The 57165-nt window shown below is 72.7% G+C and carries 50 protein-coding genes and 1 pseudogene (2 of these 51 running past the window's edge); 31 read left to right on the plus strand and 20 right to left on the minus strand.

Features of this window, described 5'->3' with window-relative positions; genetic code table 11:
- Positions 1-89 carry the beginning of a GntR family transcriptional regulator gene (locus tag ACGH2B_RS08310; RefSeq protein WP_399086399.1) on the minus strand. Its footprint begins 664 nt before the window's first position, so 89 of the gene's 753 nt are visible here — the first part of the coding sequence; the start codon lies at positions 87-89; the stop codon falls past the left edge of the window.
- 169 nt (positions 90-258) lie between these two features.
- Here ACGH2B_RS08310 and ACGH2B_RS08315 point away from each other — a divergent pair, with 169 nt between their 5' ends.
- Positions 259-1011, plus strand: a complete 753-nt coding sequence (locus tag ACGH2B_RS08315) for a PIG-L deacetylase family protein (protein ID WP_399086402.1) — start codon at positions 259-261, stop codon at positions 1009-1011.
- Positions 1012-1544: 533 nt separating this feature from the next.
- On the opposite strand, the gene ACGH2B_RS08320 is transcribed toward ACGH2B_RS08315, so the two are convergent.
- A complete protein-coding gene (locus ACGH2B_RS08320) occupies positions 1545-2042 on the minus strand; it encodes a CGNR zinc finger domain-containing protein (protein WP_399086405.1) in 498 nt (165 codons plus the stop codon).
- Positions 2043-2152: 110 nt separating this feature from the next.
- Between ACGH2B_RS08320 and ACGH2B_RS08325 the strand changes: the two genes are divergently transcribed.
- Positions 2153-3028, plus strand: coding sequence for an alpha/beta fold hydrolase (locus ACGH2B_RS08325; RefSeq protein ID WP_399086408.1), 876 nt, complete (start codon positions 2153-2155; stop codon positions 3026-3028).
- Positions 3029-3480: 452 nt separating this feature from the next.
- On the opposite strand, the gene ACGH2B_RS08330 is transcribed toward ACGH2B_RS08325, so the two are convergent.
- The gene (locus tag ACGH2B_RS08330) at positions 3481-4029 is read right to left on the minus strand and encodes a hypothetical protein (RefSeq protein WP_399086411.1); all 549 of its coding nucleotides are present in this window, start codon (positions 4027-4029) and stop codon (positions 3481-3483) included.
- Positions 4030-4124: 95 nt separating this feature from the next.
- Between ACGH2B_RS08330 and ACGH2B_RS08335 the strand changes: the two genes are divergently transcribed.
- Positions 4125-4307: a hypothetical protein gene (locus tag ACGH2B_RS08335; RefSeq protein ID WP_399086414.1), complete on the plus strand. Its 183-nt coding sequence runs from the start codon at positions 4125-4127 to the stop codon at positions 4305-4307.
- Between the two features lie 327 nt (positions 4308-4634).
- Here the strand turns inward: ACGH2B_RS08335 and ychF are convergent, their stop codons facing one another.
- Positions 4635-5723 carry a redox-regulated ATPase YchF gene (gene ychF / locus ACGH2B_RS08340; protein WP_399086417.1) on the minus strand — a complete coding sequence of 363 codons (1089 nt, stop codon included), beginning with the start codon at positions 5721-5723 and terminating at the stop codon, positions 4635-4637.
- Between the two features lie 412 nt (positions 5724-6135).
- Between ychF and ACGH2B_RS08345 the strand changes: the two are divergent.
- A pseudogene (locus ACGH2B_RS08345) lies at positions 6136-6426 on the plus strand (DUF6542 domain-containing protein); the annotation flags it as partial.
- A gap of 61 nt (positions 6427-6487) precedes the next feature.
- On the opposite strand, the gene ppgK reads toward ACGH2B_RS08345, so the two are convergent.
- Both ppgK and ACGH2B_RS08355 read right to left on the minus strand, forming a co-directional pair.
- Positions 6488-7366, minus strand: coding sequence for a polyphosphate--glucose phosphotransferase (ppgK, locus tag ACGH2B_RS08350; RefSeq protein ID WP_399086420.1), 879 nt, complete (start codon positions 7364-7366; stop codon positions 6488-6490).
- A 134-nt stretch (positions 7367-7500) separates the two neighbouring features.
- Positions 7501-8577, minus strand: a complete 1077-nt coding sequence (locus ACGH2B_RS08355; RefSeq protein WP_399086423.1) for a 4-hydroxy-3-methylbut-2-enyl diphosphate reductase — start codon at positions 8575-8577, stop codon at positions 7501-7503.
- Between the two features lie 82 nt (positions 8578-8659).
- Here ACGH2B_RS08355 and ACGH2B_RS08360 point away from each other — a divergent pair, with 82 nt between their 5' ends.
- From ACGH2B_RS08360 to ACGH2B_RS08375, 4 genes are all read left to right on the plus strand, one after another.
- The gene (locus tag ACGH2B_RS08360) at positions 8660-10132 is read left to right on the plus strand and encodes an APC family permease (protein ID WP_399086426.1); all 1473 of its coding nucleotides are present in this window, start codon (positions 8660-8662) and stop codon (positions 10130-10132) included.
- Between the two features lie 237 nt (positions 10133-10369).
- Positions 10370-11605, plus strand: a complete 1236-nt coding sequence (gene xseA, locus ACGH2B_RS08365) for an exodeoxyribonuclease VII large subunit (RefSeq protein ID WP_399086429.1) — start codon at positions 10370-10372, stop codon at positions 11603-11605.
- Positions 11606-11615: 10 nt separating this feature from the next.
- Positions 11616-11906, plus strand: a complete 291-nt coding sequence (locus ACGH2B_RS08370) for an exodeoxyribonuclease VII small subunit (RefSeq protein WP_399086432.1) — start codon at positions 11616-11618, stop codon at positions 11904-11906.
- A gap of 543 nt (positions 11907-12449) precedes the next feature.
- A complete protein-coding gene (locus ACGH2B_RS08375) occupies positions 12450-13043 on the plus strand; it encodes a malonic semialdehyde reductase (RefSeq protein WP_399086435.1) in 594 nt (197 codons plus the stop codon).
- A gap of 141 nt (positions 13044-13184) precedes the next feature.
- Here the strand turns inward: ACGH2B_RS08375 and ACGH2B_RS08380 are convergent, their stop codons facing one another.
- Entirely contained in the window at positions 13185-13730 is a 546-nt protein-coding gene (locus tag ACGH2B_RS08380; RefSeq protein ID WP_399086438.1) for a DUF4245 domain-containing protein, read from the minus strand.
- 187 nt (positions 13731-13917) lie between these two features.
- On the opposite strand from ACGH2B_RS08380, the gene glpX reads away from it, so the two are divergent.
- Complete coding sequence (gene glpX, locus ACGH2B_RS08385; protein WP_399086441.1) at positions 13918-14949, plus strand: class II fructose-bisphosphatase; 1032 nt, start codon at positions 13918-13920, stop codon at positions 14947-14949.
- A gap of 78 nt (positions 14950-15027) precedes the next feature.
- Here the strand turns inward: glpX and ACGH2B_RS08390 are convergent, their stop codons facing one another.
- Both ACGH2B_RS08390 and ACGH2B_RS08395 read right to left on the minus strand, forming a co-directional pair.
- Positions 15028-15387 (minus strand): WhiB family transcriptional regulator, encoded by a 360-nt coding sequence (locus tag ACGH2B_RS08390; RefSeq protein ID WP_399086444.1) that lies wholly within the window; start codon positions 15385-15387, stop codon positions 15028-15030.
- A gap of 469 nt (positions 15388-15856) precedes the next feature.
- A complete protein-coding gene (locus tag ACGH2B_RS08395; RefSeq protein ID WP_399086447.1) occupies positions 15857-16690 on the minus strand; it encodes a DUF1707 domain-containing protein in 834 nt (277 codons plus the stop codon).
- Positions 16691-16975: 285 nt separating this feature from the next.
- Between ACGH2B_RS08395 and ACGH2B_RS08400 the strand changes: the two genes are divergently transcribed.
- Positions 16976-18673, plus strand: a complete 1698-nt coding sequence (locus ACGH2B_RS08400) for a fumarate hydratase (protein ID WP_399086450.1) — start codon at positions 16976-16978, stop codon at positions 18671-18673.
- A 697-nt stretch (positions 18674-19370) separates the two neighbouring features.
- On the plus strand, positions 19371-20045 hold the full coding sequence (locus ACGH2B_RS08405; protein ID WP_399086453.1) for a hypothetical protein: 675 nt from the start codon (positions 19371-19373) through the stop codon (positions 20043-20045).
- 200 nt (positions 20046-20245) lie between these two features.
- Here the strand turns inward: ACGH2B_RS08405 and ACGH2B_RS08410 are convergent, their stop codons facing one another.
- The gene (locus ACGH2B_RS08410) at positions 20246-20323 is read right to left on the minus strand and encodes a 50S ribosomal protein bL37 (RefSeq protein ID WP_370443954.1); all 78 of its coding nucleotides are present in this window, start codon (positions 20321-20323) and stop codon (positions 20246-20248) included.
- A gap of 201 nt (positions 20324-20524) precedes the next feature.
- On the opposite strand from ACGH2B_RS08410, the gene ACGH2B_RS08415 reads away from it, so the two are divergent.
- From ACGH2B_RS08415 to ACGH2B_RS08450, 8 genes are all read left to right on the plus strand, one after another.
- Positions 20525-22234 carry an APC family permease gene (locus tag ACGH2B_RS08415; RefSeq protein ID WP_399086456.1) on the plus strand — a complete coding sequence of 570 codons (1710 nt, stop codon included), beginning with the start codon at positions 20525-20527 and terminating at the stop codon, positions 22232-22234.
- A complete protein-coding gene (locus ACGH2B_RS08420) occupies positions 22231-23253 on the plus strand; it encodes an acetamidase/formamidase family protein (RefSeq protein ID WP_399086459.1) in 1023 nt (340 codons plus the stop codon). Before ACGH2B_RS08415 ends, ACGH2B_RS08420 begins: the two co-directional genes overlap by 4 nt.
- 244 nt (positions 23254-23497) lie before the next feature.
- Positions 23498-24433, plus strand: a complete 936-nt coding sequence (gene hemC, locus ACGH2B_RS08425; RefSeq protein WP_399086462.1) for a hydroxymethylbilane synthase — start codon at positions 23498-23500, stop codon at positions 24431-24433.
- A 142-nt stretch (positions 24434-24575) separates the two neighbouring features.
- Entirely contained in the window at positions 24576-25997 is a 1422-nt protein-coding gene (locus ACGH2B_RS08430; protein ID WP_399086465.1) for a class II fumarate hydratase, read from the plus strand.
- 122 nt (positions 25998-26119) lie between these two features.
- The gene (locus tag ACGH2B_RS08435; RefSeq protein ID WP_399086466.1) at positions 26120-26848 is read left to right on the plus strand and encodes a DUF402 domain-containing protein; all 729 of its coding nucleotides are present in this window, start codon (positions 26120-26122) and stop codon (positions 26846-26848) included.
- A gap of 223 nt (positions 26849-27071) precedes the next feature.
- Positions 27072-27755, plus strand: coding sequence for a class I SAM-dependent DNA methyltransferase (locus ACGH2B_RS08440; RefSeq protein ID WP_399086469.1), 684 nt, complete (start codon positions 27072-27074; stop codon positions 27753-27755).
- An 85-nt stretch (positions 27756-27840) separates the two neighbouring features.
- A complete protein-coding gene (locus ACGH2B_RS08445; protein ID WP_399086472.1) occupies positions 27841-30192 on the plus strand; it encodes a SpoIIE family protein phosphatase in 2352 nt (783 codons plus the stop codon).
- A 216-nt stretch (positions 30193-30408) separates the two neighbouring features.
- Positions 30409-31872: a catalase gene (locus tag ACGH2B_RS08450; protein ID WP_399086475.1), complete on the plus strand. Its 1464-nt coding sequence runs from the start codon at positions 30409-30411 to the stop codon at positions 31870-31872.
- 276 nt (positions 31873-32148) lie between these two features.
- Here ACGH2B_RS08450 and ACGH2B_RS08455 read toward each other — a convergent pair whose 3' ends face one another.
- Positions 32149-34434 (minus strand): transglycosylase domain-containing protein, encoded by a 2286-nt coding sequence (locus tag ACGH2B_RS08455; protein WP_399086478.1) that lies wholly within the window; start codon positions 34432-34434, stop codon positions 32149-32151.
- A gap of 281 nt (positions 34435-34715) precedes the next feature.
- Here ACGH2B_RS08455 and ACGH2B_RS08460 point away from each other — a divergent pair, with 281 nt between their 5' ends.
- From ACGH2B_RS08460 to ACGH2B_RS08490, 7 genes are all read left to right on the plus strand, one after another.
- Complete coding sequence (locus ACGH2B_RS08460; RefSeq protein WP_399086480.1) at positions 34716-35681, plus strand: SPFH domain-containing protein; 966 nt, start codon at positions 34716-34718, stop codon at positions 35679-35681.
- Positions 35678-35953: a hypothetical protein gene (locus ACGH2B_RS08465; protein WP_399086483.1), complete on the plus strand. Its 276-nt coding sequence runs from the start codon at positions 35678-35680 to the stop codon at positions 35951-35953. Before ACGH2B_RS08460 ends, ACGH2B_RS08465 begins: the two co-directional genes overlap by 4 nt.
- Before the next feature lie 212 nt (positions 35954-36165).
- Entirely contained in the window at positions 36166-36852 is a 687-nt protein-coding gene (locus ACGH2B_RS08470) for an ABC transporter ATP-binding protein (protein WP_399086486.1), read from the plus strand.
- Entirely contained in the window at positions 36849-39233 is a 2385-nt protein-coding gene (locus ACGH2B_RS08475; protein WP_399086489.1) for an FtsX-like permease family protein, read from the plus strand. Before ACGH2B_RS08470 ends, ACGH2B_RS08475 begins: the two co-directional genes overlap by 4 nt.
- Before the next feature lie 119 nt (positions 39234-39352).
- Positions 39353-39877 (plus strand): PadR family transcriptional regulator, encoded by a 525-nt coding sequence (locus ACGH2B_RS08480; protein WP_399086492.1) that lies wholly within the window; start codon positions 39353-39355, stop codon positions 39875-39877.
- Positions 39874-40563, plus strand: a complete 690-nt coding sequence (locus tag ACGH2B_RS08485) for an ABC transporter ATP-binding protein (protein ID WP_399086495.1) — start codon at positions 39874-39876, stop codon at positions 40561-40563. The genes ACGH2B_RS08480 and ACGH2B_RS08485 overlap by 4 nt, the downstream gene beginning before the upstream one ends.
- On the plus strand, positions 40560-42920 hold the full coding sequence (locus ACGH2B_RS08490; protein WP_399086498.1) for an FtsX-like permease family protein: 2361 nt from the start codon (positions 40560-40562) through the stop codon (positions 42918-42920). Before ACGH2B_RS08485 ends, ACGH2B_RS08490 begins: the two co-directional genes overlap by 4 nt.
- Positions 42921-43134: 214 nt before the next feature.
- Here ACGH2B_RS08490 and ACGH2B_RS08495 read toward each other — a convergent pair whose 3' ends face one another.
- Positions 43135-44115 (minus strand): hydrogen peroxide-inducible genes activator, encoded by a 981-nt coding sequence (locus ACGH2B_RS08495; RefSeq protein ID WP_399086501.1) that lies wholly within the window; start codon positions 44113-44115, stop codon positions 43135-43137.
- A 283-nt stretch (positions 44116-44398) separates the two neighbouring features.
- Between ACGH2B_RS08495 and ACGH2B_RS08500 the strand changes: the two genes are divergently transcribed.
- Together ACGH2B_RS08500 and ACGH2B_RS08505 are read left to right on the plus strand one after the other, a co-directional pair.
- The gene (locus ACGH2B_RS08500; RefSeq protein WP_360127556.1) at positions 44399-44953 is read left to right on the plus strand and encodes a peroxiredoxin; all 555 of its coding nucleotides are present in this window, start codon (positions 44399-44401) and stop codon (positions 44951-44953) included.
- An 11-nt stretch (positions 44954-44964) separates the two neighbouring features.
- Entirely contained in the window at positions 44965-45498 is a 534-nt protein-coding gene (locus tag ACGH2B_RS08505; protein ID WP_030287967.1) for an alkyl hydroperoxide reductase, read from the plus strand.
- A 105-nt stretch (positions 45499-45603) separates the two neighbouring features.
- Here ACGH2B_RS08505 and def read toward each other — a convergent pair whose 3' ends face one another.
- A complete protein-coding gene (gene def, locus ACGH2B_RS08510; RefSeq protein ID WP_399086505.1) occupies positions 45604-46275 on the minus strand; it encodes a peptide deformylase in 672 nt (223 codons plus the stop codon).
- Positions 46276-46376: 101 nt separating this feature from the next.
- Here def and ACGH2B_RS08515 point away from each other — a divergent pair, with 101 nt between their 5' ends.
- Positions 46377-46994 (plus strand): helix-turn-helix domain-containing protein, encoded by a 618-nt coding sequence (locus ACGH2B_RS08515; protein WP_399086508.1) that lies wholly within the window; start codon positions 46377-46379, stop codon positions 46992-46994.
- Between the two features lie 173 nt (positions 46995-47167).
- Here ACGH2B_RS08515 and ACGH2B_RS08520 read toward each other — a convergent pair whose 3' ends face one another.
- From ACGH2B_RS08520 to ACGH2B_RS08535, 4 genes are all read right to left on the minus strand, one after another.
- A complete protein-coding gene (locus ACGH2B_RS08520; protein WP_399086511.1) occupies positions 47168-48688 on the minus strand; it encodes an AI-2E family transporter in 1521 nt (506 codons plus the stop codon).
- 131 nt (positions 48689-48819) lie between these two features.
- A complete protein-coding gene (locus ACGH2B_RS08525) occupies positions 48820-49515 on the minus strand; it encodes a transglycosylase SLT domain-containing protein (RefSeq protein ID WP_399086514.1) in 696 nt (231 codons plus the stop codon).
- A gap of 408 nt (positions 49516-49923) precedes the next feature.
- Entirely contained in the window at positions 49924-51261 is a 1338-nt protein-coding gene (locus tag ACGH2B_RS08530) for a PhoH family protein (RefSeq protein WP_399086517.1), read from the minus strand.
- Positions 51262-51674: 413 nt separating this feature from the next.
- Positions 51675-52454, minus strand: coding sequence for an isoprenyl transferase (locus tag ACGH2B_RS08535; protein WP_399086520.1), 780 nt, complete (start codon positions 52452-52454; stop codon positions 51675-51677).
- A 308-nt stretch (positions 52455-52762) separates the two neighbouring features.
- Here ACGH2B_RS08535 and mgrA point away from each other — a divergent pair, with 308 nt between their 5' ends.
- Together mgrA and ACGH2B_RS08545 are read left to right on the plus strand one after the other, a co-directional pair.
- The gene (gene mgrA / locus ACGH2B_RS08540) at positions 52763-53800 is read left to right on the plus strand and encodes an L-glyceraldehyde 3-phosphate reductase (protein ID WP_399086523.1); all 1038 of its coding nucleotides are present in this window, start codon (positions 52763-52765) and stop codon (positions 53798-53800) included.
- Between the two features lie 749 nt (positions 53801-54549).
- Positions 54550-54918, plus strand: a complete 369-nt coding sequence (locus ACGH2B_RS08545) for a DUF192 domain-containing protein (protein ID WP_399086526.1) — start codon at positions 54550-54552, stop codon at positions 54916-54918.
- 195 nt (positions 54919-55113) lie between these two features.
- Here ACGH2B_RS08545 and ACGH2B_RS08550 read toward each other — a convergent pair whose 3' ends face one another.
- From ACGH2B_RS08550 to ACGH2B_RS08560, 3 genes are all read right to left on the minus strand, one after another.
- Positions 55114-55782: an OmpA family protein gene (locus tag ACGH2B_RS08550; protein ID WP_399086529.1), complete on the minus strand. Its 669-nt coding sequence runs from the start codon at positions 55780-55782 to the stop codon at positions 55114-55116.
- 8 nt (positions 55783-55790) lie between these two features.
- On the minus strand, positions 55791-56372 hold the full coding sequence (locus ACGH2B_RS08555) for a hypothetical protein (protein WP_399086532.1): 582 nt from the start codon (positions 56370-56372) through the stop codon (positions 55791-55793).
- 82 nt (positions 56373-56454) lie between these two features.
- Positions 56455-57165: the 3' portion of a pilus assembly protein TadG-related protein gene (locus ACGH2B_RS08560; protein WP_399086536.1), read on the minus strand. The gene runs 9 nt beyond the window's last position; 711 of the gene's 720 nt are visible here — the last part of the coding sequence; its start codon lies beyond the right edge, outside the window — the gene reads right to left on this strand; it ends in the stop codon at positions 56455-56457.

Below are 57165 nucleotides of genomic sequence, written 5' to 3' on the forward strand. Positions count from 1 at the left end.
CGGGTGTGCGGCGGCAGCGCGCCGTCGACGATCTTCTGACGCAGGTCACCTGCGACGCGGAGGTACGCGGGCTGCTCACCGAAAGACACGGGCCCTCCCAACAGCTTGGCGGTGGGTAACAGCGTGGCAACTGCGCGTCGCCACCCGCAACCTTGGGCCAGGAAATCACCCAATGTGATGACCCCCAGCTCACCCGGCATAACGATCAAGGAAATGGGCGAAGGTGGACGTCAAGGAGGCCCTACCCCGAGGAGTCCCGTGACCGGCGACACCACCCCGCTCCCCGCCCTGCCCGACGACTGGCGCCACGCGCTCGCCATCGCCGCGCACCCCGACGACCTGGAGTACGGCGCGGCCGCCGCCGTCGCCGAATGGACCGCCTCCGGGCGCACCGTCACCTATCTCCTGGTGACGCGCGGCGAGGCCGGTATCGACGGTCTCGCGCCCGAGGAGTGCGCCGCGGTCCGCGAGGCCGAGGAGCGGGCCGGCGCCGCCCTCGTCGGCGTCCGTACCGTCGAGTTCCTCGACCATCCCGACGGGACCGTCACCCCGACGCTCGCCCTGCGCCGTGACCTGTCGGCGGCCGTCCGCCGCCACCGCCCCGACCTGCTCGTCACCCTCAACCACCACGACACCTGGGAGGGCGGCCACTGGAACACCCCCGACCACCGCACCGTCGGCCGCGCCGTCCTCGACGCCGCCGCCGACGCGGGCAATCGCTGGATCTTCCCCGACCTCGTCACAGAGGAAGATCTCCCGCCCTGGAACGGCGTCCGCCACATCGCCGTGGCCGACTCCCCCACCCCCACGCACGCGATGGCGATCGGCTCCGGTTTCGACGCCGCCGTGGCCTCCCTCGCCGCCCACCGGACGTACATCCAGGGCCTCGCCGCCCCCGGCTCCCCGGCGCCCGATCCCCTCGCCTACGCCCGCGACTTCCTCGACCGGACCCTGCGCCCCGGCCCCGACGGCACGACGCGAATCGTCCGCTTCGAGCTGTTCTCCCGATGACGCCCGACGGCACCACCCCACACAAAACGGCCATCCCGCGCTCGCCGATTGGCTTGTTTTACCCCTTGCAACAGGGCACCCGATGTGCCGCTACGGCCTACAGCACCTGAACCGCAGGTGTCGAGGAAGGCTCGCGAGGGTTTCGAAGGCATGACGGGCCCCGCGGCACGGTTCACCGCTCAGAGAATCCGGCGCGACGCACACGGGAACGGAACGACCCGACGGGCCCGCCCTCGGGCGTGCGCCCGCAATACCCCCAACACTCCTCGGAGCAAAGGGACTTCACCCCGCCGCGCTCCACCCGAGCTCAACTCCCGTAAGAAAAAGAAGAAAAAGCGGGAAAGAAAGCCGCCGATCTTTCATTTCCGGGGTGAATTCCCGCCGAGAACACGCTCGTTGCGTTCCCCTCGCACCGAAAACCGGAAGCGGGCGCGGGATGGCGTACCGGCCGGGACATCCGCACGCCGCCGAGGGCAGCCAGGCGCTCCTGGCCGGCGAACCGCTGTGCCACCTCGGCCCGCCAGGGCCCCGGCTTACGAACTGTCCCGCGTCCGGGCCTGGTGACGGCGGGCCTTGAGCCGGTTGCCGCAGGTCTTCATCGAGCACCACCGCGCGGTGTTGGCACGGCTGCGGTCCAGCAGGAAAAGGCGGCACTCGGGGTTCCCGCACGGCCGCAACCGGCCGGGCAGGCGCTCCTTGACGTCCGCCCACGCGAGCACGAGTTCCACGGCGAGCCTGCGCTCCGACGGCACCTCCAGCCGCCACTCGACCCCCGCCGCGCCGGGCTCCGGTACTTTCCGCACCCCCGCGAGGACCCTCCGCAGCCGGGACTCCGCCGCCGCGCCCGACTCCACCGCGTGGAGCGCGTCCCGGGCGGTGCGCAGCCACCGGCGCTCACCCTCCCCGCCGTGCCCGCCGTGCTCCCGCGCCCATCTCGCGAGCCCGTCGCCGTCCTCCCACAGATCGCGGCACCGGCCGTCAACGACAGGGGTGCTGTTCAACGCCTCCATCAGGGCTTCTTCGTCCAGCACAGCCCGACCCACCTCTCACCTAACCCCTTCAAGCCACTTGACAGGTTACCTCAGAGCTGCCGTACTGAAACCCGAGAGACAACCTCCATAAAGTATCGAAGGGGTTAGTCATGACGGAGATCCACCACCGCTACGCCACAGTCCGGGGACACCGCCTCTTCTACCGCGAGGCAGGCCCCCGCGAGGCCCCCGCACTCGTCCTCCTGCACGGGTTCCCCACCAGCTCCCGCATGTTCCGCCACCTCATCCCGGCGCTGGCCGACCGCTTCCACCTCATCGCCCCCGACCACCTCGGCTTCGGCCGCTCCGACGCCCCGCCCGCGGACACGTTCCCCTACACCTTCGACGCCCTGGCCGACCTCACCGAAGCTCTCCTGACCCACCTCGGCATCGCCCGCTACGCCGTCTACGTCCAGGACTACGGCGCCCCCCTCGCCTGGCGGCTGGCGCTCCGCACCCCGGAAGCCGTCACCGCGGTGATCACCCAGAACGGCAACGCCTACGAGGACGGCTTCGTCCCCGGCTTCTGGGACCCCCTCTGGGCCTACGCCGCCGACCCCGGTCCCCGCACCGAACCCGCCGTCCGCACCGCCCTCACCCTCGACGCCATCCACTGGCAGTATCTGCACGGCGTGGCCCGCCCCGAACTGGTCGACCCCGACACCTGGACCACCGACCACCACGAGATCAGCCGCCCCGGCAACGACCTCGTCCAACTGGCCCTCTTCCGCGACTACGCCACCAACCGCCCCCTCTACCCCCGCCTGCACACCTACTTCCGGGAAAGCCAGGTCCCCCTCCTGGCAGTCTGGGGCGCGAACGACGAGATCTTCGGCCCCGAAGGCGCCCACGCCTTCGCGAGAGATCTGCCCGGCGCGGAGATCCACCTCGTACCCGGAGGCGGTCACTTCCTGCTGGAGAGCCATCTGGACACGGTCGCCGGATACGTACGCGGGTTCCTGACAGCCGCCGGCACGGAGGGCTGAGCCGCGGGGAGCCGCGCGGGAATCAGTGGGACCCGGCCGAAAGGCCGGGTCCCTGCCAATCCGCGCAGGTGCCGGATCTGCGATGTGGTGTCACGACACCTGGTCAGACGTTGAAGCAGAACTCCACCACAATCCGGCTGGCCTGTGGTTATGCGGGCGCCTCCCAGAACCACACCAGCACGGAATTCACAACAGAATACGAGAGAGCCCGGGACCGACAACGCCACTCAACCGTGTCGGCAATGAGCCAAGGGCTGGGGTGATTTCTTGCACGCCCCCGGCCTGATCACGGGCACCGACAGGGCCCACCGCCTCCGCTGTTCAACACCTTCAGGCCACGACACTCCAAGGCATACTGCCGTGACCCGACTGGCGTGTCCGAAAGTCACTTCGAAACGAGCGAAGAACACACAGTCAGTCGCCATTGCCACCGACCACCCGGAGATCTGCCGCTACAACGGCCCCAGAACCTCCGCACAATCAAGGGCGAGGCGTCCGATGCTTCCAGCTTCACCCGGAGGACGGATCAAGGAATAGATGAAGAGCCCAGCGGCGGCCAGTCCGTGAAGAACCCTGACGTACGTGTCAGTGCTGAAGCTCCACGGGCTGCGGAGAAGTGCCTTGTTCAGCATGACGACCTCAATGGTCACGCCAACGATCACGGTGCATGCCGTGTAGACCATGAGCCACCAGATTGAAGGTCCGGGCTCAGCCTCAAAGACAAGTTGCAGACTGGTGCCGCCTACGAGCAATGGCACCGGGGCAAGTAGATAGAGCAAAATCGTGACCGGGACGTGCCACGGTCCCATATAGAAGACATACTCATATTCGTCATCGTCCTGAACCATCTCGCGAACGCGAGGTTTCGTTGCGTCGAAGTGGTAGTGGTTCTGGACGAAGTGCTGATCTCTACCGGCCTGATATACCTGGCTCTCATCGAAAGCTTCGGCCCGCATCGACCAGGACTCATTCATTTCTCCGTCACGGCTGGGCGGATTCACTTCTGCGTGATCCTCTGGTCTCGACCAGCCTGGAACACCTGCCCGTTACCGCTTGCATCGGCAGTCATGTCCAGGGAGGGATGGACACTACTGGTGTGCTGCTGCGCAAGCATCGCGTTGAGCTGCCGGAGGGCGTCAAGAGCCTGAGGCTGTGCGACAAGCAACCGGAGCAAGTACCCGTTCCATGCAGCGACGAACGCGGCGTGCGTTCGTTCATTATCTGCTTGCAGATAACCGAGGAGAATCCTCCGGTTCCCCTCAAAGTCCGCATGACTTGAGTCGGCAGACTCGGACCGGAGCCGTTGCCGGAGCGCTACGATGCCGTCCCTCGCGCACTGCCAACCATCCGGAGCCATCGCCGAAACGATGGCGGTGCCAACCGCGCTGGCAGCCGAGCACACTCTCAACCATTGGAGATGCCTGAGGCATCCGCCGATCGTGTCTCCCACGCAACTTCGTACCGCTCGAAGCGCACGATCACACCGCGACATGACGAGGGGTCAGCTATCCCAGCGCGGGAAACGCAAAGGGCCCGACTCCGAAGAGTCGAGCCCTCTCTGACCTGCGCATTTGCCAGATCAGCGACGTGGCATCACGTCACCTGGTCACACATTGAACCGGAACTCCACCACATCCCCGTCCTGCATCACATACTCCTTGCCCTCCATCCGCGCCTTGCCCTTGGCGCGGGCCTCGGCTACCGAGCCCGTCTCGACCAGGTCGGCGAAGGAGATGACCTCGGCCTTGATGAAGCCCTTCTGGAAGTCGGTGTGGATGACGCCGGCGGCTTCGGGGGCGGTGGCGCCCTGCTTGATGGTCCAGGCGCGGGATTCCTTGGGGCCGGCCGTCAGGTAGGTCTGCAGGCCGAGGGTGGCGAAGCCGGCGCGGGCGAGGGTGGCGAGGCCGGGCTCCTCGGCGCCTACGGACTGGAGGAGTTCCATGGCGTCCTCCTCGTCCAGCTCGGCGAGGTCGGCCTCCAGCTTGGCGTTGAGGAAGATCGCCTCGGCGGGGGCGACGAGGGCGCGCTGTTCGGCCTGGAACGCCTCGTCGGTCAGCTCGTCCTCGTCGACGTTGAAGACGTAGAGGAAGGGCTTGGTGGTGAGGAGGTGGAGGTCGTGGAGGAGCTCTTCGTTGCCGGAGCCCTGGACGATGCCCTGGGAGAAGAGGGTGTCGCCGCGCTCCAGGATCTCCTTGGCCTCCTCGACGGCCTTGACCTTCGGGGCGATGTCCTTCTTGATGCGCGACTCCTTCTGGAGGCGCGGCAGGACCTTCTCGATGGTCTGGAGGTCGGCGAGGATCAGCTCGGTGTTGATCGTCTCGATGTCGTCGCGGGGCGAGATCTTGCCGTCGACGTGGACGACGTTCTCGTCGGCGAAGGCGCGGATGACCTGGCAGATCGCGTCGGACTCGCGGATGTTCGCGAGGAACTTGTTGCCCAGGCCCTCGCCCTCGCTGGCGCCGCGGACGATGCCCGCGATGTCGACGAAGTCGACGGTCGCCGGGAGGACGCGCTCGGAGCTGAAGATCTCGGCGAGCTTGGCCAGGCGGGTGTCGGGGACGCCGACGACGCCGACGTTCGGCTCGATGGTGGCGAACGGGTAGTTGGCCGCCAGCACATCGTTCTTGGTCAGGGCGTTGAAGAGGGTCGACTTGCCGACGTTGGGCAGTCCGACGATTCCGATCGTGAGCGACACGGTGGCGACATCCCGGGGAGCGAGGCGGTGAGGGCGGACACGGCTCCCGTAGGGGCCGATCCACCAGTTTACGGGGCGCGGGCGGTGGGCCGTCCGGCCCGGTGCGGGCCCCCGAACGCGGCATCGGTGAGGCACCCTGGCGTGTCCCGGAGCACGTTCATAGCACTGGGCGGCCTACCGTTGGCGGGTGGAGCAACGAGATGCGCGCGCACCCCAGCACCGCCCGTCCGTGAGCGGCGGGCCCTCCGCGGTCCGCGATCCCCGGCTGCCGCGCCCGGCGAAGGGGCGGCCGGGGCGGGAGCGGCCCGGTGCGGAACCCGCGGACGCCGAGCGGCCGGCCGCCGGTACCGCGACCGTCTACCGGGCCGGTCCGCGGCCGCTGCCCGGCAAGGTCGCCGCGGTGGTGCGGCGGATGCCCGCCCCGAAACTGACCGGCCTGGGCTGCGGCCTGCTGAGCACCCTCGCGCTGCTCGCCTTCGCCGCCCTCGACGAACTGCTCCTCGACGGCGCGCAGACCCCGTACGGCGTGTTCTTCGTCCTGGTCTCGCTCTGCGCGGGGCTGTGGGTGCGGCCGTACGACCTCATCGCGGCGCCGGTGGCGCTGCCGATCGCGTTCACGCTCGGGGCGGTGCCGATCGCGCACGGTGCGGACGGGTTCGCCGGGCTGCTGATGGGTGTCTTCACCGTGCTGGCGCTGAACGCGGGCTGGCTCTACGCGGGGACGCTGGTCTGCGTCTTCCTCGCGCTGGTGCGCAAGGTGGTGCTCATCGTGCGGCGTCGGGCCAGCCGACCGGCGACGCGACCGGCGGGCCGTCCGGGGAACCGGCGTCCCGGTGCGGCGGAGGGGCGGGCGCCGGGGCGGGCTCCCGGGAACCGTCCGCGGCAGGTGGCGCCGCAGCCCGAGCGGCATGAGCGGCCATCGCGGCACCCACGATCCCCGCGTCGTTCCGAAGCCGAGCCGGCACGATCTCGGCCCTGATCCCTTCGAGCAGCGGCAGGAACTTGTCGGCCTTGCGGCTGACCCCGCCGCCGAGCACGAACAGCTCGGGCGAGAAGAGCATCTCCACATGGGTCAGGTACTTGGTGAGCCGCCGCGCCCAGCGTGACCAGCTCAGCCCCTCGGTGTCCTTGGCGTGGGTGGCGGCGCGGGTCTCGGCGTCGTGGCCGTTCAGCTCCAGATGGCCCAGTTCGGTGTTGGGCACCAGGCGGCCGCCGGTGAAGACGGCGGAGCCGATGCCGGTGCCGAGGGTGAGGACGATGACGGTGCCGAGGCGGCCGCGTCCGGCGCCGTAGCGCATTTCGGCGAGCCCGGCGGCGTCCGCGTCGTTGAGGAGCGTGACCGGGCAGTCGGCGCCGAGCCGTCCGGTGAGGAGCTGGGCGGCGTCGGTGCCGATCCAGTCCTTGTCGACGTTGGCGGCGGTACGGGTGACACCGCCGGTGATCACGCCGGGGAAGGTGGCGCCGACCGGACCCGTCCAGCCGAAGTGCGCCACGACCTCGCGGACGCTGTCGGCGACCGCGCCCGGGGTGGCGGGCCGCGGGGTGAGGACCTTGTGGCGCGGCTCGGCCGGCTCGCCGCGCTCCAGGTCGACCGGGGCACCCTTGATGCCTGATCCGCCGATGTCCACACCGAAGACCTTCATGGGAAAAGGCTAGGCGCGACGGGCGCGGGGCGCCCCGGGAACGGGGAACCGGCGGCCTCCCGGGACGGTCCGGAAACGCGGAACCGGCCGCCGGTACGGAAGGTCTCGGCGGCCGGTTCCCGGGAACCGCGGGCTCAGCTCTCCGTGGCCGCCTTGGCCTCGGCGCGCAGGTCACGCCGCAGCTCCTTGGGCAGCGAGAAGGCGATGGACTCCTCCGCCGCGGTGATCGTCTCGACGTCGTCGTAGCCGCGCTCGGCGAGCCAGTCCAGGACGCCGTGGACGAGGACGTCGGGGACGGAGGCGCCGGAGGTGACGCCGACGGTGGTGACGCCGTCGAGCCAGCTCTCGTCGATCTCGTCGGCGTAGTCGACCAGGTGGGCGTCCTTGGCGCCGGCGCCGAGGGCGACCTCGACGAGGCGGACGGAGTTCGAGGAGTTCTTGGAGCCGACGACGATGACGAGGTCGGCGTCGGCGCCCATCTGCTTGACCGCGATCTGGCGGTTCTGGGTGGCGTAGCAGATGTCGTCGCTGGGCGGCGAGAGGAGGTTGGGGTAGCGGCCCTTGAGGGCGCCGACCGTCTCCATCGTCTCGTCGACGGAGAGGGTGGTCTGGGAGAGCCAGACGACCTTGTCCGGGTCGCGGACCTCGACGTTCGCGACGTCCTCGGGACCGTCGACCAGCGTGATGTGGTCGGGCGCCTCGCCGCTGGTGCCGATGACCTCTTCGTGACCCTCGTGGCCGATGAGGAGGATGTCGTAGTCCTCCTTGGCGTACCGGACGGCTTCCTTGTGCACCTTGGTGACCAGCGGGCAGGTCGCGTCGATGGTGGCGAGCTTGCCGCGCCGCGCCTCCTCGTGGACGGTCGGGGCGACGCCGTGGGCGGAGAAGATGACGATGTTGCCCTCGGGGACCTCCGCCGTCTCGTCGACGAAGATGGCGCCCTTCTTCTCCAGGGTCTTCACGACGTACTTGTTGTGCACGATCTCGTGGCGTACGTAGACGGGAGCGCCGTACTGCTCCAGGGCTTTCTCGACGGCGATCACCGCGCGGTCCACCCCCGCGCAGTAGCCGCGCGGGGCGGCGAGCAGGACCCGCCGGCGCTCGCGCGGGGCGTCGGCTCTCGGGGTGCTGGCGGGCTGCGGGGTGTCACCGTGACGCGGGGCGTCCTCGCTCGCGGCGGTGGCGGGTGACGGGCCGGGCGTAGCAGTCATGCGTCCCATCGTACGGGCGTACCGCACCGCACGGAGATCGCGCCGGTGGCCCAGACTGGGGCCGAGAGACCAGGGAGGCGGTATGCCGGAGAACGATGCGGCGCGCGGCACGGCCGGGGGGCCGGCGGGCGGGGACGACAGGGCGGCGACGGCGCCGGAGCGGGGCAGCAGCAGCCCGCCGGCGCTGCGGCGGACGCTCTCCTTCCGGGACCTGATCGTCTACGGGCTGCTGTTCATCGCCCCGATGGCGCCGGTCGGCATCTTCGGCACGCTCCAGGCCAAGTCGGGCGGGGCGGTCACCCTCGTCTATCTCGTCGCGACGGTGGCGATGGCGTTCACGGCGTACTCGTACGCGCAGATGGTGCGGGTGGCGCCGCAGGCGGGGTCGGTCTACACGTACGCGCGGGTGGGGCTGGGTGAGGGCGCGGGGTTCGTCGCCGGGTGGATGGCGATGCTGGACTATCTGCTGATCCCGGCGGTGGCGTATCTGTTCTCCGGGATCGCGATGCACGCGCTCGTCCCCGGGGTGCACCAGTGGGTGTGGACGGCGCTGGCGGTGGTGGTGACGACGCTGCTGAACCTGTGGGGGGTGCGGGCGGCGGCGGTCGTCGGGTTCGCGGTGCTGGCGCTGGAGATCGCGGTGCTGGCGGTGTTCGTGGTCGCCGCGGTGGCGGAGCTGGTGGCGCACGGCGCGCAGCGCGGCTGGGCGGCGCCGCTGACCGGCGAGGGCGGCTTCTCGATGACGGCGGTGCTGGCGGCGGTGTCGGTGGCGGTGCTGTCGTATCTCGGTTTCGACGCCATCGCGGCGTTCGCGGAGGAGGCGCGGGGGGCGCACGGACCGGCGGCGGGCGCCGGACAGCGGGGCGCGGACCAGGTGGCGCGGGCGGTGATCACCTGTCTGGTGGTGGCCGGGCTGCTGTTCGCGGTGCAGACGTATCTGGCGGCGCTGCTGGCCCCGATGCCGGCGGCGGAACTGGCGGCGAAGCCGGGTGAGCAGGGCGCGGCGTTCTACACGACGGTCGACGCGTCGGTGGGCGGCTGGCTGCACGATCTGGTGGCGGCGAGCAAGGCGCTGGGCGCGGCGTTCGCGGCGCTGGCCGGGCAGGCGGCGGCCGGGCGGCTGCTGTTCGCGATGGCCCGGGACCGGCGGCTGCCCGGGGCGATGGCCAAGGTGGACGCGGGCAGTGGGGTGCCGCGCCGGGCGTTGCTGGGCGCGGCGGTGGTGACGCTGGTGGCGGCGGTGTGGGCGGCGCGGCGGGACGACGGGCTCGACCATCTGTCGTCGATCGTGAACGTCGGCGCGCTGACCGCGTTCGCGCTGCTGCACGCGTCGGTGATCGGCTGGTTCCGCGTCCGGCGGCGCGCGGAGGTCCCGAGCGTGCTGCGCCATGTGGTGGTCCCCGTGATCGGCCTGGCGGTGGTGGTCGCCGTGATCGTCGAGGCGTCGCCGACGGCCCAGGTCGTGGGCGCGGTGTGGCTCGCGGTGGGGCTGGCGGTGCTGGCGCTCCAGTACGGGAGGGGACGGGCCGGGCGGGGCGGTGAGCAGGCGGAGTGAGGGGCCTCTCGCCGGCGGGTGCGGATGAGCGCGTGTGAGATTCCGTGGGGCCGGTACGGGGTCCGGGCCCGGGCCCGGACCCGCGGGTGCGTCGGGCCCCGGGTGGGGCGGCCGGGCGCGGGCGCCGCGCGGGACGGGCACCACGCGGGACCGCGGAGCGGGCCGGGCACCGCACCACGCGTCCGGCCCCGCGTCGGCCCCCGCCCGTTGTCGGTGGTCGCCGATACTCTCGCTCGTATGGCTCTCTCCACGTCTCCCGAAGCGCCGGTCCCGGTCGGTCAGGTGTCGCGGCTGATCGGCGGGTGGATCGACCGGCTCGGCGCCGTCTGGGTCGAGGGGCAGATCACCCAGTTGTCGCGGCGGCCGGGCGCCGGGGTGGTGTTCTTGACGCTGCGCGACCCGTCGCACGACATCTCGCTGAGCGTGACGTGCTACCGCCGGGTCTTCGACCAGGTGGCGGACGTGGTCGGCGAGGGCGCCCGGGTGGTGGTGCACGCCAAACCGGAGTGGTACGCCCCGCGCGGCCAGTTGTCGCTGCGCGCCGCCGAGATCCGGCCGGTCGGGGTGGGGGAGCTCCTCGCGCGGCTGGAGCAGTTGAAGAAGTCCCTGGCGGCCGAGGGACTGTTCGCGGCGGACCGCAAGAAGCCGCTGCCGTTCCTGCCGCAGCTCATCGGCCTGGTCTGCGGCCGGGCCAGCGCCGCCGAGCGGGACGTGCTGGAGAACGCCCGGCACCGCTGGCCCGCCGTCCGCTTCGAGGTGCGCAACGTCCCCGTTCAGGGGGCGCGGGCGGTGCCGGAGGTCATCGGGGCGGTGCGGGAGCTGGACGCGCTGCCCGAGGTGGACGTCATCATCGTGGCGCGCGGCGGCGGCAGCGTGGAGGATCTGCTGCCGTTCTCCGACGAGCGGCTGGTGCGGACGGTCGGTGAGGCCCGCACCCCGGTCGTCTCCGCGATCGGCCACGAGCCGGACACCCCGCTGCTCGACCTCGTCGCCGACCTGCGGGCGTCCACCCCGACCGACGCGGCGAAGAAGGTCGTCCCGGACGTCGGCGAGGAGCTGGCGCGGGTGCGGCAGTTGCGGGAGCGGGCGCTGCGCGCGGTCGGCGGTTTCCTGGAGCGGGAGGAGCGGGGGCTCGCGGCGGCGCTGAGCCGTCCGTCGATACGGCAGCCGCAGCGGATGGTGGCGGAGCGCGCCGAGCAGATCGAGGCGCTGCTCGGCCGTGGCCGCCGCACCCTCGGCCATCTGCTGGACCGCGCCGACTCGGAGCTGGCGCACACCCGCGCCCGGGTCGTCGCGCTCTCCCCGAAGGCCACGCTGGAGCGCGGTTACGCCGTCCTCCAGCGCCACGACGGTACGGCGGTGCGCGCACCGTCCGAGGTGAGCGACGGCGAGGAGCTGCGGGCCCGGGTCTCCGAGGGCGGCTTCACGGTCCGGGTGAGCGACGGCAACGGCGCTGTCACACCCAGCGCTTAGGCTGGACGGCATGGCGAAGGCGGAGACGGACGAGATGACGGACGCGGAGCGCGAGGCGGTCGGCCCCGTGGCGACCGTGGACTCCACCCTCGGTTACGAGCAGGCGCGGGACGAGCTGATCGAGGTCGTCCGCAGTCTGGAGACCGGCGGTACGACGCTGGAGGAGTCGCTGGCTCTCTGGGAGCGCGGCGAGGAGCTGGCGAAGGTCTGTCGCCGCTGGCTGGACGGCGCCCGCGCCCGGCTCGACGCGGCCCTCGCCGAGGAGGACGCCGCCCCGGAGAGCGACGCGGCCCGGGACTGATCGCGTACGGACACCCGGCGCCCGGTCCGGTCCGGCACCGGGCGGGGAGCCCCGCCCCGCCCAGCCGCCTGCGACCGGCGAGGCGCCACCGGCAAGGACCCCCCGGGCCCACCGGTACGGGCGGGCCGAGCCCCGACCCACCCTGACGACCTGGGCAGCACCGCCCACCCGGCGCGGCAACGGCCCGGCCCGAAACCCGCACCCTCCAAGCCCCTCGCGACTCGACCCCGTCTCAAGGCCCCACACCCGGCCCGGCGCACCCTCAGCTCAGCCCACGCCGCCCGACGTACAGGCCCCGCCCCCTGGCGCCTCCCCCGGCAATCCCACCCGCCGGGCCCCGGAACAACGGCCCGGCCCGCTCCCGTCGGACCGGCTCCCCCGCCGCGGGCCCCAGCCGCCCCTACGAGCCCCGGTCCGTGAGTCCCCTCACACCCTCCACGGCTTTAGTTGAAAATTAATCTATTACGGCTACAGTGGAACTCGTAGACCTCACCGGATCGGCAGCCCCGACCCTCTTCCCCTATCTGACCCCGAGGTGCCTCTATGTCTCTCGCCCTTGACGCCGCCGCTCAGGACCTCCTCTTCCGCGAGGCCCAGACCGCCAACACGTTCACGGACGAGCCGGTGACGGACGAGCAGGTCCAGGCCATCTACGACCTGGTGAAGTTCGCTCCGACCGCCTTCAACCAGTCGCCGCTGCGCCTGACGCTGGTCCGCTCCGAGGACGCCCGTAAGCGTCTGGTCGCCCACGCCATGGGGGCCAACGGCCCGAAGACGCTGGCCGCGCCGCTGACCGCGATCCTCTCCGTGGACCTCGACTTCCACGAGAAGCTGCCGCAGCTCTTCCCGCACGCCCCGGGCGTCAAGGACGCGTTCTTCTCCGAGGCCGCCGTCCGCGAGGCCGCCGGCACCCAGAACGCCACCCTCCAGGCCGGCTACTTCATCCTCGGCATCCGCGCCGCCGGCCTCGCCGCCGGCCCGATGACCGGCTTCGACTTCGCCGCCGTCGACAAGGAGTTCTTCGGCGACGGCAAGCAGAAGTCCTTCCTCGTCATCAACCTCGGCAAGCCGGGCGCCGACGCCTTCTTCCCGCGCTCGCCCCGCCTCGACTACACCGAGGCCGTCACCACCATCTGAGCCACCCGCCGCGGCCCCGCGCCCACCACGGGCCGGGGCCCCGGCACGCGAAGGCCGCCGCCCCCCATGAGGGTGCGGCGGCCTTCGTCGTCGTCCTGTACGCGCGGGCGACCCGGACCACGTACGTCCGGAACCCGCCGGTCAGCCCTTCTTCGCCACCAGCGCCGCGGCCAGCTCGGCGAGCCGGCCGTACGGCGCGGTACCGGTGACCACCGTGGTCACCCCGGGCTCCTCGCGCACCAGCGCGTTGTACTTCTCACCCTTGTAGCGGTCCCACTTCTTGCTGCCGACGGCCTGCTCGCCCTTGGCGCGGGAGGCACCGAGGGTGACCTCCTTGATGAACTTCTCCGCCGCCGCGTCGCTCTGCTCCACCGCCGCGTACTGCTGCTCCGGGTCGAGCAGCCCCAGATGCCAGGCGCCGCCCTTGCCGTCCTCGGTGGCGCGGTACGACACGGAGGTGGTGCGCCAGGTCTTCGGCAGCCCCTCCGGCGCGGCGATCGGGTACGGGGCCGCCCGGCGGGCCGTGGCGGTCTCGACGCGGGTGTCGACGGTCAGCACCGCCTTCTTCTCCGCGGTGCCGCTGTCGTCGTGCGGGATGAAGATGTAGATCACCGCGACGAGCACGCCGATCACCGCCAGCGACAGGAGCATGTCCCGTACCGTTTGTCTGCCTCGCGTTCCAGCCACGCCCCCTATCGTCCCCCATGGCCCGCGCGATCCGGACACGGCCCCCATGGCGACATCCCGCGTGCGGCCCGTTCCCGCCGGTCGCCGCACCGCTCATGCGAAGGGCCGCCTGCTCACTTTCGCGGCGTACCGATAAAATCGCAGACACCCTCAGACCTGCGGCATAGCCGTACAGAAAGGTGCGCTCGTGTCCGAGCATCAGCTCCCGTCCCCCCTGGAAGTCAGCCCCGAGGCCCCCGACCGCAACCTCGCCCTGGAGTTGGTCCGGGTCACCGAGGCCGGCGCCATGGCGTCGGGCCGGTGGGTCGGGCGCGGCGACAAGAACGGCGCCGACGGTGCGGCGGTCAAGGCGATGCGCGCCCTGATCCACACCGTGTCGATGGACGGCGTGGTGGTGATCGGCGAGGGCGAGAAGGACAACGCCCCGATGCTCTACAACGGCGAGCGCGTCGGCGACGGCACCGGCCCCGAGTGCGATGTGGCCGTCGACCCGGTGGACGGTACGACGCTGACCGCCAAGGGCATGGCCAACGCCGTCTCCGTGATGGCCGTCGCCGAGCGCGGCTCCATGTTCGACCCGTCCGCGGTCTTCTACATGGACAAGCTCGCCACCGGCCCCGAGGCCGCCGACTTCGTCGACATCAACGCGCCCGTCGCGGTGAACATCAAGCGCATCGCCAAGGCGAAGCGTTCCGCCGTCGAGGACGTCACCGTCGTCATCCTGGACCGGCCGCGCCACGACGGCCTGGTCAAGGAGGTCCGCGAGGCGGGCGCCCGCATCAAGTTCATCTCGGACGGCGATGTGGCCGGCGCGATCATGGCCGCCCGTGAGGGCACCGGCGTCGACCTGCTCCTCGGCATCGGCGGCACCCCCGAGGGCATCATCGCCGCCTGCGCCCTCAAGTGCCTCGGCGGCACCCTCCAGGCCAAGCTGTGGCCCAAGGACGACGCGGAGCGGCAGCGCGCCCTCGACGCCGGGCACGACCTCGACAAGGTCCTGGCGATCGAGGACCTCGTCAAGGGCGACAACGTCTTCTTCGTCGCGACCGGCATCACCGACGGCGACCTGCTGCGCGGCGTCCGCTACCGCGCGGAAACCGCGTACACCCAGTCCCTGGTGATGCGCTCGAAGTCGGGCACGATCCGCCAGATCGACTCCCAGCACCGGCTGTCGAAGCTGCGCGCGTACAGCTCGGTGGACTTCGAGCGCCCGAGCTGATCCGGACGGCACACGGCGCGCGCCCCGGGGAAGAGCTTTCCGGCTCTTCCCCGGGGCGCGCGCCGTACCGCTCGTGATTCAGCCCGCGGCGGGCATCCGGCTCTGCCGCGGGATGTCGGCCTCGCGGCGGCGGCGCCGGGTGAGGACCACGCGGCGCTCGGCGGCGGTCAGGCCGCCCCAGACGCCGTACGGCTCGGGCTGCAGCAGGGCGTGCTCACGGCATTCGAGCATCACGGGACAGCGGGCGCAGACCCGCTTCGCCGCCTCCTCCCGCGCCAGCCGGGCGGCGGTGGGCTCCTTGGACGGGGCGAAGAAGAGCCCGGCCTCGTCCCGGCGGCACGCGGCGTCGGCATGCCAGGGGCCGGCCTCGTCGCGCGAGGGGAGGCGTGGGGACGGGACGGCAGCGGCGGCCTGCAGGGGCTGTTGCGGTAGCAGCACGGTCTACTCCTGACGACGGCTTCGGCAAGTGGGCGGCACCCTGGTCCGTCCCTCTGCGCACGGCACTTCGCAGCCCGCCGCCGTACGAGAGACGATGCCCCCAGCCCTACCCGCTGTACCCGCGCTTATGCACACCGTGGTGATCGGGAAGGGGCTCCGGGAGCGGCCTGGCGGGCGGTACGGACGCCGTCGTACGCGGCTCCCGTGGCCGTTCGGCGCGCCCCGCCCGCACCGTGCCGCGCCCTGCCGTACGCGGGTGTCACGGACGCCCGACATGCGCTGTCCGCGCCATTGCCCCGCACCTGCGGTACGGGTGTCACCGGGCTGTCCTGCGGCGCGCCCTTGCCCGGTGTGGGCCTGTGGCCCGGCGCGTCTAGCTGCCGGGCCGCCCGCGTGGTCCGGGGTGCGCCCCGGACCCGACGGGCGCGACGCCGCCCGTCGCCGGGTCCGCGCGCCCCTCGTGCGCCCCTCAGTGGCCGCCCTCGGGGTAGCGGTCGTGGCGGTCGTACCGTTCGGTGCGGCGGGTGGCGTGGCGGTCGTGGCGCTCCTCGCGGAGCTGCTCGCGGAGTTGGTGGTGGTCGTCGCGCAGCCGGCCTATAAGGTCGCGGATCCAGGCGCCGCGCTTGGGCCTGGCCTCCACGCTGCCGAGGACGGCGTAGCCGTTGACCTGGACGATCGGGGCGTCCGGCTCGACCGCGTCGTTGGTCGTCACCTCGAAGGAGCCGAGTACGCCGGAGCCGCTGCTGCGCAGGGTGAGGTTCTCGGGGACGCGGATCTCGACGCTGCCGAAGATGGCGGTGACGTTGATCTGCACCTGCTGCTGCGGGAAGAGCGCCTCGGTCAGGTCGATCTCGACGCTGCCGAAGACCGCCACGGCGTTGATCCGCCGCGGGACCCGCCAGCGGCCCTTACGGGTCGAGGCGCTGAAGACGGCGACCAGGCTCTGGTCCGGCACCGGTCCGGCGTACGCCTCGGCGGCGGACCGCTGCCGCGCGGTGCGGCCCGCGCCGCCCGGTGCGGGCAGGTCCCGCACCATCGGCTCCAGCTCGCCCAGGGTCTTGGCGCGGTAGACCGCGTCGATCCGCTCGGCGTGCTCCTCGGCGTCCAGCCTCCCCTCCGCCAGCGCCTCCCGCAGGATTCCGGCGATCCGGTCGCGGTCCGCGTCCGATGCCCGGAGGTCGGCCTCGGCGACGGGCTTGGTCATGTCGACCGGCCGCCGCTCCGCACGCGCGGGCTGCCGGCCGCTGTCGTCACGCGGTCCGGCGGGGGTCGCGGGGTCGGTCCCCCGGTTGTCAGCATCCACGGCCCCAGCGTACCCAAACGCGATACATCGCGAACAGGGATTCGAGACATGGCCGGGCATCCGGTCCCGGGCGGGGCGGACCCGTACGGGGTGCCCCGGGCGCGCGCGTAAGGGGCTTCCCGGAGCGTTCGTGCGGGGCGCGCCGCCGCACGTCGGGCGCCCCTCATGGGGCCCCGCAGGGACTGAGCCCTACCTCACAAGCGGTGCGCTCCGCCAGGGTTCTACGCTGGTCGGTGCTGCCGCAGACGTCAGCGGAACCCCCCTGTCGAGTGAGGATTGGCCTTCATGCCCCCCGTCTCCCGCCCCTCCGGCCCCGCATTCGCCTACACCGATCTGCTCCCCGTAGGCGCGGACACCACCCAGTACCGCCTGGTCACCTCGGAGGGCGTGAGCACCTTCGAGGCGGACGGCCGGACGTTCCTCAAGGTCGAGCCGGAGGCGCTGCGCAAGCTGGCGGCCGAGGCGATGCACGACATCGCGCACTACCTGCGCCCGACGCACCTCGCACAGCTCCGCAAGATCCTCGACGACCCGGAGGCCAGCGCCAACGACCGGTTCGTCGCGCTGGACCTGCTGAAGAACGCCAACATCGCGGCGGCGGGCGTGCTCCCGATGTGCCAGGACACCGGCACCGCCATCGTCATGGGCAAGCGCGGCCAGCAGGTGCTCACCGAGGGCGGTGACGAGGAGGCCCTCTCGCGCGGCATCTTCGACGCGTACACCCAGCTCAACCTGCGGTACTCGCAGATGGCCCCGCTGACCATGTGGGACGAGAAGAACACCGGGTCCAACCTGCCGGCGCAGATCGAGCTGTACGCGAACGACGGCGACGCCTACAAGTTCCTCTTCATGGCGAAGGGCGGCGGCAGCGCCAACAAGTCGTTCCTGTTCCAGGAGACGAAGGCGGTTCTCAACGAGACCTCCATGATGAAGTTCCTGGAGCAGAAGATCCGTTCGCTGGGTACGGCCGCCTGCCCGCCGTACCACCTGGCGATCGTCGTCGGCGGCACCTCCGCCGAGTACGCGCTGAAGACCGCCAAGTACGCCTCCGCGCACTACCTGGACGAGCTGCCCGCCGAGGGCTCGCCGACCGGCCACGGCTTCCGGGACAAGGAGCTGGAGGAGAAGGTCTTCGAGCTGACGCAGAAGATCGGTATCGGCGCGCAGTTCGGCGGCAAGTACTTCTGCCACGACGTGCGCGTGGTGCGGCTGCCGCGGCACGGCGCGTCCTGCCCGGTGGCCATCGCGGTCTCCTGTTCGGCGGACCGGCAGGCGGTCGCGAAGATCACCGCCGAGGGCGTCTTCCTGGAGCAGTTGGAGACCGACCCGGCGCGCTTCCTGCCGGAGACCACCGAGGAGGAGCTGACCGAGGGCGCGGGTCCGGACCTCGACGCGGTGAAGATCGACCTGAACCGCCCGATGGACGAGATGCTCGCCGAGCTGACCAAGCACCCGGTCAAGACCCGGCTGTCGCTCACCGGCACGCTGGTCGTCGCCCGTGACATCGCCCACGCGAAGATCAAGGAGCGGCTGGACGCCGGCGAGGAGATGCCGGAGTACCTGAAGAACCACCCGGTGTACTACGCCGGTCCGGCCAAGACGCCCGAGGGCTTCGCCTCCGGTTCGTTCGGTCCGACGACCGCGGGGCGGATGGACGCGTACGTCGAGCAGTTCCAGGCGGCCGGCGGTTCGAAGATCATGCTCGCCAAGGGCAACCGCTCCCAGCAGGTCACCGACGCCTGCGCGGCGCACGGCGGCTTCTACCTGGGCTCCATCGGCGGTCCGGCGGCCCGCCTCGCGCAGGACTGCATCAAGAAGGTCGAGGTCCTGGAGTACGAGGAGCTGGGCATGGAGGCGGTCTGGCGGATCGAGGTCGAGGACTTCCCCGCGTTCATCGTCGTCGACGACAAGGGCAACGACTTCTTCCAGGACCCGGCGCCCGCACCGACGTTCACCAGCATCCCGGTGCGTCAGGGGGCCTGACCCCCGGGGGCGTGCGCGCTTGCCACGCGCGCCCCGCACCGCCCTGGGCGCGCCCCTTCCTTCCGGCCGTCACCCCGCTCGGGGTGGCGGCCGGACGCGTTCTGCCGGTATTTCCCCCGGCGCCCGATTCCGGGGAATTCCCCGCTCCCGTACGAGAGTTGTCCGCATCGGCGCGGGCGCGTGGCGCAATATCGCCGTGTTAGCCTCGGGGAGCTTTATCGGCCGGGAATGCCGGTCGCTGCGCGGTTCGTCGTACGGGAGCATCGATGTACCGGTTCGTTTCCAGGGATTTCACGGTCGGCGGCGAGCAGTCCGTCCTGCCGAGAAATCGAGCCGAGCGCCGGATGCACCGCCTCGGCTCGGCCTTTCCGCCCGCTCCCTAGCGTCCCGTCCCGCGCCTCATGAGGCCGGTCGCCGCCCGTTCACGGCCCTGACGGGGCCCGTACGGCGGCACGGAACGTCCGGCCCTTCCTGCGCGGTGTCTCTTTTCCCCCACCTGTCCCGCCTTTCCGGAATTTCCCCGGCGGGAATACCGGTGCGGCGGACACGGCCCGGCGCAGGGGCCCCGGTATCACTCTCCTTCAGCATCGACGGCCGGTCGGTGCTGCCGTCCGGCGGCCCCTCGGGCCGCGCCACGGGCGGTTACGCGGCAGTAATTCCAGCGATAGTCGATAGTCCAGCGATCATGGTGAGTCGAATGAGTGCGGTAAGCGTCGCCTTCGAGATTCCGTCGGTCTTCCGGGAAGTCGTCCCCGGGCTCTCCACCGAACAGGCGGAGGACGAGGTGAGAGCGCGGCTGGAAGTCGACGGCGGGGCCGGGCTGCCGTCCGGGCGGTTCGCCCGGCTCACCGCGGAGTACGCGCGGGCGTCGGCGCTGCTCGCCGCCACGGGCATCCGCTACGCCGCCACCTGTCTCGGGCGGATCCGCGGCGCGTGGTCGATGGGGACGCTGACCCTCGCGCTCTCCCCGCTCCCCTACCGGGACGCCGACGCCGCGGTCGCGGGCGTGGGCGCCGCCCTCGCCGAGCACGCCGCCGGTGCGGAGGTCAGCGCCCTGACGCTGCCGTGCGGTCCGGCGGCGCTCGCGGTGCGGCGGGCGGATTCCCCGGGGCCGGACGAGGCCGGCGCGCCCGGTGCCGCCGCCGCGGGGATGGCTCAGCTCCAGGTGTTCATCCCCGTACCGCCGGATGCCGTGCCCGGGGCGCAGACGCTGGCCACGGTGACGTTCAGCACCCCGAGCACCGATCACTGGGCGGACTACTGCGCCCTGTTGCTGCCGTTCCTGCGCAGCCTGCGGTTCCTGCCGCGGACGGCGGGCGCCGGGGTCACGGGCGCGGCGGTGGGCGGTGCGGTGGCGGTCGGCGTCGGCTGAGGACGGCGGGCCCGGTGTGCGGTGCCGGGCGGGCGGCGGGCGCGGGGTGAGTGTGCCGACCGGCGCGCCGGAGGCCGTCCCTCGGGTTCACCGCCGCGGGCAACCTGACGTACGGCCGGGTGCCCGCCCCTGGACGCGCCGGTGCCCCGCTCTCCGACAGGGAGGCGGGGCACCGGCGTTGCCGTGGTGGAGCCGACGGTTCAGGACTGGGGCCTGCTGCCGTGGTTGGCTCCGTTCTTGCGGCGTGCCTTCTTCTTGCGGCGTCGCTTCGAGGACATGCGCGTCTCCCTTCACCGAGGTGCTTTCAACGAGTTTCCACCCTTACACACCGGGGCCTCGCCACGCGATTTCGGCCCCCGGGGCCCGCCCCCCGGCGCACCCCGGGGGCGCCCGGGGCATGACCGTATGGCCCCTTCCGTCACCCGGGCCACCTCCCTACGCTGCGGGGGTCCGATCCGTCAGAGGTGCGGGAGTTGGCCGTGGGGCAACAGGGGCGCGCAGGGCGGCACGGGGCGGACGGGAGCGGCCCGGGGCTGCGGCGGGACGCCGTGGGGCTGCGGGAGGTGCTGTTCCAGAGCGTGACGTCGATGGCCCCGGCGGCCGCCGTCGCGGTGTCGATCCCGGCGGGCGCGGCGTACGCGGGCGGCGCGCTGCCGCTGTCGGTGCTGATCGCCCTGGTCGCCTGCCTGTTCACCGCCTCGTCCGTCGCGGAGCTGGCGCGGCATCTGCCGTCGGCCGGTTCGGTGGCGACGTACAGCGCCCAGGGGCTGCACCCCGTCGTCGGCTTCCTGGTGGCCTGGACGTATCTGCTGGTCGAAGCGCTCGTACCGGCGTTGCTGCTGCTCCAGTTGGGGTTCACGACGGCGGACACGCTGCACCAGGAGTGGCCCGGGTACCCGGCGGACCTGTGGTGGCCGTGGGTGCTCGCGGGGGCGGCGCTGATCGCGGTGACGGGGTTCTACGGCATACGGGCCTCCGCGCGGCTGGGCACCGCCCTCGGCGTGTTCGAGGTGCTGGTCTTCGGGGTGCTCGCGGTGGTGCTGATCGCGGCCGCCGGGGAAGGCAACACCCTGTCGGTGTTCGGCACTTCGCACACTCCGCCGGGCCACCCGGGGCTGTCCGGTGTCGTGGCGGGCTCGGTCTACACCGTGCTGGCGTTCGCCGGGTTCGAGGCGGCGGCGCCGCTGGCCGAGGAGGCCCGCGATCCGCGCCGTACGGTGCGCCGCGCGGTCCTCGGCGCGGCGCTCTGTGTGGGGCTGCTGTTCCTCCTCACCACGTACGCGATCACGGTGTACGTGGGGCCGGACGCGTTCGCCTCCTTCGGGCCGTCCGGCGCGTCGTCCTGGGACGGGGTGGCCCGCGCCTCCTACGGGGCGGTCTGGGTGCTGATCTTCCTGGCGGTGGTCAACTCGACGGTCGCCAACGCCAACGCGGCCACCAACGCCTCGACCCGGACCGCCTTCGCGCTGGGCCGCGACGGGCTCTTCCCGCGGGCCTTCGCGCGGGTCCATCCGGTGCACCGCTCGCCCGTGACGGGGCTGGCGGCGCAGTTCGTGATCGCGCTGGGCGCGGCGCTGCTCCTGGGCGGGGCGTTCGGCCCGCGGACCGCGTTCCTGCTGCTGGCGACGGTGGTGGTGGTCGCGGTCATCGCGGTCTACCTGCTCACCAACGCCGCCTGCGCGGGCTACTTCCTGCGCCGTCGCCGCGCCGCGTTCCGCCCGGTGCGCCATCTGCTCCTCCCGGTGCTGGGCATCGCCGCGTTCACCCCGGCGCTGCTGACCGCCGCCGGTATCCCCGCGTTCCCGTTCGTCGCGAAGCTGACCGCGCCGGTCTCGTACGCGGGGGCGGTGGTGGCCGGCTGGACGGCCGCCGGGCTGGCCGTGGTCGCGGTGGTGCGGTCGCGGCGGCCGGACGCCCTGGCGTCCGTGGGGCTCGCCGGCATCGAGGCGGCGGGCCCGGAGCCCGGGCCGGCCGAGGACTCCGCCGCCGGTTCCGGCCCGGCGGACGGCGTGCGGGAGGGCGCGTACGGACCGGCGGCGCGCCCCGGCGCGGCCCCGCCCACCGCGCGCCCCGGCGCGCCCGGCTCCCCCGCACGCCCCGGCCCGTCCGGCGCCTCCCGCCCGGGCGCGCCCCGGCCCGCCGTACCGCCCGATCCCGCCGATCCGCCCCACGATGAGGAGTCCCGATGACCGATCCCGCCGCCGACCCGCGTGTGCTCACCGTCCGGCCCACCGCGCAGGAGTACGCCTGGACGTTCGGCGGCGTCCCGCCCGTCGCGCGGATCGCCCCCGGCACCGTTCTGGACGTCTTCACCGAGGACTGCTTCGGCGGCCGGGTGCGGACCACTGACGACCTGGTCTCGCGGGTCTGCGAGTTCCCGTACCTCAATCCGCAGACCGGGCCGTTCCACGTCGAGGGCGCCGAGCCCGGGGACACCCTGGCGGTGCACTTCGTCTCCGTCGAACCGCGCCGGGACTGGGCGGCGTCGACGACCGTGCCGCTCTTCGGGGCGCTGACCGCCACCCACACCACCGCCGCGCTGCACCCGCCGCTCCCGGAGACGGTGTGGATCTGGCAGCTCGACCGGGAGCGGCGGCTGTGCCGCTTCACCGCCCGGGACAGCGACCACACGCTGACGCTCCCGATGGAGCCGATGCACGGCACGGTCGGGGTGGCCCCGGCCAACCTGGAGGCGCGTTCCGCGCTCGTCCCGGACGCGCACGGCGGCAACATGGACACCCCGGAGATGCGTGCCGGGGTCACCTGCTACCTGGGGGTGAACGTCGAGGGCGCGCTGTTCAGCCTCGGCGACGGGCACGCGCGCCAGGGCGAGGGCGAGACCTGCGGGGTCGCCGTGGAGACGGCGATGCACACGGTGGTGATCGTGGAGCTGCTGAAGGGCGTCGCGACGCCCTGGCCGCGCATCGAGTCCGACACCCATCTGATCTCGACCGGTTCGGCGCGCCCGTTGGAGGACGCCTTCCGCATCTCCCAGCTCGACCTGGTGCAGTGGCTGGCGCGGGACTTCGGCCTGAGCGAACTGGACGCGTACCAATTCGTGACGCAGGCCGTGGAGTCCCCGCTGGCCAACGTCTGCGACAGCAACTACACCTGCGTCGCCAAGCTCCGCAAGGAGTGGCTGCCCCCGGTCGAGGTGCACGGCGGCCTCCACGCCGAACTCCGCCGGCGGGCCGCGGCGCTGCGCTGACCACCGGGCACGGACGGCGTACGGGACCGGCGTGCGGGGGCACCCCGCGCGCCGGGTGACGTCCCCGGGGCCGCGCGACCGCCGGTCGCACCGGGCCGTCCGGCAGGCGGAGCGCCCCGGGCGGCGCGGCCCCGACCCGTACGGGATACGGCCCCGGCCCCGTACGGAAGACGGTCCCGATCCCGTACGGGACCCGCGGCCCGCCGCCGTACGGTCCCCGGGAGCGACGGCCTATCGTGGAGCCATGTCCGCCCCTGAGTTGATCCGAATCGTCTCCCGTGACTCGCCGATGGCGCTCGCCCAGGTGGAGCGGGTACGCGCCGAGCTGACCGCGCTCCATCCGGGGGTGCGCACCGAGGTCGTCCCCGTGAAGACCACCGGTGACAAGTGGCTGGGCGATCTGTCGCTGGTCGAGGGCAAGGGCGCGTTCACCAAGGAGGTCGACGCGGCGCTGCTGGCCGGTGAGGCCGATCTGGCGGTGCACTGCGTCAAGGACGTCCCCGCCGACCGGCCGCTGCCCGCGGGGACGGCGTTCGCCGCGTTCCTCAAGCGGGACGACGTACGGGACGCCCTCATCCACCCCGGTGGGCTCGCCCTGGACGAACTGCCCGCCGGGACCCGTATCGGCACCTCCTCGGTGCGCCGCCGGGCGCAGCTCGCCGCCTCGCACCCGCATCTGGAGTTCGTGCCGATGCGCGGCAACGCCAACCGCCGGATGGAGAAGCTGGCCGCGGGCGACGCGGACGCGCTGCTGCTGGCGGTCGCCGGTCTGGAGCGCATCGGCCGGACGGACGTGATCACCGAGGTGCTGTCCCCGGACGTGATGTGCCCGCCGATCGGCGCCGGCATCCTGGCGCTCCAGTGCCGCGAGGGCGACACGGAGCTGATCGACGCCGTCAGCCCGCTCGGCGACCCGGCCGCCCACCGGGAGGCGACGGCGGAGCGGATGTTCCTCCACGTCCTCCAGGGGCACTGCAACTCCCCGATCGCCGGGTACGCCCGCGCCGAACGCGGCGGCGATCTGTCGCTGCGCGCCAGTGTGTTCACACCCGACGGCAAGACGGTGCTCAACGCCCACGAGTGGGCCGGGCGGCTGGACCCGGCGACGCTGGGCACGTCGGTGGCGGTGGCGCTGCTGCGGCAGGGCGCCCGCGAGCTGATCGACGGCATCGCGCACTGATCGGGCGATGTCGGCACCCCGTTTCCGGCGCTCCCTGGGGAGCGCCGGAAACGTAGGCCGCACGGGGCATTACCGACGGTAACCTCCCGTCGTCGGGAACACCGCGGAGCCGCCGGACGCTGTGCCGGTCGGAGGTGGCGAAGTGAACGACAGGACGGACCGGCAGAACGGCACGGCGGACGCGGAGTACCGCACCGAGCACGACTCCATGGGCGAGGTGCGGGTGCCCGCACACGCCAAGTGGCGGGCGCAGACCCAGCGGGCGGTGGAGAACTTCCCCGTCTCCGGCCAGCGCCTGGAGCGGGCCCATATCGAGGCGCTGGCACGGATCAAGGCCGCCGCCGCCGAGGTCAACGCCGAACTGGGCGTGATCGACCCGGAGGTGGCGCGGGCCGTGGCCGCGGCGGCGGAGGAGGTCGCGGCGGGCCGGTGGGACGACCACTTCCCCGTCGATGTCTTCCAGACCGGCTCCGGCACCTCGTCCAACATGAACACCAACGAGGTCATCGCGACGCTGGCGAGCGAGCGGCTGGGCCGGGACGTCCACCCCAACGACGAGGTCAACGCCAGCCAGTCGTCCAACGACGTCTTCCCGTCGTCGATCCACATCGCGGCGACGGCGGCGGTCACCCGCGATCTGATCCCGGCGCTCGACCACCTCGCGGCGGCCCTGGAGCGCAAGGCCGCGGAGTTCGCCGAGGTGGTGAAGTCCGGGCGCACCCACCTGATGGACGCGACGCCGGTGACGCTCGGGCAGGAGTTCGGCGGGTACGCTGCGCAGGTACGGTACGGCGTCGAGCGGCTGCGCGCCTCGCTGCCCCGGCTCGCCGAACTCCCCCTGGGCGGCACGGCGGTGGGCACCGGCATCAACACCCCGCCCGGCTTCTCCGCCGCGGTGATCCAGCGGGTCGCCCGAACCACGGACCTGCCGCTCACCGAGGCGCGCGACCACTTCGAGGCGCAGGGCGCGCGGGACGGCGTGGTGGAGATCAGCGGCCAGCTACGGACCATCGGCGTCGGCCTGACGAAGATCGCCAACGATCTGCGCTGGATGGCCTCCGGGCCGCGCACCGGCCTCGCCGAGATCGCGCTGCCCGACCTCCAGCCCGGCTCCTCGATCATGCCGGGCAAGGTCAACCCGGTGATCCCGGAGGCGGTACTGATGGTCGCCGCCCAGGTCACCGGCAACGACGCGACGGTCGCCGCGGCCGGTGCCGCCGGCAACTTCGAGTTGAACGTCATGCTCCCGGTGATCGCCAAGAACGTCCTGGAGTCCATCCGGCTGCTGGCCAACGTCGCCCGGCTGCTCGCGGACCGTACCGTCGACGGCATCACCGCCCACGCCGAACGCGCCCGCGAGTACGCCGAGTCGTCGCCGTCGGTGGTCACCCCGCTCAACAGATACCTCGGGTACGAGGAGGCGGCGAAGGTCGCCAAGCGAGCACTCGCGGAGCGGAAGACGATCCGTCAGGTCGTCGACGAGGGCGGCTATGTGGAGCGGGGACTGCTGACGGCCGAGCAACTCGACGAGGCGCTCGATGTGTTGCGGATGACGCACCCGTGACGGCGCGGACGGCCCACGTCACGGCGTACGCCGGCGCCGCTTGCGTCCCTCCCCCGCGCCGCCGCCCGCGGGACCTCCCGGGCGGACGGCGCACCGGCCGCGGCAGGCCCTAAGATCTGGCCATGACAGCGGAGAGGGCGGGGACCACGGCGGGCACGCCGGCCGGGCACACGGCTCCCGGGCCACGGCGGGAGGCGGTTCCGCCCGCGCGCTGGGCCCCCGGCACACACATCCTATGGCGCTATCGCGACAACGCCGACGCCTCGCGCTTCCACATCTGCCGCCCGGTGACCGTGGTGCGGGACACCGAGGACCTGCTGGCCGTGTGGATGGCGCCGGGCACCGCCTGCGTGAAGCCGGTGATGGCCGACGGCACCGCCGTGCACCGCGAGCCACTGGCGACGCGGTACACCAAACCGCGCCGGATCTCGTACGACCGCTGGTTCGGCACGGGTGTGCTGAAGCTGGCCCGGCCGGGCGAGCCGTGGTCGGTGTGGCTGTTCTGGGAGCACTCCTGGCGGTTCAAGAACTGGTACGTGAATCTGGAGGAGCCGCGCGTCCGCTGGGCGGGCGGTATCGATTCGCAGGACCACTTCCTCGACCTGTGCGTCTACCCGGACCGTAGCTGGGAGTGGCGGGACGAGGACGAATTCGGCCAGGCCCGGCGGGACGGGCTGATGCCGCCGGAGCAGGCGGCGCGGGTACGGGCCGCGGGCCGGGCGGCGGTGGAGCGGATCACCGCGTGGGGCGCGCCGTTCCGGGACGGCTGGGAGGACTGGCGGCCCGATCCGGCGTGGGAGCTGCCGTCGCTGCCGGAGGACTGGGACCGTGTACCCGAGCGTTTGCGGTAGCGAGCGGCGAAGAGAGGAAAGGCGGATACGGGCGAGTGAACGGGGCGAACGGTGGAAAGACGCGCCCAGGGGCAACTCCTCGGCCCGCTCGGCGGGCAGGGGCGCCGAGCCCCCTTGCTGCGCCCTGGGCCACGAACCGTAGGATCGTCCTCCGCGAGACTGCACAGGCGCAACTCCACCGGACAGAACAGAACTTGACCGCGGTCGCAGGAGAGGCGAGGTCGTGAGCGCTGACAGCTACGACGAGTACGAGGGCCTGAACCGGTTAGCGCTGGACCGGGCCGGTCAGGCCGAGGCGTTCGACGCGATCGGTGACCGCTACGACGAAGCGTTCCCGCACAAGGGCGAGCAGGTCTCGTCCGCCGCGTGGCTGGCCGGTGAACTGCCGCCGGACTCGCGGGTGCTGGACGTCGGCTGCGGCACCGGCCTGCCCACCTCCCGCCAGCTCGTCGAGGCGGGCCACCGGGTCGTGGGCATCGACCTCTCCCCCGCGATGGTCAAGCTGGCCCGGGACAACGTCCCCGGGGCGGAGTTCCACCGGATGGACATCGCGGAGCTGCGGAACGGTTCGCTGGGCGGCCCCGGGTCGTTCGACGGGATCACGGCGTATTTCGCCCTGCTGATGCTGCCGCGCGCGGAGATTCCCTATGCGCTGCGGATGCTGCATGATCTGCTACGGCCGGGCGGGGTGATGGCCCTGTCCATGGTCGAGGCCGACGTGGACGACTTCACGATCCCGTTCCTGGGCAACTCGATCCGGGTATCGGGTTTCCTGCGTGAGGACCTGCGCCGTGTCGTGCACGACGCCGGTTTCGACATCGCCGGGGAGGATTCCTACGCGTACGCCCCGGCCAGTACGGACGTACCACCCGAGATCCAGCTCTTTCTGCACCTGCGACGCGCTTGAGACGCAGCGGGTCAGGCGCGTCGCACCGGCGCGCTTGACACGCGGCGCGTCGGGCGCGCAGCCCCGGACGGATGGAATCCCACGCGTGACGGAGCACCCAACCTCCCACCACCTGCGGCAGCCGGTCCCGCCTGCCGCTCCTTCGGCGTCCCCTGCGCGGGGGCCGGGCTCCTCGGCGCCGCTCGGCGCGGTGCCCGACCCACGCGGCGCCCTCCAGCAGCCGGGGGCGGCCGGCTTCGCGCCGCTGCCCGGGGCCGGTTCCGCCGTGCGCGGCGAGGGGACCGGCTCCGGTGCGGCGGCCGCCGGACCGCCGGGCGCTCCGCTCATCACGGCCGGTGCCGGACCGGGCGGCGGTGAGCCCGCCGCGGGTCACGGCCGTCCTCCGGCGGCCGACGGGCACGGCCCGTACGACGACGGTCTGGCGGCGCGCGGGGCGGTCGGCGGGGCGCAGCCGCCGGGACAGGGCGAGCCGCGTCCCGGTGAGCCGCGGCCGGGTCACGGTCCGGCCGCGGGCATCGGGCGACCGCGGGAGGGCGGCCGGTCGCGGCCGCCGGGTGACGAGGCGCCGTCCGGGGCGTTCGTCCCGCCGCCCGCGGGTCCGGCGGGCGGCGCGGTGGTGCCGGGCGAGGGCGCGCGGCCCGGCGAGGGTGCGCCGCCGGTGGTGCCGGCCCGTGCGGGCCATCCGGGCGAGAGCGAGGAGACGGCGGCCGCCCGGCAGGCGGGCGGGGACCGGCTGCGGTTCATCGGCGCGGCCACCCGGCGGATCGCCCGCGGTATCGACCTCGACGAGATCGTGCTGGGGCTGTGCCGGGCGACGGTCCCGACGTTCGCCGACGCGATCCTGGTGTATCTGCGCGATCCGCTGCCGGTGGGCGACGAGCGGCCGACCGGCCCGATGGTGCTGCGGCTGCGGCGCACCGACCGGATCCCGGAGGAGCCGGACACCAACGGCATCCGGCTGCCGGTGCTGCCCGCGCAGCCGGATCTGGGTCCGGCGATGGGCGGCAGCGCCGCCGAGCTGGCCGAGGTGTTGACCGGCGGGCCGCTGGCGGAGGTGCTCCGCGGGGTGCGGCCGCTGTTCGGCGACGTCCCGGCGGCGCGGACGGCGCTGCCGGAGCTGCTGGGTGACGGCACGGTGTTGCCGGGCGGGCGCCGGGTGATCCTGGCGCCGCTGCGCGGGCGCCGCCGGGTGATCGGTGCGGCGGTGTTCCTGCGCCGCCCGGACCGTCCGGCGTTCGAGGGCGATGATCTGCTGGTCGCGGCGCAGCTCGCGACGCACACCGCGCTCGGCGTCGACAAGGCGGTGCTCTACGGCCGGGAGGCGTACATCGCCGACGCGCTGCAGCGCACGATGCTGCCGGACTCGCTGCCGCAGCCCACCGGCGTACGCCTGGCGAGCCGTTATCTGCCCGCGGCGGAGACGGCGCGGGTCGGCGGTGACTGGTACGACGCGATTCCGCTGCCCGGCAGCCGGGTGGCGCTGGTCGTCGGGGACGTCATGGGTCATTCGATGACGTCGGCGGCGATCATGGGGCAGTTGCGGACGACGGCGCAGACGCTGGCCGGGCTGGATCTGCCGCCGCAGGAGGTGCTGCACCACCTCGACGAGCAGGCGCAGCGGCTGGGTTCGGACCGTATGGCGACGTGCCTGTACGCGGTCTACGACCCGGTGGCGCACCGCATCATCGTGGCGAACGCGGGGCATCCGCCGCCCGTGATGCTGCACCGCGGCGGCCGGGCGGAGGTGCTGCGGGTCCCGGCGGGCGCGCCGATCGGGGTCGGCGGCGTCGACTTCGAGGCGGTGGAGCTGGACGCCCCGGCGGGGGCCACGCTGGTGCTCTACACCGACGGTCTGGTGGAGTCGCGGATCCGGGACGTGTGGACGGGCATCGAGCAGTTGCGGGAGCGGCTGGCGGAGACGGCGCGGCTGACGGGCCCGAACCCGCCGCCGCTGGAGCCGCTCTGTGACGAGGTGCTGGACATGCTCGGGCCCGGCGACCGCGATGACGACATCGCGTTGCTGGCGGCGCGGTTCGACGGCATAGCGCCCAGCGATGTCGCGTACTGGTATCTCGATCCGAAGGCCCAGACGGCGGGGCAGGCGCGCCGGCTGGCCCGGCGGGCGCTGTCGCGCTGGGGCCTGGAGGAGCTGACGGATCAGGTGGAGCTGCTGGTCAGCGAGGTGGTCACCAATGCGGTGCGGTACGCGGAGCGGCCGGTGACGCTGCGGCTGCTGCGGACGGATGTGCTGCGGTGCGAGGTCGGTGACGACGTTCCGCAGCTACCGCGGCTGCGGCAGGCACGGCCGTCGGACGAGGGCGGGCGCGGGCTCTATCTCGTCAACCGCCTGGCGCGGCGCTGGGGTGCCACCCGGCTGAGCATGGGCAAGGTCGTGTGGTTCGAGCTGTCGATGCCGCCGGGCGCCGGTCAGCGCTGATCACCCGGCCGGGCGCGTGCGGCGTACGGCGGGCACGGAGCCCCGTCCGGGCAACCGGGCGGGGCTTCGTCCGTGCGGGTGCGTCCCGTGCGGGGGCGTCGGGTCACGGTTGCCGACATGCCGTCGGCGGCGTTGACTGCTTGGGTGGACAAAAGGGACTGACCGGCCCCCACTCCGCACTCCCCCACTTCCTTCCCGGATCGGAGGCGCTCCTCCATGTCCAGCCCCGCGCAGAACGTCCCGCACACGACGAACAACGTCGGCATCCCCGTCGGGAGCGACGAGAACTCGCTGACCATCGGCCCCGACGGTCCGATCGCGCTGCACGATCACTACCTGATCGAGAAGATGGCCCTGTTCAACCGGGAACGGGTCCCCGAGCGGGTGGTGCACGCCAAGGGCAGCGGTGCGTACGGCACCTTCCAGGTCACCAACGACGTCAGCCAGTTCACCAAGGCGGATCTCTTCCAGCCGGGCAAGACGACCGAGATGCTGGCCCGCTTCTCGACCGTCGCCGGTGAGCAGGGCTCGCCCGACACCTGGCGCGACCCGCGCGGTTTCGCGCTGAAGTTCTACACCGAGCAGGGCAACTACGACCTGGTCGGCAACAACACACCGGTCTTCTTCGTGCGCGACACGATCAAGTTCCAGGACTTCATCCGCTCGCAGAAGCGCCGTCCGGACAACGGGCTGCGCGACAACGACATGCAGTGGGACTTCTGGACGCTGTCGCCGGAGTCCGCGCACCAGGTCACGTGGCTGATGGGCGACCGCGGCATCCCCAAGTCGTACCGGCACATGAACGGCTACGGCTCCCACACGTACATGTGGGTCAACGGCGGAGGCGAGAAGTTCTGGATCAAGTACCACTTCAAGACCGACCAGGGGATCGACTTCCTCACGCAGGCGGACGCCGACCGGATCGCCGGTGAGGACGCCGACTTCCACCGCCGGGATCTGCATGACGCGATCGAGCGCGGCGACGCCCCGTCGTGGACGCTGTATGTGCAGGTCATGCCGTTCGACGACGCGCCGGACTACCGGTTCAACCCGTTCGATCTGACGAAGGTGTGGCCGCACGGCGACTACCCGCTGATCGAGGTCGGGCGGATGACGCTCAACCGGAACCCGGAGGACTTCTTCATCCACATCGAGCAGGCGGCGTTCGAGCCGTCGAACCTGGTGCCGGGTATCGGCCCGTCGCCGGACAAGATGCTGCTGGGGCGGCTGTTCTCGTACCCGGACACGCACCGGTACCGGATCGGCCCGAACTACGCGCAGCTACCGCCGAACCGGGCCCACGTCCCGGTCCACTCGTACGCGAAGGACGGGCCGATGCGGTTCGATCCGTCGCGGGCGGCCCGGCCGTACGCGCCGAACTCCTACGGGGGGCCGGCGGCGGCCCGGCAGGAGGGGGTGGACCCGGTGGGCTGGGAGTCCGCCGGTGAGCTGGTCCGGGAGGCGTACACCAAGCGCCGGGAGGACGACGACTTCGGGCAGCCGGGGACGATGGTCCGCAAGGTGCTGGACGACGCGGCGCGCGAGCGGCTGGTGGGCAACATCGCCGGGCATCTGAGCGACGGTGTGAGCGCGGCGGTGCAGGAGCGCGCGTTCCAGTACTGGCGCAACGTCGACAAGGACCTCGGCGACCGGATCGCGAAGAAGGTCAACGGCGGCTGACCCCGTCGCCGCACAGCCGCACACCCCGCGGCCCCCGCCTCATGAGGACGAGGCGGGGGCCGCGGGGTGTGTGCGGAGGTTGGTGCGGGGCGGGCGCCGGAACGGTCCGGGGCCCGTGCCGGACACGGTCCCGGGGCCGCACCGGACACGGGCCGGGGCCACGCGCCGGGGCCCCTGGTCCGGGCCAGGGCGCGGGACCGGGCGGGATGCGGGGCCCGGGGCCCGGGCACGCGCCGGGGCCGGTGCGCACCGGCTCCGGCATGCCTGCTCCGGCCGTCAGTTCAGGCCGGTCAGGTCGCCCGTTCCGCCGCTGCTGTGGCCGTTGCCGCCGGTTCCGGCGCCGCCGTTGCTCTGGCCGCCGTTGCCGCCGGGGCCGCCGGTGGTGCCGCCGTTCGGGTCGCCGGTGCCGGGGTCGGTCGGGGTGGAGGCGGTGTCGGTGGGCGTCGGGTTGCCGGTGGTCGGGGTGCCCGACGGGTTGCCGGTGGTCGGGGTGCCCGAGGGGCTTCCGGTGCCGGTCGGGGTGCCCGAGGGCGTCCCGGACGGCGGCGCGACGGTGTTCGTCGGGGGCGGCGGGGCGACGCCCATGCCGGAGTCGGCCTCCAGGTCGAAGGTGGCGCCGGCGTCGGAGCCGAGTGCGGCGGCGTTGTAGGCGGCCCACACCTGCGCCGGGTAGCCACCGCCGTTGACGCGGCCGCCGCCACCGGCGCCGCGGAGGGTGACCTGCTTACCGCCCTGGGCCTCGCCGAACATGCCGACGGCGGTGACCAGCTTGGGCGTGTAGCCGACGAACCACGCCGACTTGTTGTCGTCGGAGGTGCCGGTCTTGCCCGCCGCCTGGTACGAGGTGTCCTGCACCGCCGTGGCCGTACCGTCGTCGACCACCCCGCGCAGGACGGAGGTGACGGTGTCGGCGGTCTTGCGGCTGAGGACCTGGTCGCCGATCGGGTCGGGCAGGTCCGGCTCCGGGTCGGTGGCGTGCTCGGCCTTGGTGACCAGGGTCGGGGTGACCTTGCGGCCGTGGTTGTCGAAGGTCGCGTAGACACCGGCCATCTGGACGGGGCTGGCGCCCATGGAGCCGAGGGTCATGGCCGGCTGGACGTCCATCCGGGCGCCGTTCATGCCCAGCGAGGTCGCGGTCTTCTTCAGGCTGTCGAGGCCGACGTCGGCGCCCATCTGCGCGAACACCGAGTTGACGGAGTTGTTCATCGCCTGCTGGACGGGGATGTTGCCGTAGCTGCGCTGATCCTCGTTGGGCGGGGCGAACGGCGCGGTGCCCCCGACGACGGGGCGCCGGTTGGTGCCGTCGTAGATCGTGTCCGGGGTGATCGGGCGGCCGTCCTGGGTGGTGGCGTGGTTCTCCAGGGCGGTGGCGAGGATCAGCGGCTTGAAGGTCGAGGCCGGCTGGTAGTCCTGGCGCGTCGCGTTGTTGATGTAGTGCTGGGTGTATCCGGCGCCGCCGTACATCGCGACGATGTGGCCGGTCCTGGGATCGACGGAGGCGGCGCCGAGCTGGGCGTCGCGGTCGGCCTTCCGCAGCTTGGGGTCGAGGTCGTCGGTGAGCTTGCGCTTGACGGCCTTCTCCAGGGCGAGCTGCTTGTCCTTCTCGATGCCGAGGGTGATGGTCCAGCCGCCCAGCGCGAACTTCTTCTCGTCGACGCCGTGGGCGAAGAGTTCGTCCTTGGCCGCCTGGACGAGGTAGCCGGCGGCGCCGGTCAGCCCCTCCTGGGGCTTGGGCGCCTTCGGCACGTCGAACTTCTGCTGGTCGCGCTCGGCCTGGGAGAGCCACTTCATCTCGACCATGTTGTCGAGGGTGTAGGCCCATCGGGCCTGGGCGCGCTTCTTGCCGTCGGGGGTGGCGAGCGCCCAGTCGTACTGGTTGGGGGCCTGGAGCAGCGAGGCGAGGTAGGCGCCCTGGGAGACGGTGAGCTTGTCGGCGTCCGTGCGGTAGTACGCCTGGGCGGCGGCCTGGATGCCGTAGGCGCCGCGCCCGTAGTAGCTGGTGTTGAGGTACCCGTCGAGGATCTCCGGCTTGGTCTTCTCGTTGTCGACCTTGAGGGAGATCACGATCTCCTGGAGCTTGCGGGAGACCGTCTGCTCCTGGGAGAGGTAGTAGTTCTTGACGTACTGCTGGGTGATGGTGGAGCCACCCTGTTTGCCCTCGCCGCGGAGGGTGTTGTAAATGCCGCGGAGGGTGCCCTTGATGTCGACGCCGGAGTCGTCGTAGAAGGTCTTGTTCTCGGCGGCGACGAAGGCGTGCTGCACCTTGAGGGGGACGCGGCTGAGCGGGACGCTCTCGCGGTTGAGCTTGCCGGTGCGGGCGAGGACCTTGCCGTCGGCGTACTTGTAGATGTTGCTCTGCGCGGTGGCCAGCTCGGTGCCGCCCGCGGGGACGTCGACGTAGAAGTACAGGCCGAAGGCGCCGGCTATGCCGAGGAGGCATATCCCGAAGAAGGTGCCGAGCATCTTCTTCCAGGTGAAGAGGCGGCGTATCCGGCCCTTCGGGCGTCGGGGCCCGGCCCCGCGGCTCCCCTGCCGCGTTCCTGTCGCGTCCGCTCGGCCCATGGCTCCTGTCACTTTCGCTCGTACCGCCCCCCACTGGGTCAGCTGTTGAAGCTAACACCGCATCTGCCCCCAAATGCTCATCGATCACGGGGTTTTCGTACGTGACAAACAGCACCTGAGGTGTCGGGAACCGCGGGCCCGGGGTTGCGCATCGCCGCACCCCGAGGGTTAAAGTGATATCACTTTGATGAGTCGGTGACATCGCTCCGGGAACCGCCCGGGGCGCGTCGCCGGCCCCGCGTCCGGCATGTCCGGGCGCGCCACGAGAAACGGGGGCTCCCATGTCCGAGACCACACCCGCACCGGCGCCCGGCGGCGGCGCGCCGCTCGCCGACGGGCCCGAGATGCCCGCGCCGCAGGTCCGCGAGAAGGCCGCGCACAGCATTCCGGGCGGTCTGGCGCTGCTGCTGACCACGCTCGGCGTCTTCCTCGGCATCGCGATGATCATCGGCGGCGGGATCGCCGGTTCCGGCGGCAGTCCCGGCGTCGCCGCGCCGCTGATCATCGTCGGCATCCTGACGCTGCTCACCTCGTTCTTCTGCATGACGGGCGTGAAGATGGTGGCGCCGGGCGAGGCGCGGGTGATCCAGCTCTTCGGGCGGTACGTCGGCACCATCCGCACCGACGGGCTGCGCTGGGTCAACCCGCTCACCAGCGCCCGGAAGATCTCCACCCGGGTCCGCAACCACGAGACCGCGGTGCTGAAGGTCAACGACGCGTACGGCAACCCGATCGAGCTGGCGTCGATCGTCGTCTGGCAGGTCGAGGACACCGCGCAGGCGCTCTTCGAGGTCGACGACTTCCTGGAGTTCGTCTCGACGCAGACCGAGGCGGCGGTCCGGCACATCGCGATCGAGTACCCCTACGACGCGCACGACGAGGACGCCCTGTCGCTGCGCGGCAACGCCGAGGAGATCACCGAGAAGCTCGCCGCCGAACTGACCGCCCGCGTCCAGGCGGCCGGTGTGCGGATCATCGAGTCCCGCTTCAGCCACCTCGCGTACGCGCCCGAGATCGCCTCGGCGATGCTCCAGCGGCAGCAGGCGGGCGCGGTCGTCGCGGCGCGGCAGCAGATCGTGGAGGGCGCGGTCGGCATGGTCGAGCAGGCGCTGGTGCGCATCAGCGAACAGGGCATCGTCGAGCTGGACGAGGAGCGCAAGGCGTCGATGGTCGGCAATCTGATGGTGGTGCTGTGCGGTGACCGTGCCGCGCAGCCGGTGCTGAACACGGGCTCGCTCTACCAGTGAGCGACGTGAGCCCCGAGGGCCAGGGGCCCGCGCGGCGGCCGCGGCAGCGCAAGCAGGTGCTGCTGCGGCTCGACCCGCTGATCCACGACGCGCTGGCCCGCTGGGCCGGGGACGAGCTGCGCAGCACCAACGCGCAGGTGGAGTTCCTGCTGCGGAAGGCGCTGGCGGACGCGGGCCGGCTGCCGCGCGGGGCGGGCGGTCCGCCCCGCCGGGGGCGGCCACCGAAGGCGCGGGACGAGGACGGGGACAAGGGCGGCGGGGCGGCGGGCTGAGCGGGCCGCCGCCCCGCGGCGTTCCGGACCGGACGGCCGCCGGGCAGGCAGCGGGCCGCCCCCGGGGTGCGCCGCCCCAGAGCCTCGGGACCGCCCCGGAGAGCGCCCACTCCTCCGCCCCCTCATCGCTATACACGCGATGTATACACCTCATGTAGAGTGCTCCGCATGCTCGAAGGTCGCCCCCTGCCCGCACCCCCGGAGGCCCGCCCATGACCCCGTCCGGCTCCCTGCTCCACGCCGGTGGTCTGCACAAGACGTACGGCGCCACGTCCGCGCTGGACGGTGCGGAGTTCTCCGTCCACGCCGGGGAGGTCGTCGCCGTCCTCGGCTCCTCCGGCTCCGGCAAGTCGACGCTGCTGCACTGCCTGGCCGGCATCGTCCGGCCCGACGCCGGCACCGTCCACTACGGCGACCGTGAACTGACCGCGATGAACGACGCCGAACGCAGCGCCCTGCGCCGCACCGACTTCGGCTTCGTCTTCCAGTTCGGCCAGCTCGTCCCCGAACTCACCTGCCTGGAGAACGTCGCCCTGCCGCTCCGGCTGGCCGGGATGGCGCGCAAGGCGGCCGAGGCGCGCTCGCGCGAGTGGCTGGAGCGGCTGGAGGTGGACCCGGTCGCCGGGCGCCGCCCCGGTGAGGTCTCCGGCGGCCAGGGCCAGCGCGTCGCCGTCGCCCGCGCCCTCGCCACCCGCCCCCGCGTCATCTTCGCCGACGAACCCACCGGCGCACTCGACTCCCTCAACGGCGAACGCGTCATGGGCCTGCTCACCGACGCCGCCCGCGCGACCGGCGCCGCCGTCGTCCTCGTCACCCACGAAAGCCGCGTCGCCGCCTACTCCGACCGCGAGGTCCTCGTCCGCGACGGCAAGGTGAGGGAAGCGGTGACCGCCGTATGACACGCCCCCCGCACCGGTCGGCCGCGCCGCCGCCGGGCATGACCGGCCGGCTCCGCGACCTCGCCATGGGTCTGCGCTTCGCCGCGGGCGGCGGCCGCGAGAGCTGGACCCGTACGGCGCTGACCGCGGTCGGCGTCGGGCTCGGCGTCCTGCTGCTGCTCGGCGCCGCGTCGGTCCCGGAGCTGATGGGCGGCCGCCACGAGCGGGCCATGGCCCGCCAGCTCCTCAACGGCGACGGCCCGCCCCCCGCCTCCGACCGCACCGTCCTCGCCTACCAGAGCGACACCGTCTTCCGCGGGGAGCGGGTCTTCGGGATGCGGGTGCGCCCCGAGGGGCCGCGCGCCCCGCTCCCGCCGGGCGTCTCCGCGTACCCGCGCCCCGGCACGATGGCGGTCTCCCCCGCCCTGCGCTCCCTGCTCGCCTCCCCCGACGGCGCCCTGCTGCGCGAGCGGCTGCCGTACGAGATCACCGGCACCGTCGCCGATCCGGGACTCGTCGGCCCGAAGGAGCTGGCGTACTACCTGACCAGCGACGATCTCACCGTGGACGGCGGCGCCTTCCGGCTGGACCGGTTCGGCGCCGACGAGCCCGGGCCGCCGATGAGCCCGATGCTGCTGATGCTGATCCTCATCGCGTGTGTGGTGCTGCTGATGCCGGTGGCCGTCTTCATCGCCACCGCGGTCCGCTTCGGCGGCGACCGACGCGACCGGCGGCTGGCCGCGCTCCGGCTGGTCGGCGCCGACCTGCCCACCGTCCGCCGGATCGCCGCGGGCGAGGCGCTCTTCGGGGCGGTGTGCGGACTGGCACTGGGCGGCGCGCTCTTCCTCGTCTGCCGTACGTTCGCCGGTTCGGTCACCGTCTGGGACATCAACGCCTTCCCCGCGGATCTGACCCCGCTGCCGGCGCTGGCCGCGCTGATCGCGGTGGCCGTCCCGGTGGCCGCCGTCGCCGTCGCCCTGCTGACGCTGCGCGGCGTCGCCGTCGAGCCGCTCGGTGTGGTCCGCGGCCGTACGGTCCGGCGCCGCCGGCTGTGGTGGCGGCTGCCGCTGCTGGTGGGCGGCCCGGTGGTGCTGCTGCTCGGCGGGCGGCTCGACCCGCGGCGCAGCGGCGGCGACATCTATCCGGCCGCGGCGGGCGCGGCGCTGACGCTGTGCGGCGTCGTCGCGCTGCTGCCGTGGGTGATCGAGGCGGCCGTCGGCCGGCTCGGCGGCGGGCCCGTCGCCTGGCAACTGGCCGTCCGCAGGCTCCAGTTGAGCGGCGGCGCGGCGGCCCGCGCGGTCAGCGGCATCTGTGTCGCGGTGGCCGGGGCGCTGGCCCTGCAGATGCTGGTCACCGCGGTGGAGAGCGACTTCGTCTCGCGCACCGGACAGGATCCGACCCGCGCCCAGCTCTCCGTGACGCTACCGGAGGCGCCCGCCGCCGACCTGCGCCGCGGCATCGCGCGGCTGGCCGGGACGGAGGGCGTCCGCGACGCCCTTGGGCTGATCCACGCGGAGGTGACCCGGCCCGGTCCGCCGCGCGAGGGCGAGGACTTCGCGCCCGGCGCGTCGCTGATCGTCGGCGACTGCGCGTCGCTGGCCGAGGTGGCCCGCACCGGCCCCTGCCGCGACGGTGACGCCTTCCTCGCCGTCCGCGGCGGCCTCGCCTCCGACGCCGAGTCCGTCCGCGCCGTCGCCCGCCCCGGCGCCCGGGTCCTGCTCAACGCCGACGAGGACACCGGCAAGCCGGTCGGCGCGCCCCGCCTGTGGACCGTCCCGGAGCGGGCCCGCGAGGTCACCGCCCGCCAGGACCCGACGGGCATGCGCACGTTCGGCATCCTCGTCACCCCCGGCGCCCTCGACGCCGCCCGTCTCCAGGACCCGTACGCACGCGCGCTCATCCGTACCGATCCCGGGGCGCCGGACGCCGAGGAGCACGTCCGCAACACCGCCGCGGCCCTCGGCCCGGAGGTGGCCGTCTCGGCGGTGCACGACACCGAGAGCGACGCGCAGTACGCCAGCGTGCACACCGGGCTGCTGCTCGGCTCGACCGCGACGATGGCGCTGGTCGGCGCCGGACTGCTGGTGACCACCGTGGAGCAGTTGCGCGAGCGGCGGCGGCTGCTGTCGGTCCTGGTGGCGTTCGGCACCCGCCGCGCCACGCTCGCCTGGTCGGTGCTGTGGCAGACCGCGGTCCCCGTCGTCCTCGGGCTGGTCCTCGCGCTGGCCGCCGGGCTCGGACTCGGCTCCGCCCTGCTGCGGACGGCGGGCAAGGTCACGTTCGACTGGTCCGACGTCTGGCCGCTGCCGCTCGCCGGGGGGCTGCTGGTCCTGCTGGTCACGCTGCTCAGCCTGCCGTCGCTGTGGCGGCTGATGCGCCCGGACGGCCTGCGGACGGAGTGAGCGGACACGCCCCGCGGGGCCGGGAAACCGGGTTCCGCGGGGCGTTCCGGTACCCGCGGCGGGTACGTATACATCGAGCGTATACACCCGGGATACACCCACGACGTAAGGTGGTCGCCATGTCAATCGGTCATACGCTGCTGGGCCTTCTGGAGTCCGGTCCCCGCCATGGCTACGACCTCAAGCGAGCCTTCGACGAGCACTTCGGGCACGACCGTCCGCTGCACTACGGGCAGGTCTACTCGACCATGTCCCGGCTGCTGAAGAACGGTCTGGTCGAGGTCGACGGCGTCGAGGCCGGTGCGGGCCCCGAGCGCAAGCGGTACGCCATCACGGACGCCGGGGTCACCGACGTCGGGCAGTGGCTCAGCCGTCCGGAGAAGCCGGAGCCGTATCTCCAGTCCACGCTGTACACCAAGGTCGTTCTCGCGCTGATGACCGGGCGCGACGCCGCCGAGCTGCTCGACACCCAGCGCGCCGAGCATCTGCGGCTGATGCGCACCCTGACCGAGCGCAAGCGCCAGGGCGACCTCGCCGACCAGCTCATCTGCGATCACGCCCTCTTCCACCTGGAGGCCGATCTGCGATGGCTGGAGCTGACCGCCGCCCGGCTCGACCGGCTGGCCCAGACGGTGCACGAATGACGCCCGAGGGTTCCCTGCTCGCCGCCCGCGGACTGCGCAAGTCCTACGGCGCCACGCCCGCGCTGGACGGTGCGGAGTTCTCCGTCCACGCCGGGGAGGTCGTCGCCGTCCTCGGCCCGTCCGGCTCCGGCAAGTCGACGCTGCTGCACTGCCTGGCCGGGATCGTCCGGCCGGACAGCGGCACCGTCCACTACGGCGACCGTGAACTGACCGCGATGAACGACGCCGAACGCAGCGCCCTGCGCCGCACCGACTTCGGCTTCGTCTTCCAGTTCGGCCAGCTCGTCCCCGAACTCACCTGCCTGGAGAACGTCGCCCTGCCACTGCGGCTGGGCGGCGCCCGCCGCAAGGAGGCCGAGCGGCAGGCGCGGGAGTGGCTGGAGCGGCTGGAGGTCGAGGACGTACGCAAGCAGCGGCCCGGTGAGGTCTCCGGCGGCCAGGGCCAGCGCGTCGCCGTCGCCCGCGCCCTCGCCACCCGCCCCCGCGTCATCTTCGCCGACGAACCCACCGGCGCCCTGGACTCCCTCAACGGCGAACGGGTGATGACGCTGCTGACCGACGCCGCCCGCGAGACGCAGGCGGCCGTCGTCCTCGTCACCCACGAGACCCGCGTCGCCGCCTACTCCGACCGCGAGATCACCGTCCGCGACGGCAAGGTGAAGGACCTGCTGGCGGGCTTGCGGTGAGCGCTCCGGGCGCGCCGCGCGGCACGTCCCCGCGGCCGCCCGCCCCCGTCCGCGACTGGTGCCGGGACCTGGCCATCGGGGTGCGGTTCGCCGCGGGCGGCGGCCGCGAGGGCTGGACCCGCACCGCCCTGACGGCCGTCGGGGTGGCCCTCGGCGTCGCCGTCCTGCTGATCGGCGCGTCCGTACCGGCGCTGATGAACGCCTGGCACGGCCGCGAGAAGGCCCGCGAGAACCTGGGCCAGATGCACGAACCGCCGCGCTCCGACACCACCGTGTGCTACGCGAGCGCCGACACCGTCTTCCACGGGCAGCAGATCCGCGGCCGCCTCGTCCGCCCCGACGGCGCGCACCCGCCGGTCCCGCCCGGCCTCGGCAGCCTGCCCGGACCGGGCGAGATGCGGGTCTCCCCGGCACTCAAGGAGCTGCTGGACGAGCCGGACAGCACCCTGCTGCGGCAGCGGCTGCCGTACAGGATCACCGGCACCATCGGCGACACCGGACTCCGGGGCCCGGCCGAGCTGACCTACGTCGCGGGCAGTGCGGCGCTGCGGCCGCCCACCGGATACCGCATCGACCACTTCGGCAAGAGCTGGACGCCCCGGCCGCTCACCCCGCAGGCCACCCTGCTGGTGATCATGACGTGTGTGGCGCTGCTGACGCCGGTGACGGTTTTCATCGGGACGTCCGCCCGGTTCGGCAACGAACAGCGCGACCGGCGGCTGGCGGCGCTGCGGCTGCTCGGCTCGGACATCGCCACCACCCGCCGGATCGCCGTCGGGGAGGCGCTGTTCGGCGCGGCGCTGGGGCTGGTGGGCGGCGCCGCGCTGTTCCTCGCCGTCCGGCAGACCGCCGGGGCGATCACCCTGTGGGACATCAACGTCTTCCCCGCCGACGTCCGGCCCGGCCCGCTGCCCGCCGCGCTGATCGCCGTCCTCGTCCCGGCGGTCTCGGTGCTGGTGACGCTGTTCGCGCAGCGCGGGGTGACGGTCGATCCGCTCGGCGTGGTGCGCCGACGGGCCGCGCCGCGCCGCCGGCTGTGGTGGCGGCTGCTGCCACCGGCGGTGGGCGCGGCGCTGCTGATCCCGATGGTCCGCCGGGAGGTCTGGAACGACACCGTCGCCAACACCGCGCAGCTCGCCGGCGGCTCGGTACTGCTGCTGCTCGGCGTCACGGCGCTGCTGCCGTGGCTGGTCGAGACGCTCGTGGGCCGGCTGCGCGGCGGCCCGGTGCCGTGGCAGCTCGCCGTCCGGCGACTCCAGCTCTCCGGCGGCGCGGCGACCCGCGCGGTCAGCGGCATCACCGTCGCCGTGGCCGGGGCGCTCGCCGTCCACATGCTCTTCACCGGTATGCAGAGCGGCTTCGCCGAGGCGTACGCCCGCTCCGCCGCCCTGCCCCGTCTCGGCTACACCACCCAGGCCGACGGCTGGCCGCAGACGGAACGGGCGCTCGCCACGGCGCGCGCCACCCACGGTGTGACCGACGCCCGCGGCGTCATCGAGGCCACGCTCGGCACGGCGCCCGGCTCCGACCGCTACACGGACCTCGCCGTCGGCAGTTGCGCCGAACTGCGCCGGGTGGCCACGCTGGACTCCTGCCGCGACGGCGAGGTCTTCGTCACCGCCCCGGGCCACGGCACGCGGCCGGTCCGGCCCGGCGCCACCCTCGACCTCAACCCGGCGTTCTCCCCGGAGGACCACGCCGTCCCGCGCCCGTGGACGGTGCCCGCCGACGCCCGGACGGCCAGGCTCCTGAACCCGGGCCGCGGCCCCGACGCGCACCACTACGCCGTCCTCGCCACCCCGTCCACCGTCGACATCCACCGCCTGGGCCTGGCCGACATGGCGCTGCGCATCGGCTACGACCGCGCCGTCCCGGACGCCGTCGAACGGATCCGTACCGCGCTGGCCCGGGTCACCCCGGCGGTGTACGAGAATTCCGCCGTGGACAATCCGCACAACCGGGCCTACTCCGGCGCCCGCGACGGACTGTTCGCCGCCGCCTCCGTCACCCTGCTGCTGATCGGCGCGGGCCTGATCATCTCGACGGTGGAGCAGCTCCACGAGCGCCGCCGGATCCTCTCCTCCCTGCACGCCTTCGGCGCCCGCCGCTCCGCCCTGGGCTGGTCGGTCCTGTGGCAGACCGCGATCCCGGTCCTGCTCGGCCTGGCCCTCGCGGTGAGCTGCGGCCTGCTCCTCGGCTCCCTGCTGCTGGGGATGATCGGCATCCCGGTCCAGGTGGACTGGCCGGTGGTGGCCGGTATGGCGGGCATCGGCGCCGGCGTGATCCTCTTCGTGACGGCCCTGAGCCTGCCGCCCCTGTGGCGGATGATGCGACCGGAGGGGCTGCGGACGGAGTGAGGCGGGCCCGGCGCGGGCGGCAGCCGCGCCGGACACCGCACGGCCGGGCGGTACGGCGGCGGGCCCGGTGACGGCGCCGCCAGGTGGCCGGGGCGGCGGGCCCGGTGACGGCCCCACCGGGTGACCGGGCCGGACGGGTGGCGGCGGAACGCTGAAGCACCGGGCCGCCCCGCTCCGGCGGCCTTACCCCGCCGCCGCCTCCGCTCCGGCGGCCTTACCCCGCCGTCGCCCCGTCCGCCGCCGGTTCCACCATCCGTACCGGCAGCCCCCGCAGCGCCACCCGCAGCGCCGCCGCGAACTCCTCGAACTCGCGCCGGCGCGCCGCGCCGCTGCGCATCGCCAGCGCGATCCGCCGGGCGGGCGCCGGATCGGCGAAGTACCCGGTGGTCAACTCGTCGTTACGGGCGGTCTCCACCCGCAGCGCGGTGCGCGGCAGCAGCGTCACACCGAGCCCGCCGGCCACCAACTGCACCAGCGTGGACAGGCCCGCCGCGCTGGTCGTGACCGGCGCCCCCTCCTCGCGCCCCGCCTCCCGGCAGATGTCGAGGGCCTGATCGCGCAGGCAGTGCCCCTCGTCGAGCAGCAGCAGATCCAGTTCCTTGAGCGCCTCGCGGGGGATGTCACCGCGCCCGCCCAGCCAGTGCTCCTTCGGCGCGACCAGCACGAAGTCCTCGTCGAACAGCGGGAGTTCGGTGACCTGCGGGACGCCGAGCGGCACCGCGAGCAGCAGCAGATCGAGCCGCCCGTGCCCGAGCCCGTCGAGCAGTGAAGCGGTCTGCTCCTCGTGGACCTGGAGGTCGAGGGCGGGGTAGGTGTCGTGGACCAGCCGCAGGACCGTCGGCAGCAGATACGGCGCGACGGTGGGGATCACGCCGAGCCGCAGCGCCCCGGTGAACGGCGCACGGGCCGCCTCCGCCTCCTCCAGCAGATCCCCGACGGCGGCCAGCACCGCCCGCGCCCGCACCGCGACGCGCTCCCCGGCGGTGGAGAGCAGCACCTTGCGCGTGGTCCGCTCCAGCAGCCGCACGCCGAGCGCCTCCTCCAGCGCCGACACCGCCCCGGACAGCGCGGGCTGGCTCATCCCGATCTCGGCCGCCGCCTCCCGGAAGTGCAGATGCTCGGCGACCGCCACGAAGGCCCGCAACTGCGCCAGGCTCGGCTGCCGCGCCCGTCCGCCACTCACCGGCGACGCCACTGATAACCACCTCCGATCGATGTGTTCCAGTTTACGGAGCGGCCGTCCGGTCGGCCGGGCCCGCGAGTTCCGGCCGCTCCCCCTCTCCGTGAACCGATTTTCGGCGCCGCCACACCGCTCACCGGGGCATCGGACACCCCCCGAGCAGCACTGATAACCCCACCCAATCAACATCAACAACTCCGGCTATTTCCCTGATCAATGCTCCGTATGGCACTGTGCTATCCGTCCAACCCTCAAGGAATGTCCCAAATGGGCAATTCCGGTGTTGCAAGGAGAGCGCGTGCTCACTGTCGGTGACAAGTTCCCCGAGTTCGACCTGACCGCTTGCGTTTCGCTCGAGTCCGGCAAGGAGTTCGAGCAGATCAACCACAAGACCTACGAAGGCAAGTGGAAGATCGTCTTCGCGTGGCCGAAGGACTTCACCTTCGTGTGCCCCACCGAGATCGCCGCCTTCGGCAAGCTGAACGACGAGTTCGCCGACCGTGACGCCCAGATCCTCGGCTTCTCCGGCGACTCCGAGTTCGTGCACCACGCCTGGCGCAAGGACCACCCGGACCTGACCGACCTGCCCTTCCCGATGCTCGCCGACTCGAAGCACGAGCTGATGCGCGCCCTGGGCATCGAGGGCGAGGACGGCTTCGCGCAGCGCGCCGTCTTCATCGTCGACCAGAACAACGAGATCCAGTTCACGATGGTGACCGCCGGTTCCGTGGGCCGTAACCCCAAGGAGGTCCTGCGGGTCCTCGACGCTCTCCAGACGGACGAGCTGTGCCCCTGCAACTGGTCCAAGGGCGACGAGACCCTCGACCCGGTCGCGCTCCTCTCGGGCGAGTGAGCTGATCCCTCATGGCTCTCGATGAACTGAAGTCCGCAGTCCCGGACTTCGCCAAGGACCTGAAGCTGAACCTCGGCTCGGTCATCGGCAACAGCGACCTCCCGCAGCAGCAGCTCTGGGGCACCGTCCTGGCCTGCGCGATCGCCTCGCGCTCGCCGAAGGTGCTCCGCGAGCTGGAGCCGGAGGCCAAGGCCAACCTCTCCCCCGAGGCGTACCAGGCCGCCAAGTCCGCCGCCGCCATCATGGCGATGAACAACGTGTTCTACCGGACCCGGCACCTGCTGTCGGACCCGGAGTACGGCACGATGCGCGCCGGTCTGCGGATGAACGTCATCGGCAACCCGGGCGTGGACAAGGTCGACTTCGAGCTGTGGTCGCTGGCCGTCTCCGCCATCAACGGCTGCGGCATGTGCCTCGACTCGCACGAGCAGGTGCTCCGCAAGGCCGGCGTGGACCGCGAGACGATCCAGGAGGCCGTCAAGATCGCCGCCGTCCTCCAGGCCGTCGGCGCCACCCTCGACGCCGAGGCCGCCCTGGCGGAGTAATTCCGCCCGCGCACCTGAAGAAGCCCCGTGGACCGGTTCGGTCCGCGGGGCTTCTCCGTACGCACCCGGCCGTCTCACCGCCCGGTCCGGAGCCGGCGGCGGCCGTCAGGCCACCGGTTCCTTCCCGAGCCGCTTCGCCGCCGCGGCTCTCCGGGCGAACACCTCGTCCGCCGCGTCCCTCATCTCCCGGAGAGCGGTTTTCCGTTCCCTCCGTACGAGCCGGTCCAGATACAGGCGCCCGTGCAGGTGGTCGGTCTCATGCTGCAGGCACCGGGCGAAATACCCCCTGCCGTCGATCACCAGAGGGTTGCCGTCCTTGTCGCGGCCCCGGACGACCGCACGGTCGAGGCGGGGCACCACACGGTAGGGGCCGGGAACGGACAGGCATCCTTCCGGCTCCTCCACCAGTTGGCGGTCATCGGCGGACACCTCATCGAGAACCGGGTTGACGATGTGCCCGACATGACGCACGCCCCAGTCGTCCGTGATGTCCCATACGAAGACCTGCAGGTCGACGTCCACCTGGTTGGCGGCGAGCCCCGCCCCCGCCGCCGCGTGGTTGGTGGCGAACATGTCGTCGATCAGCCTCGCCAGCCCGGCCGTGCCGAACTCGGTCACCTCCCGGCACCGGCGGCCCAGGACCTCCTCGCCGACCACGGTGATCCTGCGCACCGCACCACGCTCCACCTCCGCCGTGACCCGCGGCCAGGACGCGACGGGCTCACCCTGCACCCGCACCCGGCGATCCGGCACCGTGTCACCGAACTCCGTGGCCATCAGCCATCAACCCCTTCTCCGCACATCACCTCGGCCACCGATCTCCGGACACCGGGCCCAGTGGCTTGCCAAGAGCTTTGCAAAGTAGCAGACTTTGCAAAATGAGTGAGGGAAACCGCAGAGTGGAAGCCGCAGCGGCCCTACGGGAACGGGCCCGCCGCCTGCTGCCCGAACATCCCGTACGGGTGGCCCTGCTCGATCTGCTCGCCGAAGCCGGCACCCTCACCTCCACCGAGGCCGCCGCCCGCCTCGGGCACAGCTCCGGCCTGTGCTCCTTCCATCTGCGTCAGCTCGCCCGGTACGGCCTCATCGAAGAAGCGCCTCACCCAGGAGGCCGGGCCCGGCCGTGGCGGCTGCGGTGGGACACCCCCCACGACACGGACGCGCACGAGCCGGAGGAATTCACCGCCCTCACCCGCGGACTGGAGGACGAGAGCTACCGGCACTGGCTGACCCACCGTGACCAGGCTCCGCCGGAGTGGCAGCAGGACGAATCCTTCAGCGCCGTCCTCCACCTCACCCCGTCCGAGACGGCCGAACTCGCCGCGTCCATCCGCCGCCTGCTCGCCGGCTACCGCGACCGGGAGGACCACCCCGCAGCCCGCCCGCCGGACGCCGTCGCGGTGGCGGCCGTCACCCGGCTGTTCCCGCTCCTCACCCAAGCCCCGGCACCCCCGCGGCCCACACCGGACGGTACGGAAACACCTCCCGCTCCCTGACCAGGACCGCCCGGGGCGACGGCGACCCGGCACCCGCGACACCCGGGCCCGCCCCGCCGGAATGGCCGAACCAACCGATCCGGCCGAACCGGCCACCGCCCCCGCCCGCCACGAAGAAGCCCCGCGGACCAACCGGTCCACGGGGCTTCCTCACCTCCGTCGGGGCGCAGCCGTCAATCCCGTGGCCGCACCGGCGTCGGCGCCACCCCCAGCGCCGTGGCCCCGCGCGGCTGCGGCGCCATCCGTACCGCCTGCTCCAGGGAGTACGAACGGAGATAGCCGACGACGGTGTTGGTCACCGCGACCAGCGGGACGGCGACGACCGCACCGCCGATACCGGCGATCAGACCGCCCGCCGCCACCGAGAGGATCACCGCGAGCGGATGCACGCGGACCGCGCGGCCCAGGATGAACGGCTGGAGGATGTGCCCCTCGATCTGCTGCACCGCCAGCACCACCGCGAGCACCATCAGCGCGGTGAACATGCCCTGCGTCACGAGCGCGACGACACACGCCAGCGCACCCGACACGACCGCGCCGATCAGCGGGATGAAGGCGAACAGGAAGATGAAGACGGCGAGCGGCACCGCCAGCGGCACATTGAGGAAATAGAGCCCGATACCGATGAAGATCGCGTCGATCAGCGCCACCAGCACCGTGCCGCGGACGTACGCGGTCAACGTCCGCCAGGCCCGCGGACCGGCGCCCGCCACACCCTCCCGGGCGGCGAACGGGACCAGCTTCAGCACCCAGTTCCAGATCCGGCGGCCGTCGTAGAGCAGGAAGAGCGTGGTGAACATCGCCAGCAGGATGCCGGTGAGCACCTCGATCACCACGGTGACGCCCTCCAGACCGGCGGAGGTGATCGCCTCGGTGTTGGCCCCGACCGCGTCCTGGAGATTCTTGGCGATGTTGTTGATCTGGCTCTCGGTCACATGGAACGGACTCTTGAGCAGCCAGCCCTTCAGCTCGGTGATGCCCTCCTGGATCCGGTCGGAGACCGAGTCGATGTTCGCCTGCACCTGCCAGACGACGAACCAGCCGACCAGCCCCATGATGACGAACCCGCCGATGAAGGTCAGCGCGGTGGCGACCCCGCGCGGCAGCCTCCGGCGCCGCAGCCAGGCCACCGTCGGCTGCAACAGCGCGGTGATCAGCAGCGCCGCGACGAACGCCAGCACCACCAGCTCGATGGTGGTGATGACCTGGGCCAGCACCCAGAGCGTCCCGGCCAGCACCAGCAGCCGCCACCCCGCCTCGGCCGCGACCCGCACCCCCCACGGCACCGCTGACGCCGGATCGGGCCGCGCGGCGACATCCGGCGCGTACAAGGGCGGCGCGGGCACCGACGTCACCGGTGCGCCCCCGGACGCCGCCACCGGCTCCGGCTCCGCGGGCCGCGGCTCCCCGCTCCTGGCCCCGGAAGGCTCCCGCTCCCCGGCGGACGCGGCGGACTCCCGCTCCCCGGCGGTCCCTTCACCTTCCGCGCGCGCGGCACCCGGCACCTCGGCGGCGCCCGGCGGCCCGGCGGCACCCGTCCCGTCCGGGGTCCGCGCACTCCCGTCACGCCGCAGCGCCTCCGCGTCCTCGGTCGCCGCCGCGGCTTCCGCCCGGCGGCGCTGTTCCTCCAGCCGCTGCGCGAGCCGCGTCAGACCGGCGCCGAGGCCACCGACCCACTGAGGCAATCTGGACATGTCGTTCCTCTTCCCCTCCCGCCCCCCACATCTGACGGGACGACGTTACCTGTGCGGGACGCACGAAACCCCCGACGCTGACGCGGTCGGGGGTTTCGGGTGTACGTGCGGTACTGCCGGGGCCGGCGGACCTAGTACCAGCTGTTCTGCTGCCAGAAGCTCCAGGCACCACAGGGGCTGCCGTAACGGCTGTCCATGTAGTTCAGGCCCCACTTGATCTGAGTGGCCGGGTTGGTCTGCCAGTCGGCGCCCGCGGAGGCCATCTTCGAACCGGGGAGCGCCTGGACCAGGCCGTACGCGCCCGAGGAGGCGTTGGTGGCCCGGTAGTTCCAGGTCGACTCGTGGTTCACGATGTTGCTGAAGCACTGGAACTGATCGGCCGGGACCATCTGGCGTGCGATGGCCTGCGTCTCGGCGACCGTGTACGAAGCCTTCTGCAGGAAGTCGCCGGCGTCACGCGTCGCGGACCGCGACACCTCCAGCTTCTTCTGGCGCGCCTCGGCGTCGGCCTTGGCCTTCGCCTCGTCCGCGGCGTCCTTCTTCTCCTGCGCGGTCTGCGCGGCGGCCTTGCGGGCCGTCTCCTGCGCGGACTTGAGGGCTGCCACATCGGCCTGGGTGGACTGGTCGTCCGCCTGCTGCGTCAGGGAGGCCGTCTGCACCTGGGCCTGCTGGCCTGCGGGGAGGTCGGCGATCGTCGTGTCGGCTGCGGTGGTCGCGGTGTTGGTGACCGCGCCCTGGTTGCCTACGGCGACGCCGGCGACAGCGCCGACGGTGGTGACCGCGGTGGCGGAGGCCACGGCGAATCCCCGGACCGAGATCCGGCTCACACGTTTTCCTTCCAGCATCGCCCGCATAGGTGACCTCGCGGACGCAATCGTGCCCCTGGCGCTGGCTTCCCTTAGTCCGCCCCCTGTTGAGCGGCGGGGGCGGCTGGTCACGGGAGGCACGGACCCGGTACGTCCCCCTCGGGGGCCGCGTGGTGCTCGGGCGGCATACGGCGGTCACTATGAAGTTCGGGTTGGTACCGCACCTCTGGGGATGCTGGTGGTGCCGTATGCGGGGCCTGACAGGACCCAGACTCTGCCCGACGGTGCCACCGGGAATCAATTCTCCACCGGGTGTGAAAGCTCACACCCGGTTTGCCCCCTGAGATTCCCGGATATTCCCGCGCATCAGAACGCCGCCCGGTTAAGCTCCTTGGCTTCTCCGGACGGCGTCCCGTCGTACACACCGGGTCAGATGCTGCCGTCCTCCAGCATTTCGGTCACCAGCGCGGCGATCGGCGAGCGCTCCGAGCGGTTCAGCGTGACGTGTGCGAAGAGCGGGTGGCCCTTCAGCTTCTCCACCACGGCCACCACACCGTCGTACCGGCCGACCCGCAGGTTGTCCCGCTGTGCGACGTCATGCGTCAGCACCACCCGCGAGTTGGCGCCGATCCGGGAGAGCACCGTCAGCAGGACGTTCCGCTCCAGGGACTGGGCCTCGTCGACGATGACGAACGCGTCGTGCAGGGACCGGCCGCGGATGTGGGTCAGCGGCAGCACCTCCAGCATGCCGCGCTCCACGACCTCCTCGATGACCTCTTTACTCGTCACCGCGGAGAGCGTGTCGAAGACCGCCTGCGCCCAGGGGCTCATCTTCTCCGACTCGCTGCCCGGCAGATAGCCCAGCTCCTGCCCGCCCACCGCGTACAGCGGCCGGAAGACCATCACCTTGCGGTGCTGACGGCGCTCCAGCACCGCCTCCAGGCCCGCGCAGAGCGCCAGCGCCGACTTGCCCGTACCGGCCCGGCCGCCCATCGAGACGATCCCGACGTCCGGGTCGAGCAGGAGGTCGAGGGCGATGCGCTGTTCGGCGCTGCGGCCGTGGATGCCGAACGCCTCGCGGTCGCCGCGCACCAGCCGCACCGCGCCGTCCTCGGTGACCCGGCCGAGCGCCTTGCCCCGCTCCGACTGGAGGACGAGCCCGGTGTGGACGGGCAGCTCCGCGGCCTCGGGGATGTGCGCGACCTCGTCGGCGAAGAGCGCGTCGACCTGATCGGCGGGGACGGTGACCTCGCCCATGCCCGTCCAACCGGAGTCGGTGACGGCGAGTTCGGCGCGGTACTCCTCGGCGAGCAGACCGACGGAGGACGCCTTGATCCGCATCGGCAGATCCTTGGAGACGACGGTGACGTCGTACCCCTCGGCCTGGAGATTGCGGGCGACGGCGAGGATGCGCGCGTCGTTGTCGCCGACGCGGCTGTGGCCGTTCCAGAACGCGGCGGGCAGGATCCCCGGATCGGAGTGGTTGAGTTCCACTCTGAGGGTGCCGCCCAGGTCTCCGATCGGCAGGGGCGCGTCCAGCCGCCCGAACCGTACGCGGTACTCGTCCAGCAGGCGCAGCGCCTGCCGGGCGAAGTACCCCAGTTCCGGGTGGTGCCGCTTGGCCTCCAGCTCCGTGACCACCACGACCGGCAGCACGACCTCGTGCTCGTCGAAGCGGGACATGGCGCCTGGATCGGCCAGCAGGACGCTGGTGTCGAGGACGTAGGTGTGCCGGCCGCTCTCACGGCGCTTGTTGCTGTTCACCACGGGTGGACGAACCCCCTCGGATGAGGTCGGGGTGCGACGGCGTCGCGGGGGACAGGACCGGGTTCTGGCCGCGCTGCGCGGGCCGAACGCCGGCCCTCCGCGTCGTCCGTGCGGATCGCACGGGCCTTGCGTGATGCGCAAAGGGCCTCCCGGGCGGACGGCCCCATGCCGTCCGCTGAGATACGGCGCCCGTGTCTGATTCCGGACGCCGACCTGCCAGGAACCTTCCCGTGTTGGGGTGCGCCCATGCCCGGCGCGCGGGCGCACAGGCGGTGAACCTTGGGTGACGCACGCCGTGAACGACCGTGCCCCGGCCACCACCTGGGGTGACCGGGGCACAGGAGCGGCCGGTTCCGGTGCCGTGCCGGGCCGCCTCCGAGGGGGACGTACCGGGACGGGCCGGATATCGCGGGCTAGAAGCCGTAACGCCGGTGGCGGGCCGCGTAGTCACGCAGCGCGCGGAGGAAGTCGACCTTCCGGAAGGCGGGCCAGAAGACCTCGCAGAAGTAGTACTCGGAGTGCGCCGACTGCCAGAGCATGAATCCGGACAGCCGCTGCTCGCCGCTGGTGCGGATGACGAGATCCGGGTCGGGCTGGCCGCTGGTGTAGAGGTGCTTGGAGATGAGGTCGATGTCGACGGTCTCGGCCAGCTCCTCGAAGGAGGTGCCGCGCTCGGCGTGTTCGAGCAGCAGCGAGCGGACCGCGTCGGCGATCTCCTGGCGCCCGCCGTAGCCGACGGCGACGTTCACCAGGATGCCGGTGTTGTCCTCGGTGTCCTCCTCCGCCCGCTTGAGGACGAGCTGGGTGTCGGAGGGCAGCAGATCACGGTTGCCGACGTGGTGGACGCGCCAGCGGCCGTCGGCGGCGAGATCACGGACGGTGTTCTCGATGATGCCGAGCAGCGGCTTCAGTTCGCCCTCGGGCCGGTCGAGGTTGTCGGTCGACAGCAGCCAGAGCGTGACCACCTCGACATCGGTCTCGGCGCACCAGCCCAGCAGTTCGCCGATCTTGACGGCACCTGCCTGGTGGCCCTGCTCCGGCGTGCGGCCGTCGGCCCGCGCCCAGCGGCGGTTGCCGTCGAGGATGACGCCGATGTGCTTGGGCACCTGGCTGTGGTCCAGCCGGCCCTCGACCCGTCGCGCGTACAGCCGGTAGACCAGATTCCGCAGTGCTTGCGGATACGGAATACGCATCCCGGAAGATCGCAGCATGAGTGTGGTCCAGCCCCTCCGTGCCCATTTGGCGGTCGCCCCGTCGCCCACGGGGTGTCTCGTCGTTCTTCGCCGGCGAGCCTGTCGCGTCCGGTGCCGTACGCCACGAGGCGGGGCCTCGTTCCGGGACCGGCTTGTCGCGGGTGAGGCGGCCGCGCCGCGCGGAGCGGCGCCGGGCACCACGGGCCCACGAAGATCGGGAAGACACTCCCTGATTCCCACAACTTTACTTCTCGGGCCCACCGGCGGCCCCATCAGGTGCGTCACAGGACCGTGATAGGGAGTTGACCATGACTGATTCTTCTCCGTACCGCGCCGCGGAATCGCGCTACGACTCCATGGAGTACCGGCGCACCGGGCGCAGCGGCCTGAAACTTCCGGCCATCTCTCTGGGACTCTGGCACAACTTCGGTGACGACCGCACCTTGGCCTCCCAGCGCGCGATCCTGCGCCGCGCCTTCGACCTGGGCGTGACCCATTTCGACCTGGCCAACAACTACGGCCCGCCGCCCGGGTCCGCGGAGCTGAACTTCGGAAAGATCTTCGCCCAGGACTTCCGGCCCTACCGCGACGAGATCATTCTCTCGACCAAAGCGGGATATCGGATGCGCCCCGGTCCGTACGGGGAATGGGGTTCGCGGAAATATCTCCTCTCCTCGCTCGATGCCTCGCTGAAGCGGATGGGCGTCGATTACGTCGATATTTTCTACTCGCACCGCTTCGACCCGGAAACCCCGCTGGAGGAGACGATGGGCGCCCTGGCGTCCGCCGTCCACCAGGGCAAGGCGCTCTACGCCGGGGTCTCCTCGTACAGCTCCGAGCAGACCCGGGAGGCGGCGCGGATCCTGCGCGGGATGGGTGTGCCGGCGCTGATCCACCAGCCGTCGTACTCGATGATCAACCGCTGGACCGAGGACGACGGGCTGCTGGACACCCTGGAGAGCGAGGGCATGGGCTGCATCTCGTTCGCGCCGCTCGCGCAGGGGCTGCTCACCGACAAGTACCTGCACGGCGTCCCGGAGGGCTCGCGCGCCTCGCTGGGCAAGTCGCTGGACCCGGGGCTGCTCTCCGAGGACGTGGTGCGGCGGCTGCGGGGGCTCAACGAGATCGCCGCCCGCCGGGGCCAGTCGCTGGCACAACTGGCGCTGGGCTGGGTGCTGCGCGATCCGCGGATGACGTCGGCGCTGATCGGGGCGAGCAGCGTGACGCAACTGGAGGCGAACATCGCGGCACTGGGCGCCCCCGAGCTGACGGAGACGGAACTGTCGGAGATCGACGAGTTCGCGCAGACCACCGACGGAGTGAACATCTGGGCCCGCCGGAGCTGAGCGGAGCGGAAGGGGCCGGTCGGGTCCGCCGGGGCGACCGACCGGTCCGGCATCCGGGGTCGGCGGTCCGGTGCCCGAGGCTCTGCGGTCCGGTACCCGAGGCCCTGCGGGCCGGCGCCCGAGGCTCTGCGGGCCGGTGCCCGGCGCGGGCGGTTCGGCGTCCGGAGGGGGACGGCCGGTCCCGGGGGCGGGCGGGCCGTCATCCGGGTGAGGGGTGACCGGTCCGGGGGCCGGGAGGCGGTGTGCGCCCCCTTGCGCCCCGTGCCCCTGGCGTGCGCCGGGTGCGGGAGCGGAGCCGGGCAAAGAAAAGCGGGCCGGTCCGTGGGGGGGATACGGACCGGCCCGAGGGGGGGTTCCCACCATAACCCCATGAGCCCTGTGGTGTGCGCAACATCGAAGAACCGGTGTGCCCCGGTCGCGCGCCGGGGCGCACCACCGTCGCCCGCACGGGCGCCGGGCAGCTCGCCGGACGGCTGCCGCGCCCCCCATCACCGCCCCTGCCCGGTCACCCGCCGGTCCCCGCCCCGCCCCTCGTCGGACGGCCTCGCCCTAGGCGTTCCCCGTACGGCCACGGAGCCGCGGCACCCGGTAGCCGGGCCGCGGGAGGCCGAGGGAGAAGGCCGGACCGGACCGCGGGAGGCCGAGGGAGAAGGCCGGGCGCGGGAAAGGCCGGGCGCGGCAAGCCCCCGGGCTCCGGAAGGCCCGGCCCACCCGTGCCGGTGCGGCGACCGGCTGGTAGAACGGCCGCCATGGCGCGATGGCGGGACGGTACGGGGACGGTGTACGGGGCGGATGTGCCGGTCGCGGTGGAGATCGCCGCGTCCTACCGGGCGCGTCGGCGGGGGCTGCTGGGGCGGGACGGGGTGGCGGGCGCGCTGCTGCTGACGCCCGCGAGCGGGGTGCACACCTTCGGGATGCGGTTCGCGATCGATGTCGCCTATCTCGACCGGCGCCTGCGGGTGCTCGCGGTGCGCACCATGCCGCCGGGCCGGCTCGGCCTGCCGCGCCCGCGCGCCCGGCACGTCCTGGAGGCGTCCGCCGGGGCGATGGCCGGGTGGGGGCTGCGGCCGGGCATGGAGCTGTCGCTCCGTACGGCGGTGGAGGAGGCCGCTTCGTAGGAGGGAGCGGCACGCCCTGAACGCCGGGGGCGCCGCGAGCAGCGCGCTCGTGGGCGGCGGGGCGCCGCGGACAGCGCGCTCGTGGGCGGCGGGGCGCCGCGGACAGCGCGCCCGTGGACGGCGGGGCGCCGCGGGCGGCGGCCCATGGGCGGCGGCGCGTCGCGGATCTGACGGCCCGCCACTCCCCCGCTCCCCTCACCCCTCGCGCGGGAAGCTGACCTCCACGCGGCGGTTCTTCTTGCGGCCGGCTTCGGTGGAGTTGTCGGCGATGGGGTACTGCTCGCCGTAGCCGCGGATCTCGAACGCGGTGCCGGGGCCGAGGTCCTGGGCGAGGCGGCGCTGGACGGCGCCGGCGCGCTTGCGGGAGAGGGTCAGGCCGTGGGCGGCGGAGCCGAGGTTGTCGGTGAAGCCGAAGACCCGGAGCTTCTTGGCGTGTTGCTTGGTGACCTCGTCGGCGATGGCGGCGATGCGGGAGCGCGCGTCGTCGGTCAGCTCGGCGCTGTCCTTGCCGAACAGCACCTCCGCCTGGAGCGCGAACGTCACGTTGTCGTTGGTGTCCTGGCGGCGTTCGGCGCCGTCGTCGGTCTCGACGACGGACTTGATGTTGAGGACCTTCGCCGGGGCCAGCGTGGCGCCCTGCACCATCCGCAGGTCGGGGTCGTGCGGGTCGACGGCGACCGGTGGCGTGGTGTCCTCGGTCAGGCCGGGCGGGGTGTCGGCGTGGGCGGCGGGGGCGGCGAGTCCGGTGGCCAGCAGCAGGGCGGCGGCGGTGACGGCGCGGCCGGTCCGGGTGGCGCGCGGCGGGCGCGTACCGGCGGGGCGGGTGCCGGTCGGATGGGGGCGGGGCGGGTGTGTCGCGGGCATGGGCGCGGTCACTCCGTGATCCGTACGTCGGCGGGCGGCATCGTCGGGAGCTGGAAGTCGACCTCGGTGACCTTGGCGGGCGGGGCGGGGAACTGCGCGAAGACGGGGCGGCTCTCGCCGGGCCGTAGCCCGCTCAGGCCCGTGGTGCACAGGCATTCGCCGTCGGTGTCACGCAGGACGAGGTAGCGCTTCTTGCCCGCCTTGTCGATGAGGGTGGCGCCGGAGAGCGAGGAGCGGGAGTGGAGTTCGGATTCGTTGGAGCGCCAGTCGATGGCGTTGAAGACGCGGGTGCCGTGGTTGGTGACGGTGCCGTTGACGGTGACGAAGCCGCCGGAGTCGCGGACGGCGGAGTGCAGGGTGAGGGTGACGCCGTCCGGGCCCTTCATCTCACCGATGGCCTTGTCGGTGTCGGCGGCGGGGGCGGTGGACCCGGCGGGTGCGGGGCGGGTGTCGCGGGCCGGGGCCCGGTCGTCCGTCCGCCCTCCCCCCGCGTCGCCGCCACCGCAGCCGGCGACGACCAGCGCCAGGCCGGCCGCGGCGGCCGTGGCGGCCGCTCCTCGGGCGGCTTTCGTCGTGCGCCGCATGCTCATGGATGCCAGTCCTTCGGTCGTCAGCGGGTCGGTGGGCAGTCGGGGGCGGCGGCCGGCGGGGCGCCCGGGACCGGCGGCGCGGTCATCGGGTGAGCCGTACGGCGAAGAGGTCGGTGGCCCCGGGCAGTCCGCGGCCGTCGTCGAGGTCGCCGGGCTCCAGGTGCCATGCCTTTCCGTCGCAGACGAGCCCGGGGAGGGGGGCGTCGTCCGCGCCGTCGTCCTTCCCCTTTCCCGTGCCGGGGTCGCCGGTGGCGGGTCCGGGGGTGGTGGAGGGTACCCCCTTGCCGGGGGCGGACGGTCCGGGTGGCGCGGGTGTGTCGCCGGACGGGTCCGCGTGGCAGCGGGGTTCGACGACGGCGGTGGCGCGGGCCTCGGCGTGGGTGGACTCCGTACCGGGGACGACGGAGCGGCCGACGGCGGAGCGGGCGCGCACCCGGACGGCGAAGGAGGTGGGCCAGGAGTCGGGGGTGCAGTCGGTGAGGACCGCGTCGTTGCGGCCGGCGAACCAGCCGGCGCTGTCGCAGGCGGTGCGGGAGTCGGCGCCGCGCCCTTCGAGGAGGTCGCGCCAGTCGGCGCCGGAGCGCAGGGCGTCGAGGAAACTCTCGGTCAGCCGGTCGCGGTATTTCTGTCCGGCGGCGAGGGCGGCGGCGTCGGCGGCGGTCTGCGCGCCGCCCCGGGAGGCGGCGGCCTGGCCGACGGCGAAGAACGCGAGGGCGAGGAAGAGCAGCCCGGCGACCGCCACGATGTAGACCGGGAACGCCTGTCCGGCATCGCGCGGGGGGCGGGCGGCGGG

This window comes from Streptomyces sp. BBFR2 (assembly GCF_044497305.1).
GTDB lineage: Bacteria > Actinomycetota > Actinomycetes > Streptomycetales > Streptomycetaceae > Streptomyces.

Coding starts and splice junctions, on each gene's coding strand:
- ACGH2B_RS08325 (WP_399086408.1), top strand. CDS start 2,153: ATGACGGAGATCCACCACCGCTACGCCACAGTCCGGGGACACCGCCTC.
- ppgK (WP_399086420.1), bottom strand. CDS start 7,366: ATGAAGGTCTTCGGTGTGGACATCGGCGGATCAGGCATCAAGGGTGCC.
- ACGH2B_RS08355 (WP_399086423.1), bottom strand. CDS start 8,577: ATGACTGCTACGCCCGGCCCGTCACCCGCCACCGCCGCGAGCGAGGAC.
- ACGH2B_RS08360 (WP_399086426.1), top strand. CDS start 8,660: ATGCCGGAGAACGATGCGGCGCGCGGCACGGCCGGGGGGCCGGCGGGC.
- xseA (WP_399086429.1), top strand. CDS start 10,370: ATGGCTCTCTCCACGTCTCCCGAAGCGCCGGTCCCGGTCGGTCAGGTG.
- ACGH2B_RS08370 (WP_399086432.1), top strand. CDS start 11,616: ATGGCGAAGGCGGAGACGGACGAGATGACGGACGCGGAGCGCGAGGCG.
- ACGH2B_RS08375 (WP_399086435.1), top strand. CDS start 12,450: ATGTCTCTCGCCCTTGACGCCGCCGCTCAGGACCTCCTCTTCCGCGAG.
- ACGH2B_RS08400 (WP_399086450.1), top strand. CDS start 16,976: ATGCCCCCCGTCTCCCGCCCCTCCGGCCCCGCATTCGCCTACACCGAT.
- ACGH2B_RS08405 (WP_399086453.1), top strand. CDS start 19,371: ATGAGTGCGGTAAGCGTCGCCTTCGAGATTCCGTCGGTCTTCCGGGAA.
- ACGH2B_RS08410 (WP_370443954.1), bottom strand. CDS start 20,323: ATGTCCTCGAAGCGACGCCGCAAGAAGAAGGCACGCCGCAAGAACGGA.
- ACGH2B_RS08420 (WP_399086459.1), top strand. CDS start 22,231: ATGACCGATCCCGCCGCCGACCCGCGTGTGCTCACCGTCCGGCCCACC.
- hemC (WP_399086462.1), top strand. CDS start 23,498: ATGTCCGCCCCTGAGTTGATCCGAATCGTCTCCCGTGACTCGCCGATG.
- ACGH2B_RS08435 (WP_399086466.1), top strand. CDS start 26,120: ATGACAGCGGAGAGGGCGGGGACCACGGCGGGCACGCCGGCCGGGCAC.
- ACGH2B_RS08450 (WP_399086475.1), top strand. CDS start 30,409: ATGTCCAGCCCCGCGCAGAACGTCCCGCACACGACGAACAACGTCGGC.
- ACGH2B_RS08455 (WP_399086478.1), bottom strand. CDS start 34,434: ATGGGCCGAGCGGACGCGACAGGAACGCGGCAGGGGAGCCGCGGGGCC.
- ACGH2B_RS08460 (WP_399086480.1), top strand. CDS start 34,716: ATGTCCGAGACCACACCCGCACCGGCGCCCGGCGGCGGCGCGCCGCTC.
- ACGH2B_RS08470 (WP_399086486.1), top strand. CDS start 36,166: ATGACCCCGTCCGGCTCCCTGCTCCACGCCGGTGGTCTGCACAAGACG.
- ACGH2B_RS08475 (WP_399086489.1), top strand. CDS start 36,849: ATGACACGCCCCCCGCACCGGTCGGCCGCGCCGCCGCCGGGCATGACC.
- ACGH2B_RS08480 (WP_399086492.1), top strand. CDS start 39,353: ATGTCAATCGGTCATACGCTGCTGGGCCTTCTGGAGTCCGGTCCCCGC.
- ACGH2B_RS08485 (WP_399086495.1), top strand. CDS start 39,874: ATGACGCCCGAGGGTTCCCTGCTCGCCGCCCGCGGACTGCGCAAGTCC.
- ACGH2B_RS08505 (WP_030287967.1), top strand. CDS start 44,965: ATGGCTCTCGATGAACTGAAGTCCGCAGTCCCGGACTTCGCCAAGGAC.
- def (WP_399086505.1), bottom strand. CDS start 46,275: ATGGCCACGGAGTTCGGTGACACGGTGCCGGATCGCCGGGTGCGGGTG.
- ACGH2B_RS08515 (WP_399086508.1), top strand. CDS start 46,377: ATGAGTGAGGGAAACCGCAGAGTGGAAGCCGCAGCGGCCCTACGGGAA.
- ACGH2B_RS08520 (WP_399086511.1), bottom strand. CDS start 48,688: ATGTCCAGATTGCCTCAGTGGGTCGGTGGCCTCGGCGCCGGTCTGACG.
- ACGH2B_RS08535 (WP_399086520.1), bottom strand. CDS start 52,454: ATGCGTATTCCGTATCCGCAAGCACTGCGGAATCTGGTCTACCGGCTG.
- mgrA (WP_399086523.1), top strand. CDS start 52,763: ATGACTGATTCTTCTCCGTACCGCGCCGCGGAATCGCGCTACGACTCC.
- ACGH2B_RS08545 (WP_399086526.1), top strand. CDS start 54,550: ATGGCGCGATGGCGGGACGGTACGGGGACGGTGTACGGGGCGGATGTG.
- ACGH2B_RS08550 (WP_399086529.1), bottom strand. CDS start 55,782: ATGCCCGCGACACACCCGCCCCGCCCCCATCCGACCGGCACCCGCCCC.
- ACGH2B_RS08555 (WP_399086532.1), bottom strand. CDS start 56,372: ATGAGCATGCGGCGCACGACGAAAGCCGCCCGAGGAGCGGCCGCCACG.